The organism is Sorangium sp. So ce321, from assembly GCF_051530195.1.
Lineage (GTDB): Bacteria > Myxococcota_A > Polyangia > Polyangiales > Polyangiaceae > Sorangium.
The window spans coordinates 921,270-978,940 of record NZ_CP150329.1 but is presented as its reverse complement, the minus strand read 5'-3'; the positions used below and the strand labels follow the sequence as shown (position 1 = coordinate 978,940).

42 protein-coding genes (2 of these 42 cut by a window edge) are annotated in these 57,671 nt (G+C 74.1%); 16 read left to right on the top strand and 26 right to left on the bottom strand.

The window, feature by feature from the left end:
* The 4 genes from WME89_RS03780 to WME89_RS03765 all read right to left on the bottom strand — a co-directional run.
* On the bottom strand, positions 1–242 hold the 5' portion of the coding sequence (locus tag WME89_RS03780; protein ID WP_438007897.1) for a TIGR02757 family protein. It extends 748 nt beyond the left edge of the window; the window shows 242 of its 990 coding nt (coding positions 1–242); the start codon lies at positions 240–242; the stop codon falls past the left edge of the window.
* The gene (locus WME89_RS03775) at positions 239–1,921 is read right to left on the bottom strand and encodes a sensor histidine kinase (RefSeq protein WP_438007896.1); all 1,683 of its coding nucleotides are present in this window, start codon (positions 1,919–1,921) and stop codon (positions 239–241) included. Before WME89_RS03775 ends, WME89_RS03780 begins: the two co-directional genes overlap by 4 nt.
* Positions 1,922–1,933: 12 nt before the next feature.
* Entirely contained in the window at positions 1,934–3,922 is a 1,989-nt protein-coding gene (locus WME89_RS03770; protein ID WP_438007895.1) for a GAF domain-containing protein, read from the bottom strand.
* A gap of 413 nt (positions 3,923–4,335) precedes the next feature.
* A complete protein-coding gene (locus WME89_RS03765; protein WP_438007894.1) occupies positions 4,336–6,720 on the bottom strand; it encodes a thioredoxin domain-containing protein in 2,385 nt (794 codons plus the stop codon).
* A gap of 656 nt (positions 6,721–7,376) precedes the next feature.
* On the opposite strand from WME89_RS03765, the gene WME89_RS03760 reads away from it, so the two are divergent.
* The 8 genes from WME89_RS03760 (at position 7,377) to WME89_RS03725 (ending at position 20,103) form a co-directional block, all read left to right on the top strand.
* Entirely contained in the window at positions 7,377–9,746 is a 2,370-nt protein-coding gene (locus WME89_RS03760; RefSeq protein ID WP_438007893.1) for a hypothetical protein, read from the top strand.
* Position 9,747: 1 nt separating this feature from the next.
* Positions 9,748–12,093: a hypothetical protein gene (locus WME89_RS03755; RefSeq protein WP_438007892.1), complete on the top strand. Its 2,346-nt coding sequence runs from the start codon at positions 9,748–9,750 to the stop codon at positions 12,091–12,093.
* A 138-nt stretch (positions 12,094–12,231) separates the two neighbouring features.
* Complete coding sequence (locus tag WME89_RS03750; RefSeq protein ID WP_436624988.1) at positions 12,232–12,576, top strand: HU family DNA-binding protein; 345 nt, start codon at positions 12,232–12,234, stop codon at positions 12,574–12,576.
* Between the two features lie 64 nt (positions 12,577–12,640).
* The gene (gene tyrS, locus WME89_RS03745) at positions 12,641–13,870 is read left to right on the top strand and encodes a tyrosine--tRNA ligase (RefSeq protein WP_438007891.1); all 1,230 of its coding nucleotides are present in this window, start codon (positions 12,641–12,643) and stop codon (positions 13,868–13,870) included.
* The gene (locus tag WME89_RS03740) at positions 13,863–14,903 is read left to right on the top strand and encodes a hypothetical protein (RefSeq protein WP_438007890.1); all 1,041 of its coding nucleotides are present in this window, start codon (positions 13,863–13,865) and stop codon (positions 14,901–14,903) included. Before tyrS ends, WME89_RS03740 begins: the two co-directional genes overlap by 8 nt.
* Positions 14,904–14,941: 38 nt before the next feature.
* Positions 14,942–17,161: a poly(ethylene terephthalate) hydrolase family protein gene (locus tag WME89_RS03735; protein WP_438007889.1), complete on the top strand. Its 2,220-nt coding sequence runs from the start codon at positions 14,942–14,944 to the stop codon at positions 17,159–17,161.
* Between the two features lie 144 nt (positions 17,162–17,305).
* On the top strand, positions 17,306–18,577 hold the full coding sequence (locus tag WME89_RS03730; RefSeq protein WP_438007888.1) for a glycoside hydrolase family 2 TIM barrel-domain containing protein: 1,272 nt from the start codon (positions 17,306–17,308) through the stop codon (positions 18,575–18,577).
* Between the two features lie 113 nt (positions 18,578–18,690).
* Positions 18,691–20,103 (top strand): metallophosphoesterase, encoded by a 1,413-nt coding sequence (locus WME89_RS03725; protein ID WP_438007887.1) that lies wholly within the window; start codon positions 18,691–18,693, stop codon positions 20,101–20,103.
* 457 nt (positions 20,104–20,560) lie between these two features.
* Here WME89_RS03725 and WME89_RS03720 read toward each other — a convergent pair whose 3' ends face one another.
* From WME89_RS03720 to WME89_RS03675, 10 genes are all read right to left on the bottom strand, one after another.
* Positions 20,561–21,169, bottom strand: coding sequence for a DUF2914 domain-containing protein (locus tag WME89_RS03720; protein ID WP_438007886.1), 609 nt, complete (start codon positions 21,167–21,169; stop codon positions 20,561–20,563).
* Positions 21,170–21,349: 180 nt separating this feature from the next.
* Entirely contained in the window at positions 21,350–22,657 is a 1,308-nt protein-coding gene (locus WME89_RS03715) for a multicopper oxidase family protein (protein WP_438007885.1), read from the bottom strand.
* A 1-nt stretch (position 22,658) separates the two neighbouring features.
* Complete coding sequence (locus tag WME89_RS03710; protein WP_438007884.1) at positions 22,659–24,128, bottom strand: TolC family protein; 1,470 nt, start codon at positions 24,126–24,128, stop codon at positions 22,659–22,661.
* Positions 24,118–24,429: a hypothetical protein gene (locus tag WME89_RS03705; RefSeq protein ID WP_438007883.1), complete on the bottom strand. Its 312-nt coding sequence runs from the start codon at positions 24,427–24,429 to the stop codon at positions 24,118–24,120. The genes WME89_RS03710 and WME89_RS03705 overlap by 11 nt, the downstream gene beginning before the upstream one ends.
* A 28-nt stretch (positions 24,430–24,457) precedes the next feature.
* Positions 24,458–24,841 (bottom strand): cupredoxin domain-containing protein, encoded by a 384-nt coding sequence (locus WME89_RS03700; RefSeq protein WP_438007882.1) that lies wholly within the window; start codon positions 24,839–24,841, stop codon positions 24,458–24,460.
* Between the two features lie 199 nt (positions 24,842–25,040).
* Positions 25,041–25,676 (bottom strand): RNA polymerase sigma factor, encoded by a 636-nt coding sequence (locus tag WME89_RS03695; protein WP_438007881.1) that lies wholly within the window; start codon positions 25,674–25,676, stop codon positions 25,041–25,043.
* A gap of 106 nt (positions 25,677–25,782) precedes the next feature.
* Positions 25,783–27,288, bottom strand: coding sequence for a L,D-transpeptidase (locus tag WME89_RS03690; RefSeq protein WP_438007880.1), 1,506 nt, complete (start codon positions 27,286–27,288; stop codon positions 25,783–25,785).
* A gap of 318 nt (positions 27,289–27,606) precedes the next feature.
* Positions 27,607–28,563: a hypothetical protein gene (locus WME89_RS03685; RefSeq protein WP_438007879.1), complete on the bottom strand. Its 957-nt coding sequence runs from the start codon at positions 28,561–28,563 to the stop codon at positions 27,607–27,609.
* 75 nt (positions 28,564–28,638) lie between these two features.
* A complete protein-coding gene (locus WME89_RS03680; RefSeq protein ID WP_438007878.1) occupies positions 28,639–30,258 on the bottom strand; it encodes a S53 family peptidase in 1,620 nt (539 codons plus the stop codon).
* Between the two features lie 45 nt (positions 30,259–30,303).
* On the bottom strand, positions 30,304–30,921 hold the full coding sequence (locus WME89_RS03675) for a hypothetical protein (protein WP_438007877.1): 618 nt from the start codon (positions 30,919–30,921) through the stop codon (positions 30,304–30,306).
* Positions 30,922–31,279: 358 nt separating this feature from the next.
* On the opposite strand from WME89_RS03675, the gene WME89_RS03670 reads away from it, so the two are divergent.
* From WME89_RS03670 to WME89_RS03660, 3 genes are all read left to right on the top strand, one after another.
* On the top strand, positions 31,280–32,269 hold the full coding sequence (locus tag WME89_RS03670; RefSeq protein ID WP_438007876.1) for a homocysteine S-methyltransferase family protein: 990 nt from the start codon (positions 31,280–31,282) through the stop codon (positions 32,267–32,269).
* A gap of 160 nt (positions 32,270–32,429) precedes the next feature.
* Positions 32,430–33,122 (top strand): glutathione S-transferase N-terminal domain-containing protein, encoded by a 693-nt coding sequence (locus WME89_RS03665; RefSeq protein WP_437623561.1) that lies wholly within the window; start codon positions 32,430–32,432, stop codon positions 33,120–33,122.
* Between the two features lie 684 nt (positions 33,123–33,806).
* The gene (locus WME89_RS03660; protein ID WP_438007875.1) at positions 33,807–34,733 is read left to right on the top strand and encodes a hypothetical protein; all 927 of its coding nucleotides are present in this window, start codon (positions 33,807–33,809) and stop codon (positions 34,731–34,733) included.
* Positions 34,734–35,112: 379 nt separating this feature from the next.
* Here WME89_RS03660 and purU read toward each other — a convergent pair whose 3' ends face one another.
* From purU to WME89_RS03645, 3 genes are all read right to left on the bottom strand, one after another.
* Positions 35,113–36,009, bottom strand: coding sequence for a formyltetrahydrofolate deformylase (gene purU, locus WME89_RS03655; protein WP_437623559.1), 897 nt, complete (start codon positions 36,007–36,009; stop codon positions 35,113–35,115).
* Between the two features lie 197 nt (positions 36,010–36,206).
* Positions 36,207–36,938, bottom strand: a complete 732-nt coding sequence (locus WME89_RS03650; protein WP_436624951.1) for a histidine phosphatase family protein — start codon at positions 36,936–36,938, stop codon at positions 36,207–36,209.
* 289 nt (positions 36,939–37,227) lie between these two features.
* A complete protein-coding gene (locus WME89_RS03645) occupies positions 37,228–37,533 on the bottom strand; it encodes a hypothetical protein (protein ID WP_438007874.1) in 306 nt (101 codons plus the stop codon).
* 311 nt (positions 37,534–37,844) lie between these two features.
* Between WME89_RS03645 and WME89_RS03640 the strand changes: the two genes are divergently transcribed.
* The gene (locus WME89_RS03640; RefSeq protein WP_438007873.1) at positions 37,845–38,450 is read left to right on the top strand and encodes a hypothetical protein; all 606 of its coding nucleotides are present in this window, start codon (positions 37,845–37,847) and stop codon (positions 38,448–38,450) included.
* A gap of 17 nt (positions 38,451–38,467) precedes the next feature.
* On the opposite strand, the gene mgtE is transcribed toward WME89_RS03640, so the two are convergent.
* Together mgtE and WME89_RS03630 are read right to left on the bottom strand one after the other, a co-directional pair.
* Positions 38,468–39,802: a magnesium transporter gene (gene mgtE / locus WME89_RS03635; RefSeq protein WP_438007872.1), complete on the bottom strand. Its 1,335-nt coding sequence runs from the start codon at positions 39,800–39,802 to the stop codon at positions 38,468–38,470.
* 322 nt (positions 39,803–40,124) lie between these two features.
* The gene (locus WME89_RS03630) at positions 40,125–40,742 is read right to left on the bottom strand and encodes a Maf family protein (RefSeq protein WP_437654108.1); all 618 of its coding nucleotides are present in this window, start codon (positions 40,740–40,742) and stop codon (positions 40,125–40,127) included.
* Between the two features lie 572 nt (positions 40,743–41,314).
* On the opposite strand from WME89_RS03630, the gene WME89_RS03625 reads away from it, so the two are divergent.
* Entirely contained in the window at positions 41,315–42,958 is a 1,644-nt protein-coding gene (locus WME89_RS03625) for a right-handed parallel beta-helix repeat-containing protein (RefSeq protein ID WP_438007871.1), read from the top strand.
* Positions 42,959–43,049: 91 nt separating this feature from the next.
* Here the strand turns inward: WME89_RS03625 and WME89_RS03620 are convergent, their stop codons facing one another.
* Both WME89_RS03620 and WME89_RS03615 read right to left on the bottom strand, forming a co-directional pair.
* On the bottom strand, positions 43,050–45,239 hold the full coding sequence (locus tag WME89_RS03620) for a bifunctional alpha,alpha-trehalose-phosphate synthase (UDP-forming)/trehalose-phosphatase (RefSeq protein WP_438007870.1): 2,190 nt from the start codon (positions 45,237–45,239) through the stop codon (positions 43,050–43,052).
* A 116-nt stretch (positions 45,240–45,355) separates the two neighbouring features.
* Positions 45,356–47,050 (bottom strand): serine/threonine protein kinase, encoded by a 1,695-nt coding sequence (locus WME89_RS03615; RefSeq protein ID WP_438007869.1) that lies wholly within the window; start codon positions 47,048–47,050, stop codon positions 45,356–45,358.
* Between the two features lie 466 nt (positions 47,051–47,516).
* On the opposite strand from WME89_RS03615, the gene WME89_RS03610 reads away from it, so the two are divergent.
* Positions 47,517–48,488: a tetratricopeptide repeat protein gene (locus tag WME89_RS03610; protein WP_438007868.1), complete on the top strand. Its 972-nt coding sequence runs from the start codon at positions 47,517–47,519 to the stop codon at positions 48,486–48,488.
* A gap of 30 nt (positions 48,489–48,518) precedes the next feature.
* Here WME89_RS03610 and WME89_RS03605 read toward each other — a convergent pair whose 3' ends face one another.
* Positions 48,519–49,925, bottom strand: coding sequence for a hypothetical protein (locus WME89_RS03605; RefSeq protein ID WP_438007867.1), 1,407 nt, complete (start codon positions 49,923–49,925; stop codon positions 48,519–48,521).
* 388 nt (positions 49,926–50,313) lie between these two features.
* Between WME89_RS03605 and WME89_RS03600 the strand changes: the two genes are divergently transcribed.
* Positions 50,314–51,291, top strand: coding sequence for a hypothetical protein (locus WME89_RS03600; protein ID WP_438007866.1), 978 nt, complete (start codon positions 50,314–50,316; stop codon positions 51,289–51,291).
* Positions 51,292–51,325: 34 nt separating this feature from the next.
* On the opposite strand, the gene WME89_RS03595 is transcribed toward WME89_RS03600, so the two are convergent.
* A complete protein-coding gene (locus tag WME89_RS03595; RefSeq protein ID WP_438007865.1) occupies positions 51,326–52,162 on the bottom strand; it encodes a hypothetical protein in 837 nt (278 codons plus the stop codon).
* 43 nt (positions 52,163–52,205) lie between these two features.
* A complete protein-coding gene (locus tag WME89_RS03590) occupies positions 52,206–54,896 on the bottom strand; it encodes a hypothetical protein (protein ID WP_438007864.1) in 2,691 nt (896 codons plus the stop codon).
* Between the two features lie 109 nt (positions 54,897–55,005).
* Here WME89_RS03590 and WME89_RS03585 point away from each other — a divergent pair, with 109 nt between their 5' ends.
* Positions 55,006–56,484: a WD40/YVTN/BNR-like repeat-containing protein gene (locus WME89_RS03585; RefSeq protein WP_438007863.1), complete on the top strand. Its 1,479-nt coding sequence runs from the start codon at positions 55,006–55,008 to the stop codon at positions 56,482–56,484.
* Between the two features lie 54 nt (positions 56,485–56,538).
* On the opposite strand, the gene WME89_RS03580 is transcribed toward WME89_RS03585, so the two are convergent.
* Positions 56,539–57,444 carry a hypothetical protein gene (locus tag WME89_RS03580; RefSeq protein ID WP_438007862.1) on the bottom strand — a complete coding sequence of 302 codons (906 nt, stop codon included), beginning with the start codon at positions 57,442–57,444 and terminating at the stop codon, positions 56,539–56,541.
* A gap of 10 nt (positions 57,445–57,454) precedes the next feature.
* Positions 57,455–57,671, bottom strand: the 3' end of a protein-coding gene (locus WME89_RS03575; RefSeq protein ID WP_438007861.1) for a hypothetical protein. Its footprint extends 632 nt past the window's final position; 217 of the gene's 849 nt are visible here — the last part of the coding sequence; its start codon lies beyond the right edge, outside the window — the gene reads right to left on this strand; it ends in the stop codon at positions 57,455–57,457.

Genomic DNA, 57,671 nt, shown 5'->3' with positions numbered 1-57,671 from the left:
AGATGGACGAAATCGACAGGGTCCTGCGCGCGGCGCTCCGCGACGGCGCACCGCGCGCGCACCTCGTCGAGCGCCGCTTGCAGGGCGGCGCTCCTCGCGCCGCGCCGGGTCGCCGCCTCGTCGGCACCGCCCCGGGGCGCCGCCGCGCCCGCCCCACCCTTCGCGCCGCCGCGTCGGGGCGCCGGCTCGTCGGCGACGCGTCGGGGCGCCGGCTCGTCGGCGACGCGTCGGGGCGCGCTCATGTGACCCCCGCGCCCGACGCCGCGTCGGCCGTGCTCGGCGTGGGCCGCGCCGGCGCCTCCCGGTCGGGCTCCAGCGCGGGGAGCGACACGACGAAGGCGCTGCCGCGCCCGTCTTCCGTGAGCGGGCTCTCGACCCGCACCGAGCCCCCGTGGCTCTCGGCGATGTGCTTCACCAGCGCGAGCCCGATCCCGCTGCCGCGCACCTGGCGCTCGCTCGCCCGCCGCCCACGCGCGAAGCGCTCGAAGATGTGCTTCTGCTCGTCCGGATCGATGCCCGGCCCCCTGTCGCTCACCCGGATGGCGACGCGCCCCGCCGGGCGCGCCAGCTCGGAGAAGCGACCGCCGCCGCCGCCCTCGGCCTCGACCGCGACCTCGACGCGCCCGCCGTCCTTCGCGTACTTGAGCGCGTTGTCGAGCAGGTTCACGATCGCGAGCTCGAGCGCGCGCGCGTCGATGAGGGCCTCCGGCAGCCCCTCGGCGACCGTCAGCTCGACGGTCATCTCCTCGCGCTCGGCGCGGTAGCGGTACATGTCGACCGCGTGCGTCGCCACCTCGGCGACGCTCCCGCGCGCGAACTCGTAGGCGGCCTTGCCCCGCTCGACCCGGGCGAAGTCGAGGACGTTCTCGATGAGCGCGGTCAGCCGCTCGCTCTCGCTCACGATGATCTGCAGGTACTGGCGGCGCTTCGCGTCGTTGGGGACGCGGTCGCCGAGGAGGAGCTCGCCGAACATGCGGACCAGCGACAGCGGCGTCTTGAGCTCGTGGGACACGTTCGCGACGAAGTCGCTCTTCAGCGCCGCGAGCCGCCGCTCGTTCATGGAGGCGAGCACCACGATCGCCAGCCCGGCCAGGGCGACCAGGGCCGAGAAGCCGACCATCAGGATCTCGATCAGGCGCTGCCGCTCCACCTTCTCCCCGAGCTCCTCGGCCGTGGTGAGCGCCATCTGGAGGCGCCAGTTGTAGAGGGTGGTCGGGAAAGGGCGCCCGACGGTGAACTCGCCGCCGATGATGGGCGGGCCGTACACGATGCGGCCCTCCTCGTCGATGACGTTCATCCGGCTCTTCTCTCGATCGAGATCGCGGAAGAGCCGGGGCATCACCTCGTGGACCAGGCGGGGGACCTCGTGCCACGCGACCACCAGGAACCGGCGGCCCAGGTGCTCGCGCTCCCAGTAGCTCACGAGCAGGCTCTGCTGGTCGATGACGTGGTGGAGGTGACGCAGCTCGGTCGCGTCGCCCGAGAAGTTCATCTGCGGGAGCAGGCGCGCGAGCAGGAGCTTGCGGAACGCGTCGTCCTCCCGGCCGGACGCGCCGCGCGAGGCGAACGCGAGCACGTCGTGGGCCTCGTGGTCCATGTCGAGGACCAGGATGGCGCGCACGGTCGGCGTCTCGCGGGCCGCGGTGGGGAGCCACCGCCGCGCGATGACCGAGAGGTTCGCCACGTCGACGTGCGCGGCGACGACGTTGTCCTGCGCGATGATCAGCTTGTCGAGCCGGTCGACGCGCTCGTTGGCGAGGGTGAGCGTCGCGTCGAAGACGGTCTGCTGGCGGGCCTTCTCGATCTGCAGCGTCGTGCGCAGGGCGATGCCGCCGAGCACGAGCACGGCGACGACGATAGCCGGCACGAGGGCGAAGTACGGGACGCGATGGCGCTTCCCGACCGAGGGGAGGAGGTCCATCGCTGAGCTCCGCTAGCGGGCGGCCCTCTTCGTCCCCGCGGTCACGAGGCTCGGTTCGATGACCACGCCGCGGGCCCCCACGAACTCCGCGAACTGCTGGCCGATGTAGGTGAGCGCGTTGCCGTCGCCCTCGGAGAAGGGCTTGCCGTCGAGCGGGTTCCCGATCTCGAGGAGGCCGAGGTAGCGGCCCGCGAGCTCCACCGGCGCGCAGACGACGCTCCGGAGCTCGACGCCGGTCGCCTTCCACCGGTCGTCGAGGGCGCGCTCGTCCCTGGACACGTCGGGCACCACGACGGCGCGCCTCGACCGCATCGCGGCCAGCGGGAGCGGCGCCCGCTCGGACAGCCTGGCGAGGAGCGCGCTCTTGCCGCCGTGCTGCCGGACGACGACGAACTCGCCCCGGTTGATGTCGAACAGCGACACGAACCCGAGGGCGCACGGGATCTTGTCGAGCGTGAGCGCGAGGATGAAGTCCGCGCCCGCGAGCGTGTCCTGGAGGAAGTGCAGGTCGCTGCACGCCTCGAACAGCTCGGCGATGAGGTCGTCGCCGGAGAGGCGCCCGTTCCCGGGAGGGAAGGACGAGCGCCGCCGCACCGGCTGGCTCGGCGCGGGGGGAGGGATCTCGGCCGCCGGCGGAGCGGCCTCGGGGCGATCCGGCTCTCCGGGCGGCGGGGCGGCTGGCGACACGGCAGCAGGCGGCTCGGCGGCAGGGGACGCGGCAGGCGGCGGCTCGGCGGCAGACGGCGCGACGGCTGGCGTTTCGACGGCGGCGGCCGGCGGCTCGGCGGCGGCCGGCGGCTCGGCGGCAGCGGGCGGCGTGACGGCCGGCGGCTCGGCGGCAGCAGGCGCGGCGGCAGCGGGCGGCGTGACGGCTGGCGGCTCGGCAACAGCGGGCGGCGTGACTGCCGGCTCGGCCGCAGCAGGCTCGGCGGCAGCAGACGCGACGGCCGACGGCTCGGCGGCAGCAGGCGCGGATGCTGCCGGCGCAGCAGCCGGCGGCGCGACAGCAGCCGGCATGGGGGCAGGCGGCGGCGTGGTGGCGCCGGCGCGCGGGCGGAACTGGATCTCGGGCACGTCCGAGCGCCAGTCCTTCCATGCGAGGGTCGCGAGCGGACCGCGCTGAGGCCGGCCGTTGAAGACGTGGTCGAACACGGCAATGTGGATGAACTTGCCCGGACGTGCGTCGTCGACGAGCGCACGGGTCGCCTCGAGCCGTTCGAGCAGCAGCGCGTTGACGAGCTCGCGCGGGGTGCCCGTGGGGACCGCATAGACGAGCTCCCGGTAGGTGAGCGGCGAGCGCTCGGACGGGTCCTCCCCGCGCTGCGAAACGAGCTCGAACGGAGGGAGCGCGCTGGGCGCCGGCTCCGGCGCGGGCGCCGCGCCGGCGCCGCTCGCCGGCTGCACCGCGGCGGCACCAGCCGGCTGCGCTGCAGCGCTCCCCGGCTGCGCGGCGGCCCCAGCCGGCTGCGCGGCACCGGCCGGTTGCGCGGCGGCGCTCACCAGCTTCGCCACGTCGCCGGCCGGCTGCGCTGCGGCGCTCGCCGGCTGCGCGGCGGCGCTCGCCGGCTTCGCCACGTCGCCGGCCGGCTGCGCCGCGGCGCTCGCCGGCTGCGCCGCGGCGCCCGCCGGCTCCGTCACGACAAGCGCGGCCCCCATCGAGATGAACGGGACCGTGGGCGCCGCCGGGCGCTTCCCCGGCAGGCGCGCCGCGGGCTCTGCGGCCCTGGGGGACGCCCCCGCGCCCGCCGGGGCCCCGGGCTCGTCGGTGAGCGCCTCGTCGTCCGGCGCGCGCTGCACGACGTACCTCACGCGCGTCGCCGGGTCGATGGCCCGGTAGCCGCTCTCCAGCAGATCCACGGAGAAATTGTTGAGCGGCCCGTGATCTCCGCGGAGCGCCCGGGCCTTTTGCAGCGCGGGCTGCCACTGCGCGGCCTCGACGCACACCTTCCTGGTCGGCGGTGCGTTCTGGCCTAACGACGAGATCTCGACGAACCAACGCATCGTGTTTGCGGTTCCCATCCGCGCTGGCGCTGACCGGGTCGCGCGCTCGGGCGCGACGATCTTTCTACTCGACGCGTACGAGAGGGGTCAACGCGCAGGCGGCACGGAGGCAGCGCGCGGACGCCCTTGGAGGAAGGGCTGAAATATTCTCAGACCGGGGACGGCGCGGAGAATCGGGGCTGCCCCGAGATCACACCGCTCGCGCGGCGAGGCGCCGCCCCCGAACCCGCTCGTTCACTGAACGGCCGCCGGGTGCTCCCGGCCGCCCACGGCGACACGAGCAGGCAGGTGAGCGCACGGGCCAGGACGAGCACGAGACCGGCGCCGATCCCACCCAGGAGACGATCTGGGGCGCTCGACTCTGCACCTCCACTCGCGCGCCGATCCACCCCTGTGAGATCCGCTCGCGATCGCTATTGCGTCCGCAGGATGACGTGGAAGCCGTACCGCGTCTCCACGACCCCGCTCAGCGCGCCGACAGCGACCAGCTCCAGCGCCTGCTCGAACTCGGACACCATCACTCCCCTCCGGAACTTGCCGAGATCGCCGCCGCGCGCCGCGGAGTCGGGGTCGTCGCTGTACCGGGCGACGAGGTCCTCGAAGCGTGCCCCCTGCTGCGCTTCCCTGAGCGCCTGCTCGGCGAGGGCGCGCGCCTCGTCCCGCGTGCGCGCGATATGCGGCCGGGCACGGAGTGAGCCCGCATACATGACGAGCAGGTGCTTGGCGCCCAGGAACCCGGGCGCCGCAGCGGGCTGGGCTGGGGACGGCTGGGCTGGGGACGGCTGGGCTGGGGACGGCTGGGCTGGGGACGGCTGGGCTGCGGGCTTCTGCGCGCCGTGCAGCGACTCCATCGTGGGGGGCTCGTGCGGGCCGAGCGCCCTGTCCACGATCCGCTTGAAGCGCGCGGCCGGCTGCGCGCCGCCGAGGAAGTAGTCGTTGATCGCGAACGACGGCGTGCCGTGGATGTGGAGGCTCGCGGCGAGCTTCTGGTCCGCCTCGACGGCCGCGCGGTGCGCGCGCGAATCGAGCGCGGCGGCGAGCTTCGCCACGTCGAAGCCGATCGCGGCCGCGTGGCGCTGGAGCGCCTCCCGGCTGAGCCCTGCCTCGGACTGGTCCTCCCACAGCCGCTGCGCCATCGCCCAGAAGCCGGCGTCGCCCTTCTGCCGGAACGCCTCCACGGAAGCCTCGGCGGCGAGGGGCGCCAGCTTGTGAAAGGGGAGCGGCAGGTGCCGGAAGACCACGCGGACCTTGCCCGGATAGGCGGCGATGATCTCGTCGAGCGTCGGCTGGACGCGCTTGCAGAAAGGGCACTGGAAGTCGGCGAACATCTGGATCGTCACCTTCGCTCCGGCCTTCGCCCCCTTGCCGGGGCTGTCCCTGGTCGGCGCGGGGGCGAGGATCCGCTCGAGCGGCGTGGCGGCCTTCGCGTCCTTCTGCAGCGCGTCGTAGACCTTCGCGGGCGGCGTGCCCGCGGCGACGAGCTTCGCGGCGCGCGCGAGCTGCTCGTCGATGAGGGCCTCGAACTTCTCCGCCGGCTGGGCGCCGAGGAGCCGCCTGCCGTTGATAAAGAAGTGAGGCGTGCCGGTCGCCTCGACGTCCTCGGCGAGGCGCTGATCGCGCTCGATGCGCGCCGCATGGCGCCGGGCGGCGATGGCCTTCTGCGCGCGCGCCACGTCGAGGCCCAGCGACCTCGCGTGCGCCGCGAGATCCGCGTCCTCAAGGCCGCCCTGCCGCAAGAGCTCGTACGCCTTCCAGAACGCCTCGTCGCCCTTCTGCGCCCTGGCCTCGAGCGCGAGCTCCGCGGCGGGCTCGGCCCGCGGGTGGAACGGGAGCGGGTTGTGCTTGAAGACGAGGCGCAGCTGCTCGCCGTACTTCTTCGCGAGCCCGTCGACGACCGGAGCGGCCTTGCGGCAGAACGGACACTGGAGGTCGAGGAACATCACCAGCGTGACCGGAGCGCTCAGGTTGCCCCGGGTCGGCGACCCGTCGACTGGCACCTTCCACACGGTCGTGTCCTCGACGGCCGGCGGCGAGGGCTGCTCCGGGGCCGGGGCGCGTGCCTTGTTCTGCGCGGACAGCGCGGCATAGAGGCGCTCCCGCGGGACACCGGCCCGCCGGAGGTCCTCGGCCGCCCGGAGCTGCTCGTCGACGACGGTCCGGAACTTGTCGATGGGCTGCGCCCCGCTGACGAACACCCCGTTGATGAGGGACGCGGGCGTCCCCGTGACCCGCACCGCTCGGCCCGCCTCGATGTCCTGATCGATCTTCGGCGCGTGCCGCTGCTGCTCGAAGGCCGCGCGGAACGCCGCCCGATCGACGCCCGCCTCGGCGGCCCACGCCTCGAACGACTCCGGCGCGAGCGAGCGCTGGTTGGCGAAGGCGAGCTGATGAAACCTCCAGAACGCCTCGGTGCCGCCGAGCCGGAACACCGTCTCGGCGGCGAGGTGCGCCGGGCGCGCATTCTTGTGGAAAGGCAGCGGAAAGTGCTTCCAGACGACGCGCAGCCGATCGGGCCCGTAGGCCTGCTTCAGCTCCTCCAGCGTCGCCATGTACCTGGACGTGAAAGGACACTCGAAGTCGCCCCACACCACGACGGTCACCGGCGCGAGCGGCTCACCCCACCACGGATCCGCGCGGGTGACGGGCACGACCGTGCCGGGCTCCGGCTCTGGCTCGGCCGCCACGACGTCGGCCGGGACGGCGGCCGGAGCCGTGATCTCCACCGTCCTCGAGCGCTCGACAGCCGCCGGCGCCATCGCCGCGCCCGGCGCGCAGGCGGCCAGCAGGATCCAGATCAACAGCAGAGAAGATGGACGGAATAGCGGCGCTGGCGCTGGCATGGGCCCCCTCGTGTGTCGCGGTCCAGTGGCGGATCCTACACGGACGGGGATTGCTCAGGCCGCTAGCCGGCGCCGCACCCCACTGCGGATGCATCGCGCCGCGCCACGCTGGCCGCACAGCACAAAAAAAACAGAGCGCCCATTCGACGGTGGGGGGGGGAACCGTCACGGGCGCTCTGGTGTGCATTGTTAGCAGGACTCGGGCCAGGGGCTCTTTCTCCTCATTTCGCGGAGATCTCCCCCGGGAGCAAAGCCGACGTACTTCAGTCCTGAAATGGGGCTTGCAAAGCCGCTGGACGGACGCGGCAGGGGCGCGCCCGTCATCGTCCTCCAGGCCACCCCGCCCCGCGGGCTTCCGCGTCAGCCGCCCCCACCGTGCTCATCGGTGCGATCGGTGGACGGCCGGCGCGAGGCGCCGGCATCCCCGTGGATGCGGCTCCGCGGGCTCGGGTCACGTGAAAGTCGTGTAAAAGAGCCGCGTGTCACCGTCCAGCGCCGACCCTGTGTCCTCCGCGCCGCCTGGAGGAGCGGCGCCTCCGTCCCGGCCGAGCAGCTCCTCCCCTGGCGCGCCGGAGGCTGCGGCCACCGGGAGCGCTTCCCCTGGCCCGGAGACCGTGGCCGCCGGGAGCGCCTTCCCCGGCGCGCCGGAGGCCACGGACGCCGGGAGCGCGAGCCCGAGGGCGCCCGGCGGCTGGCTCGATCGCCTCGTCGCCGCCTGGCCGCGCGTCGATCCGGTCCTGTTCGCCGCCTATGCGGGCGCCTGCGTGCTCTACGCCGCCGTCGCGTTCTACGGCGCGATGCACCAGCAGACGGGCGGCATGTGGTCGGCGCCGCTCGACGACGTGTTCATCCACTTCGACTACGCCCGCGCCACGGCGCGCGGGTACCCGTTCGAGTGGTCCGAGGGCAACGGCTTCTCGAGCGGGAACACCAGCCTGAGCTACCCGTTCGTCCTCGCGCTCGGCTATCTCATCGGCTTTCGCGGCCTGCTGCTGATGCAGTGGGCGGCGATCGTCGCGTGCGCCTCGACGCTCGGCTTCCTGCTCGTCGGCGCGCGGCTCCTCGACCCGATCGGGCGCTGGGCCAAGTACCTGCTGCCGCCCGTGGCGCTCTCGATCGGCGCGCTCGACTGGTCGCTTTTCAGCGGGATGGAGAACGCTTTCCATCTCGGCGTCTGGGCGCTCGCGACCCTCGCCGCGCTCGCGGTCGTCCGCGCGGTCCGCGTTCCGCACGTCCCGCGCATCCCGCTCGATCCGGGCGGCGCAGGGGAGCGCGCCGCGGCGCCACCGGGGCGCATCGCCCGCCTGGGCTGGGTCGCCGGCCTCGCCGGCGCGCTGCTCTACGCCACCCGGCCGGAGTCGGTCGTCTGCGTCGCGGTGCTGGGCGCGTACGCGGCCATCGCCGTGGGACGGGCCCACGGCGCGCGCGCCGCGATCGCGACCCTGCTCCGGACGTCGGTGCCCGGCGCCGTGGCGTGCGTCGCCCAGGCGGTCGCGAACCGCGTGCTCACCGGCGAGTGGGCGGCGAGCGGCGCGATCGCCAAGCTGGCGCTCAACAACCCGTACATGACGTCCGAGGAGAAGTGGAACACCTACGAGTTCCTCGCGACGTACGTCGTCGCCCGCAACACCAACCACCACTTCTCGGACGCCCTCCCCTGGGGCTGGCTCGTCCCCGCCCTCGCGCTCGTCCCCCTCGCCTCCCGCAGGACCCGCGGGTTCGCGGCGATGCTCTGGATCCAGGTCGTCGGCTGGCTCGCGCTCGTCGCGATGAACGGCCAGGTGCGCTGGCAAAACGAGCGCTACACGATGCCCGCGGTCGCCTGGCTGCTGGTGCTCGCGGCGATGGGGCTCGCCCTGCTCGTCGCGCGGGCCGCCTGGACCGCGCCGGACGCGCCGGACCGCAGCGCGCGCCGCCCGGAGCGGCCCGAGGGTGCTCCGGCCGGCCTCTGGGCGCGGCTCGCGGCCGTGCCGGCGCGCGCCTTCGGCGCCAGCGGCGACCGCACCGCCAGCGGCCTCTGGGTCGCGCGCGTCGCTGTCGCGCTCGCCCTCGCCGCGCTCTTCTGGGTCCACCAGCTGCCCAGGATGCGCGACCAGATCTGGTTCTTCGGCCGCGCCAGCCGCAACATCCGCGACCAGCACCTCGTCGCCGGCAAGGTGCTCGCCCAGCTCGACGTGCGCCGCGTCCTCGTCGGCGACGCGGGCGCGCTCCTCTACGCGTCAGACCGGCCCGGGCTCGATATCATCGGGCTCGGCGGCTACCACGACCTCCCGTTCGCCCGCGCGGGCGTCCACGGCCTGGGCGCCTCGCTGGAGCTCATCGAGCGCATCCCCCCGGAGGACCGCCCCGACGCCCTGGCCATCTACCCGGGCTGGTGGGGCGAGCTCCCGGCCATCTTCGGCAAGCGGCTCCTCGGGGTCCCCGTCGTCGGGAACGTGATCTGCGGCGGCGCCGAGAAGGTCATCTACCGGGCCGACTGGAGCCCGCTCGCGCATGGCGAGCCGCCCGCCTCGCTGCGCGCGGACGAGCAGGTCCTCGACGAGCTCGACGTCGCCGACCTCGTGAGCGAGCGGGAGCACGGCTACGCCTTCCCGAGGCCGCAGGCCGGCTTCGTCAGCTTCAGCGTCCTCCCCGACCCCCGCGGGTCCGGGCACGATCGGTTCGACGCCGGCCGCGTCATCCCGGGCGGCAGGAGCGAGACCGCCCGCCTGCGCGCGCCGCGCAACGGCCCGGGCAGGCTCGTGGTCCGCACCGCCTCGCCCCGCCCCGCCGTGGTCCGCGCGACGGCGGACGGCCGGGAGCTCGGCCAGCTCACGCTCCGCGGGAGCCGCGGCTGGGCCGAGGCCTCGGTCGCGCTGCCCGAGGGCCTGCCCGAGACGTTCACGCTCACGCTCACGCCCATCGAGGGGGAGTGGGTCGATCACCACGTCTGGGTCCTCGAGCGCGCCGCGCGCCCCGAGGCGCGCCCGCTCGCCAGGCCGTGACGTGCGCGCCGGCCTGCCCCGCGACCCGGCGCAATGGATCGCGCTCGCGCTCTCCGTGGCCGCGCTGCTCGCCGGCGCCTGGCTCCTCCGCCGCGGCCGCTCGCTCGCGCGCGCCGACCCGACGCCCCGCCCCCGGTCGGGCGCGGCCCCGGGCCTCGCGATCGCCGCGGCCCTCGCGATCGTCGCGGCGCTGATCTCGGCCGCGTACGTCGCGGTGTACCTCCGGGGCGGCCCCCGCATCATCGACGCGACGAGCTACTGGCTCGAGGCGCGCGCGATGGCGGCGGGGTACCTCGCGTGGCCGCTCGACGAGCCCGCGGCCTCCGTGCTCGGCCGCTTCCTCGTCCGCGGCGACGCGGCGGCCGGCGGCGCGGCCCCGAGCGGCGCGGAGCACGTCGCGGTCATCTTCCCCCCGGGCTACCCCGCCCTCCTCTCGCTCGGCTTCCTCGCGGGAGCCCCGCTCGCGGTCGGCCCCCTGCTCGCCGCCGCGCTCGCGCTCGCGACCCACGACCTCGCCGCGCGGTTCGCGCCGGAGGACCCGGCCGCCGCCAGGGGCGCCGCGCGGCTGCGCGCCGTGCCGGTCCTCGCCGCGCTGTTCTCCGCGCTCTGCGCCGCGCTCCGCTACCACACGGCCGACACGATGTCGCACGGGCTCGCGGCCCTCTGCTTCACTGTCGCGCTCGCGTCGGCGCGGCGCGCGCTCGACGAGGCCCGCGCCGCCGCGGCGAGCGCGCCGAGGGGTCCGCTCGATCCCGCCGTCCGCGCCGCCGCCCTCGCCGGGCTCGCGGCCGGCTGGCTCGCGGCGACGCGCCCGCCCAGCGCGCTCGCCCTCGCCGCGGCGCTGCTGCTCGTGCTGCTGCCGGGGAGCGCGCGGGCGGGCGACGCGGCCGGCCCTCGCGAGGGCGACCCCCGGCTCGGGCGGCTCGCCGTCGCCCTGGCGATCGGCGCGCTCCCCGGCCTCGCCCTGCTCGCGGCGCACCAGCGCGCCGCGACGGGCGCCTTCGCCTCGTCGCAGGCCGCCTACTACGCCGTCGCCGACGGCCCGCCCGGCTGCTTCCGCTACGGCTTCGGCGCCGGCGTCGGCTGCCTCGGCGAGCACGGCGACTTCGTCCGGCACAACCTCTCGGAAGGATACGGGTTTCTGGCCGCCGCCGGCACGACGCTGCGCCGCCTGAAGCTCCACCTCGTTGACGCGCTCAACGCCGAGCCGCTCGCGCTGCTCGTGGTCGCCGGCGCCGCGATCGCGCTCCGGAGGCCGCGCTCGCGCGCGCTCGCGGTCGCCCCGCTCTTCCAGATCGCCGCCTACGCCCCCTTCTACTTCGACGGCAACTACCCCGGCGGCGGCGCGCGCTTCTTCGCCGACGTGCTGCCGATCGAGCACGCCCTCGCCGCCATGGCCGCCGTCGCGATCGCGGAGCGCGCCCGGGCGTCGGGCGCGGCCGGCGGCCTCGCGCGCCGGCCTGGCGCGCCCCTGGCGGCGGCGCTCGTCGCGGCGGCGCTCCCGCTCGCGGGCTTCGCGTTCCGCGCGGGCTTCGACCACGCCGCGCTCCGCGATCGCGAGGGCGGCCTGCCCATGTTCGACCCCGCCGCCGTCGCGCGCGCGGGCGTCGCGCGCGGCCTCGTGTTCGTCGACACGGACCACGGCTTCAACCTCGGCTTCGACCCCGCCCCGGGCGACGTCGCGGTCCTGCGCTACCGCGGCGACGCGCTCGACCGCATGGCGTGGGAGGCCCGCGGCCGCCCGCCCGCCTACCGCTACGGCTTCGCGATCCCGGACGGCGGCGGCCTCGCCTCCGTCGCGCTCGCGCCGCTCGTTTTCGGCGCTGCCGCGCCCCCCGACGCCGTGATCGAGGGCGAGTCGCTGTGGCCGCCGCGCGCCCAGCGCGACGCCTGGGCGCTGCCCGAGCACGCCGGCGGCACGTGCGCGTCAGGGGGGCGCCTCCTGGCCGTACACGCGGCGAGCGGCGCCGCCGTCGTGCACGTCGGCCTGCCCGCCCCGTGGCTCCGCGGCGCCCGGATCAGCCCGCGCGTGGCGATCGCGGGCGACGGCGCGGGCGAGGTGCGCCTCCTCGTCGACGGCGCCCTGCTCCACGCCTGGCAGGTCGAACCCGCCGCGCCGTCCCCCTCCGCCGCGCCGCTCACCTGCGCCGAGCTCCCGGCGCACCAGCTCCCCGAGCGCGCCGTCGAAATCCAGCTTTCCCTCGAGCGCAGGAGGCCCCTCACGACCGCCGCCGGCGCCGCGGCGAGCGCTCCGGAGGGCCCCGGACGCGCAAAAATCGAGGGCGCCGAGGGCATTTTTGCGCTCGACGCGATCCGGGTCTCGGGCGGGAATTCGGTTGACCGCTAGTCCCGTAACATGCGAGCTTTTCATAGGAATCTGTTGTCATGCGGCTCCTGGACCGGCGCATCCCCTGGAGCCCAACGGTGGGTGGAAGGCGGTAAGTCGAGCGCCGGCGGCGGTCCGCTCGGGTGGGGGAGGTGGACCATGACGAAAAGCGAGCTCATCGACGCGATCGCGGGACGGGGGGAGCTCACCAAAGCTCGGGCGGAGCTCGTGGTGAACTGCGTCTTCGACGCGATGACGCAGGCGCTCCAGCGCAACGAGGGCATCGAGATCCGCGGGTTCGGCAGCTTCACGGTCAGGCCGTACAAGCCCTACAGCGGCAGGAACCCGCGCACCGGCCAGCCGGTGCCTGTACCAGCCAAGCGGCTCCCGTTCTTCAAGGTCGGCAAGGAGCTCAAGGAGCTCGTCAACGCCAGCCGCGCATACGCCATCTCGGGCGACGACGACGACGACGATGACGACGACGAGGAAACGGACGACGAATGAGGTGACGCGCGAGGCCCTCGCCCCTCTGGCGGGCGGTTGCGCAGCGCGGTAGAAGCGGGCCCCCATGGTCCCCGCCGAACGTCAGCTCGAGATTCTCTGCAAGGGTGCCGTCGACCTCCACGTCCGCTCCGAGCTCGAGGAGCGGCTGCGCGAGGGCAAGCCGCTGCGCGTGAAGGCCGGCTTCGACCCGACCCGCCCCGACCTCCACCTCGGCCACACGGTCGTGATGCAGAAGATGCGGGAGTTCCAGGACTTCGGGCACAAGGTCATCTTCGTGGTCGGCGATTTCACGGCCATGGTCGGCGACCCGACCGGCAAGAACGAGCTGCGCCCGCGGCTCTCGCGCGAGGAGGTCGTCGCCGCGGCCGAGACCTACCAGGCGCAGGCGTTCAAGGTCCTCGACCGGGACAGGACGGAGGTCCGTTACAACTCCGAGTGGCTGAACCGGCTCGATCCGGCGCAGATGATCGAGCTCTGCGCGAAGTACACGGTCGCCCGCATGCTCGAGCGCGACGACTTCAGGAAGCGCTACGAGGAGGCGCGGCCCATCTACGTGCACGAGTTCATGTACCCGCTCCTCCAGGCCTACGACTCGGTCGAGCTCGAGGCCGACATCGAGCTCGGCGGCACCGACCAGCTCTTCAACCTGCTCGTGGCGCGCGACCTGATGCCCCGCTACGGCAAGCGCGCCCAGATGGTCCTGACGATGCCGCTCCTCGAGGGCACGAACGCGCGCGTCGAGGACGGCAAGATCGTCGGCGCCAAGATGTCGAAGAGCGCGGACAACTACGTCGGCATCACCGAGCCGCCGTTCGACATGCTGCAGAAGCTGATGCTCGTCGATGACGGCGTCATCTGGCGGTACATGGAGCTCCTCTCATCGCGCTCGCCCGAGGAGGTCGCTCGGCTGCGGGAGGCGGTGGTCCGCGGCGAGCGGAGCGTCATCGAGGTGAAGGAGCTCTTCGCGCAGGAGATCGTCACCCGCTTTCACTCGGCCGAGGACGCGCGCGCGGCCCTCGAGCGGCGCCGCAGCGTCGCGGCCGGCGGCCTGCCGGAGAACATCGAGGAGCTCCAGGTGGCGAGCGACCGGGACACGATCCCGATCGGCAACGCGCTCGCGCTGGCGGGGCTCGCCGAGTCGACCTCCGCGGCGCGGCGCCTCGTGAAGGGCGGCGCGGTGCACCTCGACGGCGAGGTCGTGAAGGACGAGCAGCTCAAGCTCGAGCGTGGGAAGCGATATCTGGTCCGCGTCGGCTCGAAGAACCGCCGCTTCGCCTACCTCGTCGTTGGCTGACGCGCCCGGGCGGGGGCTGCGCCGGCGCAGCGTGCTCGGCGGCGTCGTGGGCTGCGTCCTCGGGCTCGGGCTGCCCTCGTGCGGCGGCGCGCCGCGGCCGCCCGCCCGCCCGGCGCCGCCGCTTCCGCCGCTCGGCACGGCGGATCTGACGCGCCTCTTGCCGCAGGCCGGGCTGCGGTGGCTGGTCCTCGCCCGGCCCCGCGAGATCGCGGCGGTGCCGTGGCTCATCCCCTCGATCGGGCTCGTGGCGCCCGAGGAGAACCTGGCCCGGCACGCGCGCGCGACCGGCGTCGACCTGCGGCAGGTGCGCGAGGCGGCGATCGCGTCGTACGAGGGCGCGGCGGGCGAGGCCAGGTTCTACGTGGCGCGCCACAGCGGCGATGCGCGGGCCATCGAGCGGCTCTTCCGGCGGCGGCTCACGGGCAAGGAGCGGCGCGCGCTCGATCGTCCCGACGTCGTGCGCGTGACGGGCGATATCGGCAGGGCGCCGCACGCGCTGGTGCTGCTCGGCCAGGACGTGGTCGGCGTGCAGGAGGGCGGCAGCCCGCTGCGCGGGCCGGCGCGCGTCGCGTCGCTGTACGCGCTCGGCCGCCTCAAGCGCGCGCCGACGGCGCTCTCGGGCGGCCCGCTGGCCGCGCTCGCGGCCCGGTTCGGCCCGGCGCCCGTGCGCGCTTTCGCGCCGGGTCCGTTCGACGGAGAGCTCGCCCGCGGCGCGCGGGGGCTGCTCGCGGCGGCGACGGCCGTGGGCGCGGCGGCGAGGCCGAGCGCGCGCGAGGGGATCGCGCTCGCGATCGCGGTGTCGGGCGATTTCTCGACGAGCGGAGAGGCCGCCTCGGAGGAGCTGCTCCTCGCCTGGAACGAGCTCGCGCAAGGCTCGTTCGGCCACCTGCTCGGGCTCGACGCGCCCGTCGAGCCGCCGCTCGCCACGCACGCGCCGGACGCGGTGGCCATCGCCGTCGAGCTGAGCCCGCAGGCGCTCGCCCGGGGGCTCGCGGCGGCGACGGGCGAGCGGATCGAGGAGATGCTGCGGTAGGCGCGGCGGCGCCGCGCCGGTAAACCTCACGAGAGCCCATGCCCACCACGATCAGCGGCTTCTTCCTGCAATGCGCGCCGCGCGGCGCGCTCGAGCTCGTCGTTCCCGCCGCCGAGGCGCCGTTCGGCGTCGAGCACCACCGCCGCGAGGAGGCCTCCGGGCCGTGGCGCCGCGCGGCGACGTTCGGCAGAGATCTCGGCCCGATCGGCGCTGTATCGCTCATCCAGAGCAACTTCGGCGACCCGGGCAACCTCGAGGCGGTGGCGCGCGCCGGGGACAGGCTGGCGGCCTTCTGGTGCGCGCCCGGGAGCGAGCCGTCGTGGAGCGAGCCGCGCTTCTTCGCGGAGGGCGCGGCCGGCGACCCCGCGCTGATCCAGGGCGGCTTCGGGGGCAGGGGCAACTTCGAGCTCGTGGTCCCGCACGCGGGCGGCGGGCTCGCGCACTACTTCCGCGACAACGACACAGCGGAGCTCGGCTGGCACGGTCCGGCGATCTTCGGCGCGGACCTCGGGAGGTTCGAGGCGGTCGCGATGATCCAGCGCGCGGTCGACGCGCCGGGCGCGCCAGCCGCGCCGGGCGACCTCGAGGTCGTCGCGCGCACCGGTGATCGCCTGCTGATGTTCTGGCGCTCTCCCGGGTCCGGGACGGCGTGGCAGGGCCCCGAGGAGGTGGTCTCCGGGGTCCGGGGGACGCCGGCGCTCTTCCGGAGCGCGTCCGGCGGAGAGGGCGCGCTCGAGCTGTTCTCGCCGCTCGCGGGCGTGGGGCTCGCGCGGTGGTGCCGCGCCGACGGCGCCCGGGGGGCGCGCTTCCGCGGGCCGACGGTGTTCGCCACCGATCTGGGCCGGTGCGAGGCTGTGTCCGCGATGGAGAGCCGTCCGCTCGGGCGGATCGAGCTCGCCGTGCGCGCAGCGGGGCAGGTCGCCCACGTCGTGCGCGACGGCGAGCTCTGGTCGCGGCGCGCGGTGGGCCACGGCGGGTCCCCTCCCCTCTCGGCCGCCCCGTCTCCGACAGCGCCGCCGCCTTCTGCGCCGCCGACCGAGTCCTCGCCTGCTGCGGCGCCTGCCACGCCCTCGCCTGCTGCGGCACCTGCCACGCCCGCGGATACGCCCTCGCCTGCTGCGGCGCCTCCCACGCCCGCGGACACGCCCTCGCCTGCTGCGGCGCCTCCCACGCCCGCGGACACGCCCTCGCCTGCTGCGGCGCCTCCCACGCCCGCGGACACGCCCTCGCCTGCTGCGGCGCCCCCCTCGCCTGCTGCGCGACCGCCGCGCGCGCCGCTCCCCACCAGCGCTCCGCCGCAGCTGCGCGCCGGGCCGCACCGGGCGGGGTTCCGGCGCATCGGCGGGCTCTCACTGTCGGCGGACGCCGGCTACCCGGACCTCTGGCCGTTCGAGGGCGCCGTCTACCGCTGCCCCGCGCGGAGCACCGCGCTGCTCTACTACCCGGCGTCGGCGGACGGCGAGGAGGCGCCGCTCTCGCCGGGAGGCCCGTTCCCCGCCATCGCGATCGCCCACGAGCGGCGCCTCGCCACGAGCGCGGCCGCCCCCGGGTCGCCCGCGGACATCGGCCAGGATCATCGCCAGCTCGCCGGCGTCATGGCGCACCTCGCGCGCTGGGGCTTCGTCGTCGTCGCGCCGGATCTCTCGTGGCTCGCGCCGGACGACGCGCCCCAGCGCCGCGCCGCGGTGCTCCGGGACGCGCTCTCGCACCTCCGGGCCGGCTCGCGGGGCCCGCTCCTGGCCGACTTCGATCGGGTGGGGCTCCTCGGCCACGGGCTCGGCGCGCAGGCCGCCCTCGCGCTGACGCTCGACGCCGCTTGCCCGTTTCACATCCGCGCCCTCGCGCTGCTCGCGCCCGCGGGCGAGCCCGCGCGATGGCCGGCCATCGACGCGCTCGCGCCTCGCCCGGTGCTCCTCGTCCGCGGCACCGCGGACCCCATCGCCGCCGACGTCCCGGCCGCGATCTACGAGAGAGCCCGCGCCCCCAAGCACCTCGTTACCCTGCCCGGCGCGAGCCACTTCGGTTACACGACGTCGCTCGGCCTCGCCGAGCCGCTCGACGGCCCCGCTGCGCTGTCGCGGCGCGAGCAGCAGGCGATCGCGATGGGCTACCTCGCCGCGTTCTTCAACGGCTACCTCCGGGACGCGCGCGGGTGCCTCGACGCGCTCACGGGCAAGGCGTCGCTCGAGGGGCTCGAGGCGCGCGAGATCCAGGTGAGCGCGGAGATGCCAGGCAGCAGCGCCGGACTCCAGGGCTGACCGCGCGCCGCCGGCGCAGCCGCTCCTGCTCGAGAACGTTCCGCTTCCAGTCCTGTGCTGGCCCGGAAAATCCGCGGCTCTCGAGCATCGGACACGCGCCAGCCCATGTTGCAGGCGCCGCGGGAGACGGCGAGAATGCCGGCGATGATCAAGGACGCACGGGTGGAGCTTCAGGCCTCGATGTCTCGTGCCGCCGGGACACGCAGCGACCGCGTCCGGCGCGCGCTCGCGTGCGGCGCCTGCCTCCTCGGGGCGCTGACGAGCTGCGGAACGAAGAGTCCGCCGCAGGCTCCCCTCGACGGGTCAGGCGGCTCCGCCGCGTCGAGCGGCTCGAGCGCATCGACTGGCTCGGACGCATCGACTGGCTCGGACGCATCGACTGGCTCGGACGCATCGACTGGCTCGGACGCCGGCGGCGCCGGCGGCGCCGGCGGCGGCACGCTCCCCGATACGGGGGCGGGAGGCTCGGACCCCGCTGCGCCGGGCGTGACGATCGCGGGGCGGCAGATCCTCGTCGACGGGACCCCGTTTCACATCCAGGGGGTGTGCTGGAATCCGGTGCCCCGCGGCGGGATGCACCCGGCGAACCTCGATTATGGCGGAGCGGCGAGCCAGGATATCCCGCTGATGGCGGGCGCCGGGATCAACGCGGTGCGGACCTATGAGCCGCTGATCGATCGCGGCGTGCTCGATGCCCTGTATGCGGCGGGCATTCGCGTGCTCAACACCGTGTATCCTTACGGAGGGAATGCCCCAGGGAGCGCGGGCGAGCTCGCGGCGGCCGTGAAGGACCACCCGGCCATCCTCATGTGGGTCATCGGCAACGAGTGGAACTACAACGGGCTCTACGTCGATCTGCCGCACGATCAGGCGCTCGCCCGGCTGAACGAGGCGGCCGCTGCGATCCGGTCTGTCGATACGGCGCACCCGATCTCCACCATCTACGGAGAGCTGCCGTCCGCGGAGACGGTGTCCGCGATGCCGGACATCGATGTGTGGGGCGTGAACGTCTACCGCGGGCTCGGCTTCGGCGACCTCTTCGAGGAATGGGCAGCGCGCTCGGGCAAGCCGTTCTACGTCTCCGAGTACGGCGCCGACGCCTGGAACGCCAATATCGGCGCCGTGGACACCGACAGCCAGGCCGAGGCCGTACGCACGCTGACACAGCTCATCTGGGACAACGGCTCGGCGCACACGGCGGACGGGACGTGCGCGGGAGGCACGGTGTTCGAGTGGGCCGACGAGTGGTGGAAGGACGCTGGGGGGAGCGCCAGCGCTCACGACGTCGGCGGCATCGCGCCCGGCGGCGGGCCGCACCCGGACCAGACCTTCAACGAAGAGTGGTGGGGGCTCGTCGATATCGACCGGACACCGAGGCCCGCGTACGACGAGCTCGCCCGGATCTTCGGGCGCTGAAGCGCCAGCGCTCCTCGTCATGGCGCGCTCGTCGGCCCCGTTACGCGGGCGGTCCGGCGCCGGCGCGCGCTGGCGGCCGGGCGCACGCGTGGAGCGATGCTATTTTCCGACGCGTGTACCAGCTCGGCACGCTCGTCGTCACGCTCGTCAACGGCCTCATCGGCCTGATCTTCTGGCGGCGGCTCCGGGCGGCATTCCCGCGGCACGGAGCGCTGATCAACGGGGTGTGCGCCGCGGGCCTGCTGCTGGTCGCGCCCCCGGCGCTGCTCATGACCGTGGCGAGCTGGTCCGGGCTGCGCGCCCTCCAGCGCCACGTGCCCGAGCCGCTGTTGCTGATCGCCATGGGCGCCCAGGTGGGCCTGCTCCTGTACGCGCTGCTCCTCGGGATCGCCGCCGTCGCGCGCACGGTGTACCGCGCGCTCCGCGGGCGCCAGCGAGCCGCAAGCGCCCGCGCGGCCACCACGGAGGCCCGGGCCGTCACCGGCGCTCGGGCCACCACGGATGCTCAGGCCACCAACGACGCTCAGGTCATCACGGGAGCTCAGGCCACCAACGACGCTCGAGCCACCACGGATGCTCAGGCCACCGCGGGCGCTCAGGCCGCCAACGCGCCAGAGGACACCAGGACTCCGCCGGAAGCCATCGACGAAGGCCGCCGTCGCCTCGTCGTCGGCGCGACGTGGGCGCTGCCGGCGGCGGCGATCGCGGTGTCGATGGGCGGCGTGCTCGCCTCGCGGCAGCGGCCCGTCGTGGTGAGGGTCGCCCTGCCGGTGCGGCGCGAGCTCACGAGCCTGCACGGCGTCACGCTCGCGCAGCTCAGCGACGTGCACGTCGGCAGCTTCATGGACGCGGAGCGGCTCGACGAGCTCCGCGACGCCATGAACGCGCTCCGCGCGGACTTCCACGTCATCACCGGCGATCTGCTCGATCACCACGTCTCGCAGCTCGAGCTGTCCACGCGGCTGCTCCGGGGCCTGCGCCCCGCCCGGGGGCAGATCTTCTTCTGCATGGGCAACCACGAGTACATCGCCGCGCGGTCGGCCAGCATCGGGGCGGTCGCGAAGGGCCTGGAGGAAGCGGGCGCCCAGGTGCTGGTCGACGAGGCGCGGGAGGTCCGCCTCGGCGGCGACCGTCTGTGGATGGGCGCCATCGACTACCCGAGCCGCGCGCGCCCGGGAGAGCCCGCCCGGCGCCCGACGCTCGACGGCCTGCATCGAGCGCTCGGCCAGATGCAGGACGACGGCGCGCCGCGCATCCTGCTCAGCCACCACCCGGGCACCTTCCGCGCCGCGCGCGAGCTGCCCTTCGACCTCATGCTGTCTGGCCACACGCACGGCGGGCAGATCTCGCTGGGCCGGATCGGCGATTACGCCCTCACACCGATGTTGCCCGCCGGCCTCTACCACAATGGGCACTACGAGCACCGCGGCCGGCAGCTCCACGTCAACGCCGGCGCCGGCGGCTGGCTGCCCGTGCGCATCAACTGTCCGCCGGAGATCACGCTGGTCGAGCTCGTGCCCACCTGACGCGCCCGGAGCGCGGGCTCTCGCCGCCCCCCCATGCGCGCGCTCTGCAGCGCGGCCCGGAGGGGTCCCGCCCCGCTGCGCGTGCTCGGCACTGCGCTCCGGAGGGGGTGCCGGACCCGTGCGCGCGCTCCGCACTGCGCTCCGGAGGGGTCCCGACCCCCCTGCTGGCACAAGATCGAGCCCTTTCAGCAGGGAGATGGCACAGAAAACCGCCCCATGCAGCGCGTATTGGCACAGATCCGCACCGAAAAACGCTCCACAACGCGTCGGAGAGGGGTCCGGACCCCGGTGTGTCGCAATGCATTGCGGTTGAGCCAGTGTCCGACCCCCCTCGAGTGGCACAGATTGGGTCGACCGGGTGTACCTGGACGTCTTCGAGCAGGGCGCGGCAGGCGATGGGCCGCCGGCGGCGCCCTGACCGCCGAGACTGGACGTCGCCCGCGCCCGGCCGCCTCGGCTACAGCGTCACCTCGAACGGCGCGCGCGCGAGCTCCTCGCCCGCCTCCGACCGCACGATCGCCGTCCACTCCCCCGCCTTGCGCGCCCCGCGCGTGAACGCCCACGTGCGCCACCGCGGCGACGGGCCGACCCCGAGCGTCACGTTCCCGACCGGCGCGCCGCCGTCTGGCGGGACGAACGCGACGGTTATCTCCCCTTCGGCCTCGCTCCGGTTCTCGAGCTCGATGAAGGCATAGAGTCGCTCCGTCTCCGGCGCGCGGAACGTCGTCCCCGGCGCCACCGGCTCGCGGTCCTTCACGCCCGCGGCGACAACGAGCCGCTTCACCTTCAGCTCCGCCGCGCCCCTCGCCTTCTCCTTGCGCTCCTTGACCCCCGCGGCGGTCGCGTCCGGCGCGGGCGCCGTCACCGTCGCAGGCGCCATCACCGGCGCGGCAGGCGGGGCCGCGGGCGCCGCCGCGACGGCGACCGGCTCGGGGCACTGCGTCGCCGCGGGGCTCGCGGCGGCGGCCGGCGCCGGGGGCCGCGCGTCGTGCCGCTCACCGCAGCCAGCGAGCGAAACCGTGCAGAGCGCCAGAAACATCATCCGTCGAGCCATCTTCGTCGCCATGGAAGTACTCCTCCGTGCTCCGGGGCGTCCCCGTCTCGGCGATCGATATGGCAAGTCGCGGACCGCTTCCGGACCGCTGGATTCGTCGAGGATCGCGGCCGGGCGTGTGGTCGCCTGACCGCGCCGTGTGTCCAGGCCCGGAGAACACCCGCCCGCGAGAGGCCGCGGGCGGCGACAACGTCACCCGCCAGGCTTCCCTCCCGCCGCCGGATCGATCCCGTCCGCCCGCATCCGCTCCACGCTCGCCGGACCGGCCACCGTGCCGGCCGGGTGCGCGTACCAGCCGTTCGGGTCCGCCTTGTCCGGGTCGTCGCGGACCTTGAGCACCGTGAACATGCCGCCCATGTCGATGTACGAGAACGGGCCGGCACCCCCGCGCATCGGCAGGCTATTGGCGGGCATCGCCATCGGCATCTCCCCCATGCCGCCCATCCCCGTCGTCCCCATCGTCATGTAGCCAGGCATCACGCGGCTCATCCGCCGATCGAGCGTGCGGGTGTCGGCGCCGACCATGTTCGGCAGGCCATGACCCATCTGCATCATCGTGTGATGGGTCATGTGACAGTGCACCGCCCAGTCGCCCGCCTCCTCGGGGACGAACTCGATGACCCGCGTGCTGCCCACCGGCACGAGGACCGTGGTCTCCGGGTACTGCGCGGACTCGGGGACATACCCGCCGTCCGTCGCCGTGAGCTGGAACGACAGGCCATGAATGTGGATCGGATGGTGATCCATCGGGCCGAGGTTCCCGAGGCGGACGCGCACGCGCTCGCCGCGGCCGACGAGCAGCGGCGACGTCGCGGGGAACGACTTGCCGTTGAACGTGAGGACGTTGAAATCGCTCATCGCGTTCGGGTCCGGCCGGCGCGCGCCCGCGTTGATCTTCCACTCGTGCGTCATCAGCACGAAATCCCGGTCCACGCGCGGGCCGCGAGGCCGCTTCGGGTGCACGACGAACATCCCCACCGCGCCCAGCGCGATCTGGGTCATCTCGTCGAAATGCGAGTGATACATGTACGTCCCCGGATACCGGAGGACGAACTCGTAAACATACGTCTCCCCGGGCGGGATCGGGCGCTGGTTGAGCCCGGAGACCCCATCCATGCCGTTCGGCAGCACCAGGCCGTGCCAGTGGACGGTCGTGGCCTCGGGCAAGGAGTTCGTCACGTAGATGCGCAGCCGATCGCCCTCGACCGCCTCGATCGTCGGGCCAGGCGTGCTCCCGTTGTAGCCCCACACCTCGCACTTCAGGCCGGGCGCGAACTCGTGCTCGAGCGGGCCCGCGACGAGGTGGCCGACCTTCACGCCGTCCACCACCCGGAGCGGGAGCGTGCTGCCGTTCGGCGTCACCACCGCCGGCTGCGCCCCGGGCGCCGACGCCCGGCGAGGCGGGGCGCCCGGGCGCTCCTGCGCATGGGCGACGCCGCGCGTGATCAGGGCGGCGCCGGCCGCCAGGCCGCCCGCGTGGATGAAAGAACGTCGATCCATGTCAGTGCCCTCCTTCGCCGGTGCCCGAGGCCCTCGGCATCGCAGCGGGGGCCTCCGCCCCCCCAGCCTCGACGCGGCGCCCCGAGAGGAGCGCGTCGAACGCGGCCTTCGCCGTCCAGTACTCGCGCAGCGCCTCGACCGCCGCGAGCTCGGCGTCGAGCTGCTCCCGGTGCGCCTCCAGCAGCTGGAAGACGCCGACCTGCATCGCGTTGTACTGGAGCAGCGTCTGCTCCAGGACCCGCCTCCGCGCGGGGACGATGACCCGCTCGTGCTGCCGCGCCCGCGCGTGCGCGGAAACGAGCCGGCTGCGCGCCTCGCGGAGCGCCGAGCGGATGTCGATCGCGCGCCCGTGGTAGCGCTCGAGCAGGCCGTCGAACTCCGCCGTCTGCGCCGCCTCGGCGCCCCGCTGGCGGTTGAAGAGCGGGAGCGACAGGCGGAGCCCCGCGCCGAGGACCCAGGGGTGGTCGGCCCCCACCTCGCCGCTCCCGGGGAGCTCCCGCTCGCCATGGACGCCGACCGACATGTCCGGCACCCAGCCCTCGGCCCGCAGCGCGCCGGCGCGGTCGGCCGCCGCGTCGAGCCGGCTGCGCAGCTCCGCGAGCTCGAGGCTCGCCCGCAACGCCCGCGCCTCCGCGCCCGCCGGCGTCGAGGGCGCCGCGGGCGGCCGCGGGAGCGCGCCGGCCATCGTCCAGGCGGTCGACGCGCCGGACAGGCCGAGCAGCCGGTTCAGCCGCTCGCGCTGCGAGAGGAGCTCCAGCTCGATCTGGGCGGCCGTGACGCGGGCCTCCTCGTAGCCCGCCTCCTGCGTCGCCACGTCGAGCTCCGGGACGTTGCCCGCCGCGAACAGCGCGCGCGCGGCGTCGCGGGCGGCGGCGAGCGCGTCGAGCGCGCGGTTCGCGATGCCGAGCCGCTGCTCGGCGGCCTGCGCGGCGTAGAACGCGGCGCGCACCTGGTAGCCGAGCTCGACGACCGCGCCGGCCGCGCGGTAGCGCGCCGCCTCGTGCTCCGACCGCGCCGCCCGCGCGCGGAGCGGCGCCAGGAGCGCCGAGGTCAGGTCGATCTCGACCGAGAGCTCGACGTGCGCGTGCTCGAGCCCCTCCTGCCGCGGCGTCACCTCGACCTCGATCTCCGGGTTCGGCAGCGCGCCCGCCTGCTCGATGTTGCCCCGGGTCACGCCGATCTCCTTGAACGTGGCGCGCAGCTCGCGGTTGTTGAGCAGCGCGACGCGCACCGCGGCGTCCGCGGTGAGCGGCCGCTGCGCGAGCGCCCGCGCGTCGCCGGCCGGCTCCGGATCGACCTCGGCCGACGTGGCGCTCGGCGGGAGCGCCGCGCCGGAGAGGTGGCGGACCCGCGCCATGTCGGTGGCCGGCGAGGGGACGGCGCAGCCGGCCGAGAGGGAGAGCGCGACGCCCGCCGCGAGCGGCAGGAGGCGCGCGGCGAGGGCGCGCGATCGCGGGCGTTCAGTGCGCATGGACGGGCTCCGGGGTCTGCGGCGGCGCGTGGCCTCGATGGTGGTGGTGCTGGTGAGGATCGGCCCCAGCGCCCGGCGTCTTCGCCGGCTCCAGGCCGACCCAGCCGGCGGCGGGCGCGCCCGGCAGCGGAGGGTCCTCCGAGAGGGCGACGCCGATCCGCGGCGTGGGGGCCTCCGCGGCCTCTGGCGAGGCGGCGGACGACGCGGGGAAGCTCGCGGGGCGGCTGCGCGGGGCGCAGCCGGCCAGCGCAGCGACGGCGAGCAGCAGGGCGTTCAGCCCGGGGAGGCGAGGTGCATTCATGGGAGCCGCTCCAGCGTGGGCAGTGCGATCACTTGCGAGGCTCGACGACGATCACGCCCCGCAGCATGTTCATGCCGCATTTGAACTCGACCTCTCCAGGGCTCAGCGCCGGGAGGTCGATCACCACCGGCACGTCCGTCGGCAGCTCGCGCCGGATGTCGAGGGAAGCGAGGACGATCTCCCGCGAGCAAGGCGAGTAGTCCCGCCGGATCAGCTTCAGGCGGACCCGCTCGCCCTCGGCGACGACGATGCGGCTCGGCTTGTAGCCGCCGTCGACCACGATCTCGATTTCCCGGACCGCCTGCGACGAAGGGGCGGGAGCCTCGGCCGCGGCGCGCGAGACGAGCAGCGAGGGGGCGAGGAGCGAGGCGGCAGCGAGACCAGAGGCGACGAGGAGACGCGTCATGAGCATGGGACACCTTCCGTTCGGGGTTCTGCACGGCCGACGCGCGCGGCGCGGGGGTATTACACGCCTCGCGCGGCTCGTGGATCACACGCCGTCGCCCGGGCTTACGAATGGCCAGGCGAGGGGGTGGCTCGGCTCACCGGGCGGCTCCGCCGGGCTGCCGCTGGGCCGTCCGGTCGGCTCCGCCCGGCTGCCGCGGGGCCGGTCAGCGCCCGGCGCCGTGAGAGCAGCCGCCCGCCGGCGCGGGCGCCGCGTCCGCCGGGCGCGGCCCGCAGGAGCAGTCGAGGCACCCCTCGGCAGCGCAGGCGCCGCACGTCGCGGCCACGCGCTTGCGGAGCGCCTCGCGCGCGCGGAAGAGCCGCACCGCCGCGTTGTTCGGGGTGATCGACGCCTCCTCGGCGAAGGCCTGCACCGAGAGGCCGTCGATCTCCACGCGCTGGAGCGCGGCGGCGTACTCGGGCTTCAGCACGCCGGCGAGCCCCCGGACGCACTGGCACACGGCGCGCCGCATCTCGACGTCGGGCTCGACCGCCTCGTCGAGCTCGGCCGCCAGCGCAGCCATCGCGCGCTCCGACGCCCCGCGGCGCCGGTAATGGTCGATCACGGCGTTCCGGAGCGCGCGGTAGAACCAGGCCGTGACGGACTCGTCGCTGCGCAGCTCGCCGATGCGGTCGATGCCGCGCGCGAAGGCCTCCTGAAGGATGTCCTCGGCGACGGCCTGGCTGCCCACCCGGCGCTCCAGGAAGCGGCGAAACTCGCTGTACCCCTGGACGAGGGTGGCGACGGCGTCACCCGACATCGCGCGCTCGACGTCGCTATCGGGACGCTCCGACTCGCTCATGACCCGAAGCTAACCTCGCCCCCGGTCCGACGCTACACGCCTCTGTCGTCTGACGGCCGCGCTGGAGCCGCCTGGCCTGTGGCCCTCGGCTGAATCCGCGCGCCGGTCAGGCGTGGATGTACACGAGCGTGCCGCCCTTGTCGTTGAACGCGGCGTGCCACCCCTCGGGCACGGCGGGATCGGTCCACTCGAACAGCCACGCGGCGTCGGCGGGCGCGAGGTTCACGCAGCCGCTGCTCCGCACCTTGCCGAACGCGTCGTGCCAGTAGACGCCGTGCAGCGCATAGCTGTTGTGGAAGTACTGGACATAGGGCACGTCGCGCAGGTCGACGGAGGTCTCGCTGAGATCGTCGCCGTCCATCGTCGCCGTGACGTGCTTCTCGCGGACGAAGAACGTGCCCTGCACGGTGGCGCTCGTGGTCGCCGGGTCGCCGAGCTCGCCCCGGCCCGTCGAGACGAGGGTGGCGAACACGGGGCGCGTGCCCTCGTAAGCGACCAGCATCTGGAGCTCGATCGAGATGTCGATCCACTTCCTGCCGCGCGCGGCGTGCCCCCAGAAGTCGCGGCCCAGCCGGGCGACGCGCAGCGCGGAAGCGGGGATCCACACGCCCGCGTCGGTCTCGGCATAGGCGCCGCCGGCGGCCGTCTTGCCGGTGAGCACCCAGCCGGAGCGGTGCGCCGCCCAGCCGTCCGGCTTGAGCTCACCCGAGGCGTCCGGCTTCAGCGTGCGCACGCCGTGGTGCATGACGAACGCGGGGGTGCCCTCGGTCTTCACCTCCACGCCGCGCATCGCCGTGGGAACGACGGCCGAGGTGCGATCGATCGGGATGAGATCGAGCTCGGTCGTCAGGCCGAAGCGCCGCCCGGTCCACTCGAACGTCGAGATCAGGCCGAACGCCGAGTCGGGCCGCGCGCGCCCGCGGTGCGCGGGGAACCGGACCTTCTCGGCGGCCCCGAACGGCTTCGGCAGGTCGCGGCGGCTCGCGAAGAAGGGCGTGAGCGCGTCAGGCTCGCCGAGGAGCGCCTCGTCGCGGCGCGACCAGGCAGGGGTACCCTGGCTGCGCGAGCGCCCCTCGACGCGCCGCTGCTCCGCCTCGCTCGGGAGGTGGACATAGAGGTGCGGCGGCGGCTTGCGCGAGACGACGTAACGGTACGGGTACGGCTCGCCGCGGCGCGGGCCGGCCGGCGTGGCGGCGACGATCTCGTGGCCGAGCTCGAGCGAGGCGCCCCGGCCGACGCACACGAAGCCGCGCGGGTGCACGGCGTACCAGCCGCCGGGACACCCGTCGTCGCCCGACGGCGCCGCGGCGCGCTCGACCAGCGCGCCGGCCCTCAGGTAGCCCAGCTTGGCCGCGCGGCGCTCGGGCGCGGCGTACACGAACGTGCGCATCGCGATGCTGGCGAGCCTGTCGCCGCGCCCGGGCCGCAGCGCCTCCCGCGCCGCCGCGGGCTCGGCCTCGCCGCCCGCGCCGCCGTCGAGCGGCTCCGCCGCGACCGCGGCGGCCGCAGCGACGAGCGCCGGGTCCGGGGCCACCGCCTGCGCGGCGGCCGAGCGCCCCGGCGGCTCCTCGCCTGGGCCGCAGGCCGCCACGAGCGCCGACGCAGCGAGCACCGACGCGCGCCACAGCCGAGCCAGGCCACCGCGGCGCCGCGCGCGCGCATCCGGGGAAGAGCAAGCCATGACGAGCAACGGGCCCTCGTCTAGCTCAGAGCCCGCCCGCCGGCCAGACCGCCGGCGCGCCGCGACGTGCAGTCCCACCGAACAAACGCGGCAGTTCGCCGCGCGCGCCCTCCCCATCGCGTCGCCGAGCGGCGCTCACCCGCACAGGAGACGGGCCCAGATCGGCGTTTTCGGCGCGCAGGCGCACTCCAGTGCGCTGAGCACCGAAAACGTCGAGATGGGCCCGTATCCGCAGCGGGTGAGCGCCGCTCAAGGAGAATTCCAACGAGGGTCGCCCTCGATCACCCAGCCGAGCGCCCGCTGGGTCTCCTCGGCGACGGGCCCGTCGTAGCGGTGGCCGGCCTCCTTGCCGCGCACCACGCGCGTGAGCACCCCCGCCTTCTCGAGGCGCGCGGCGGCCGCGGAGGCGGCGGCGCCGCAGCCGGCCTGCGCGCAGACGAAGAGGACGCGCTGCCCGCCGCCTTCCGCGAACGCCTTCGCGGTCGCCGGGGTCCACTTGTCGTGCCCGCCCTCGACCAGCACGAGGCGCGGGAAGAGCGCCGCCCGGCGCGCGGCGATCGCGGAGCCCATGATCGCGCCCAGCGAGAAGCCCGTATAGAGCACCGCCCCGGGGTCCACGTGCTCGGGGAAGCGCGCCCGCAGCGCCGCGAGGCCCGCGTCGATCTCCTGCTCCAGGCGGGCGTTGCTCTCGTACGTGAAGCGGACGTCGCTCGCCGACGGCGAGTCGGAGCGCGCGACGCCGCGCGGACACAGGATGAACGCGCCGTCCCCCGCGATGCCGCGCCACACCTGACACTGCCACTCGGGCCGGTCGTAGTTGCCGTGCGACGCGATGAGCACGGGGCGCCGCGCCGTGGCGCCGATCGGCACCGACACGACCGCGCTCGGGAACCCCTCGACGGCGAGCTCCACGAACGGCCCTTCCGCGCGGAGCGGCGCGATCTGCGCGGCGAGCGCCGCCGCGCCCGCGGCCGGCGGCGCGGCGTCCGCGGCCGGCGGCGTCGCGCCGTGGTCTGCGGCAGGGGCCGCCGCCGTCGCGCCGCTCGCGACCTGCTCCGCGCCGCCGGGGGCCGGCGCCGACGACGCGCCGGGCGGCGTGGGCGCGGTGCCGGCGGCGCGGCCCGGGCGATCGCAGCCGGGCGCCGCCGCCGCGAGGAGCGAGAGGCATGCGAGCGAGCGGGAGAGGAGCGCGACGGGGAGCGTCATCCAGCGGAGGATGACGCATCCGCGCCGCCGGGACGACGCGCAGGGCGCGACCGCAGCGGCCGCTCTATCTACGGGTTACGGGAGCGCCTCGGCGAGCTTGTCGGCGAGCGGCGCGCCCCAGCCGGTCGGGTAGTCCCAGCCAGGCCCCGCGCGGAACCCAGGAGCGTACTCGTTGCTGGGGGTCTCCCCCTCGGTGATGTCGCGGAACGCGGCCTGCACGTCCTTGCGCTCGTAGAGGGTCTTGTTCAGCCACCCCGCGACCGGCTTGCCCTCCGCGAGCCGGTAGCTGTTCACCGACGCCATCATGCCGGCGAACACCGGGGCAGAGAACGAGGTGCCGCTGCGGCGGTCCCACTCGCCCAGAAAGTAGAGCCAGTACGTCGACTCCGGCGAGGCGTTCAGCGCCACGTCGGAGACGGCGCGCTGGCCCTGCGCGTCCGTCACGACGTCCTTCTGCCAGCTGGGCGTCTTGAAGGAGCGGGACCGGCCCGACCCCGAGCCGCTCCACGCCACCTCGCGCGCGACCTCGCCGTCGTCGCCGAGCTCGAGCACCGTCCCGCCGACGCACGTCACGTACGGGCTCGACGACGGCACGTCGGGCCTGCTCGAGTCGCCGCTCGCGACGACGATCGTCATCCCGAGCGCCGCGCCCATCCGCGCCGCGTCGTTGTACTGCTGCCGGATCACCTCGGCCTCGGTCTCCTCGCGGTGCGCGAACGACGTCGAGAGCACCGACACCTCGCCGGCCGCGATCGCCTCGTTCCACGCGTAGAGGATGGACAGGGTGCGCGCGTCCGGCCCCTCGTACGCGATGACCTGCGCCTCGGGCGCCATCACGCCCGACCACTGCGTGTCGAGCGTCGTCTCGACGTAGCGCGTCGAGACGGGATCCGCCGTGAGCACGACCTTCGGGTTGTCGCGCGAGACGCCGAACGAGCGCCAGAACGACTGGAGATCCCTGGTCTTGAACGTCGCCCCGACCACGACGCCGAGCTTCACGCCCTGCCCGAGGTGCCCGCCCTCGTGCAGCCTGTCGACCCCGTAGGCGCGCGCGATCTGCGCGGGCGTGAACCCCTGCTCCTGTTGCTCCGGAGGCGTCGTATCGATCGAGCCGCCCTCGGGGGAGAGCGGCTCGGTGTCCGCGGGGACGTCGACGGCGATCACGCCCGACGTCAGATCGATGATCTTCTGCGGCGGCCTGAGCGGGTCGAGCGCGCCGAAGGTGCGGAGCGGCCGGCCGCCCGCCGACGGGTTCTCGCGCTCGAAGTCGCGGAGCTCCGTGTCGAAGGCGGTGTTGAACTGCTCGACCGTGCCCGAGAACTCGAGCAGGAGCCGGTTCCGGGACCGGCGCCTGATCTCCATTCCCTGCTCGGTGAGCCACGCCTCGACGGCCGCGACGTCGCTCTCGGCGGGGGCGTGGCGCTCCAGCCAGGCCTCCACCGGCATGTACTTGCGGAAGCTGTCCGGCTTGTCGGGATCGTACATCGCGTCGATCGCGCCCTCGAGCCCGGGGACGTCCCGGGTCGGGAAGCCGATCAACGCGCGGAAGCGATCTCCCTCCGGCGCCGGGCCGAAGTCCAGGTAGATACCCGCGACCGGCCCGGGGAGGCCGCTCGGGAGCACCGGGTCATCGTCTCCGCACGCCGCGCTCGCCAGGGCGAGCGCGGCAACGCACCAAACCGAGAGCGAACGCATCAACGATGCCTTGCCGGGGGGGATCAGGTGAACGTCAGGCCAGACTCAGCACCACACGTGTTCGATGTAGTAGCAGGTGTACGTGCCCGGGTACCAGCTCTCCGGCCAGCCGCCGGTCTCGTTGTCCACGCAGACCTCGCAGTACGCGTGGATGCAGTCGGGGTCTTCGGTCTGCGGCTTGGCGCCCGGGGCCGTCACGGGCTTCTCCGAGTAGAAGAACCCGTTGGCCTTCAGCTCGCCGAGCTCGCTGTCCGACAGCTTGCCGAAGGCGGTCTCATCCGAGGAGATGCTGAACCGCTGATCCGACGCCTCGGTCAGGACGGGCTTCGGGTAATCGCCGTAGTCGGCGTTCTCGACCGCGCGCATCTGGTCCTCGAGCAGGACCTCCTTGCCGCTGGGGGCGGTGAGCTTGATGCGGCTGTAGTCGATCGGCGCCGCCGCGTAGTCGAGGGCGTAGACCGTGTCCTGGCTCAGGTCGAGGCTCAGGAACTCCCCGGCCGGGAGGGCGGACACCTCGGACTGCGTGATGCGCTCGTGCTCCACCACCGGTTCGTCGGCGACCGGCTCCGACGCATCGCATCCGGTGAAACCGGCCGCTGCAATGACGCCGAGCGCAACACAGAGAGCGAGCGACTTGGAAGAACGGATGGACTGTCGAATCATGATGGCGTTCCTTTCTATAGTCTCACTGACGGAGGTCACCTGGCCCCGCGCTGGCCAGAGGGAGCTCCACCCCTGTCGGTCCTTCGAGCGATCGCTGCTAGTTGGACCCCACGACTCCTGCGAGTTGAGTGGAATGAGGGGAAGATGATTTCATTTCAAACGGTGCCGCAGCACCCCCATACCTGGCAAGTAAATTCCCGGCGCGGAAGAGATTTCCATCGTTCTTTCTGCCGCGCAGTGGTCTGGACGGTGCGCTGTGCGGGTGCCGCTCACCTGCGGCGATACAGCGCGGCCAGGGCGGCAATCAGGGATTGCCTTGAGCGCTGGCCACGGACATACCGGAGCCTACATGGAGGACATGCTCAGAGAGCCGTCCGGGCTAGTCGCGCAGGCCGCGCAGGCCGCGCAAGCCGCGCAAGCCGCGCGGGCCGCGGTGGCTGACGTCGTGGTCCTTGACGGCCCGCTCGGGACCGAGCTCGCCGCGCGCGGGATCGAGACGCCGGCGCCGCTCTGGAGCGCCGCAGCCCTGCTCGACGCGCGCGGCTGCGACGCGGTCCGCGCGATCCACCGCGACTACGCGCGCGCGGGCGCGACGGTGCACACGGCGAACACGTTCCGCACCACGCGGCGGCAGGCGGGCGCCGCGTGGGCCGAGCTCGCGGCGCGCGCCGTGTCGCTCGCGCGCGAGGCCGTGCGCGATGTGGGCTCGCGGCACCGGGTCGCCGGGAGCATCGCGCCGCTCGAGGACTGCTACCGGCCGGATCTGAGCCCCGCCGACGCGCGGCAGGAGCACCGCGAGCTCGCGCAGGCGCTCGCGTCGGCCGGGGTCGACGTCCTGCTCTGCGAGACGTTCCCGCACGTCGGCGAGGCGCTCGTGGCGCTCGAGGAGGCGGTCGCCACGGGCGTCGAAGCGTGGGTGTCGTTCACGGCGGGCCCGGACGCGGATCTCCTCTCGCCCGAGGACATCGGGGTCGCCGCGCGGGAGGCCGCCGCCCGCGGCGCGCGGGCGGTGCTCGTGAACTGCACCCCTGCGACTCGCACGCTCGCGTACGTCGAGCGGCTCGCGGCGTGCGGCGTCCCGTTCGGGGCCTACGCGAACGCGGGCGCCGCCAGCGAGGGGCTCGGGTGGCGCGGCGGGCAGGGCAGCTCGGCGGCGGCGCGCTACGCCGACCTCGCGCGCCGCTGGCTCGAGGCGGGCGCCACGATCGTGGGCGGGTGCTGCGGGACGGGGCCAGCGCACATCGCGGCGCTGCGCGCGCTGGTCGTCGACGAGCGCGCGCACGGCGCGGGGCCAGCGCGCGGGCACGGCGCGGGGCCGGCGCGCGGGCCTTCGGGGTCGCCGCGCTGAGGGGTCGATCGCCGGTTGCTCCCCCCGGGGCGACGTGCCACCGATGCTCGCGGAGCCGGGCGACGCCGGCGCGCAGCGGCGCGCCCTGCTGCACGACGATCCAGAGCCTGAGACAGCACGCCGTCGCGATCGGCGAACCATCACGGAGACGGAGCGTACGATGATCGATCTCTATTACTGGCCCACCCCGAACGGCTGGAAGATCAGCATAATGCTCGAGGAGACGGGCCTCCCGTACAAGCTCATCCCGGTCAACATCGGGCGGGGTGACCAGTTCAAGCCGGAGTTCCTCGCCATCAGCCCCAACAACCGGATGCCCGCGATCGTCGACCACGAGCCGGCGGGCGGCGGGGCGCCGATCTCCGTGTTCGAGTCGGGCGCGATCCTGCTCTACCTCGCGGAGAAGACCGGACAGGGCATGCCGTCGGATCTCCGCGGCCGTTACGAGGTGACCCAGTGGCTCATGTGGCAGATGGGCGGCCTCGGCCCGATGAGCGGGCAAGCGGGCCACTTCGGCCAGTATGCGCCGGAGAAGATCCCGTATGCGATCGAGCGCTACACGAAGGAGGTGCGCCGGCTCTACGGCGTGATGGACAAGCGGCTGGCGGACCGGCCCTACCTCGCGGGCGAGTACTCGATCGCTGACATCGCGAGCTTCCCCTGGGCGATCCTGCACGACCGGTACGGCGTCGCGCTCGACGAGCTCCCGAACTTCAAGCGGTGGCTCGAGGCCATGCGCGGGCGGCCGGCGGTCGAGCGTGGGCTCGCGGCCGGGAGCGAGCTGCGGAATCAGAGCCAGCAGCTCGACGACGAGGCGAAGAAGTGGCTGTTCGGGAAGAAGCCCGAGGCGTGATCCTGCCGTCCAGGTCGCGCCCGGACGCGCCGCCCTTGCGCTCGGCGTCAGCGCGTCCTTCCGCCGTGGGCGCAGCGTGATCCCTTGATGGCGCTGCGACGGGGGCGAAGGGTTCGATCTCGGATGAATCGACAGTTCCGGCGCCCCGCCGGTGCACACGCGATTCCACACAGCGCTTCCTGAGCAAGGCCGCGCCATCGCCTCGGCTCGACATCCGGGCGGGCGCCCGCTCCGCCTGACGTTTGGCGCGCCTCGCCACCGCGGTGTGCCCTGGCTGGACGCGACGTCGTGTTCCGTCTGCTCTGGCGGTGTGCTCCGTCTGTTCTGGCGGTGAGGTGCGCGCGTCACGCGCGCGGAGCGCCCTCGGGCGCGCGACCGGCACGGGGGCGCCCGGAGGACGCGAGGGGGCGCGGCTCCGGCAAGCGCGGTGACGAGCGAGGAGGCCTGGGCGGCAGGCCGGGAGAGCGCCTCCCCGGGAGGTCGGTTTTGCTCGGATCGGGAGAACTCCGCCGCGGGGCGCAGAATCGAGCAAGCGCGCTGGATCGCCCGCGGGACGAACGTCAAGCACCCTGTGAGCGGAAACGTATGCACACGCCTACCAGGCACACAGTCTGCTCTGCGGTGAGCCCGAGATGTCCGGGCGTCGTGGGCCCTGGCGGACATCAGGGGGAACCAATCATGTCGATGCATAGCAAGACGCTGGTGCCTGCGATCCTCTTTGCTGCGTTGGCCGCCGGCTGCGCGCTGAATACGGACGAGGCGGACGTCGATCAAACCGAGCTCGACGAGGAGGCTGTCGAGTCGGCGGATCAGGCGCTCGGGGAGGCGAGGGGCGGGTACGTGGGGATGGGCACGGCCCAGCTCGCGCCCGGGAAGGGTGCATACGGCCCCAGCAAGGGTGCATACGGCCCCAGCAAGGGTGCATACGGCCCCAGCAAGGGAGCTTTCAGCCAGAGCCAGCTTGGATATGGCCCCAGCAAGGGCGCTCTCGGCCCTAGCAAGGGTGGATATTGGCACAGCAAGCGAGCATTCGGCCCGAGCAAGGGCGAGCTCGGCCCCAGCAAGGGTGCCTTCGGCCCGAGCAAGGGCGAGCTCGGCCCCAGCAAGGGTGCCTTCGGCCCGAGCAAGGGCGAGCTCGGCCCCAGCAAGGGTGCCTTCGGCCCGAGCAAGGGCGAGCTCGGCCCCAGCAAGGGTGCTTTCGGCCCCAGCAAGGGCGAGCTCCCGTCCAAGGCTGGGCTGGGCGCCTACGCCGGCCAGCAATCGGGGCAACAGGCCGGATACGGCCAGTCAGCCATCGGTCAGAGCGCCGCCATCGGACAGTCGGCCATCGGGCAGCTGGGCGTCGGGCAGCAGGGTGTTGGTCAGAGCGCCGCCATCGGACAGTCGGCCATCGGGCAGCTGGGCGTCGGGCAGAGCGCCGCCATCGGACAGCTGGGCGTCGGGCAGAGCGCCGCCATCGGACAGCTGGGCATCGGCCAGTCGGCACAGGTTGGCCAGTCGACGGTGGGAAAGAGCGCCGCCGTCGGGCAGCTGGGCGTCGGGCAGACGGGGGCCTTCGCGCCCGGCGTCACGGGCCAGACCTCCGCGGTAGGCCAGCAGGGCCAGCCGTAAACCCCCCGCGCGCGTGCTCTCACCAGGCCCATGGGAGGGCGCGCCCCGCTCCGGGCTCTGTCGGACGACCTGCTGCGCGATCGAGCTCGGCCCGATCGTGGCGCTGTCCGACAGAGCCCGCCCCACCTCCCGACCGACGCCGCTCTAGCCTAGAGCGGTTTCCAGCCGGAATTGCTACACCGCCTTCCCTCTTCCCTCTTCCCTCTTCCCTGCTCGTCCTTCGTGCGCGTGCGCGTGCGCGATTTCCCGGAGTCAGCGCGCACGCGCACGCGCACGCGCACGAGGAAGACAGACGAGAGATGGGAGACGAGAGACGGGAGACGGGAGACGGGAGACGGGAGACGGGAGACGTCTGCATCGGACCCGCGCGAAAAGCGCGCTAAAAAACGATGGTACGGCGGCCTTCGACGATGACCCGGCGCTCCAGGTGCGCACGGACGGCGCGCGAGAGGACGAGGCGCTCCACGTCGCGCCCCACCCGCGTCATCTCCTCTGGACCCAGCTGGTGATTCACGCGCGCGACGTCCTGCTCGATGATCGGACCCTGATCCAGGTCCCGGGTGGCGTAGTGCGCCGTCGCGCCGATGAGCTTCACGCCGCGCACGTGCGCCTGGTGATACGGCTTCGCTCCCTGGAACGCCGGGAGGAACCCGTGGTGGATGTTGATGACCGGCGGCCCCTCGTCGAGCAGCTGCTCGGAGAGGATCTGCATGTACCGCGCCAGCACCACGAGATCGACATGGTGCTTCTTCAGCAGGTGGAGCACCTGCTGCTCCTGCTCGCGCTTCGTCTCCGGGGTGATCGGGAGACAGAAGAACGGGATTCGAAAGCTCTCCGCCACCGCCTCGAGCGTGGGATGATTCGAGATGACGAGCGGGATGTCGCAGCGGAGCTCGCCCGCGCGCTGCCGGAGCACGAGGTCGTAGAGGCACGCCGGATCCCGCGTGACCAGGATCGCCATCTTGGGGATGTGATCGCTGTAGTCCACCGACCAGCGCGCCGAGAGCGACGTGGCGAGCTCGCGAAAGGAGGCCTCGATCGCGCTGCGCGTGGCCGAGCCGCCCAGGGCGGTGACCGCGGCCGGCGACGAGAGGCCGGACAGATCGACGACGAGGCGCATGAAGAAGCGGGGGCCCTCGTCCGTGAACGCATCGGTGTGATTGCTCGCGTCGATGATGTTCAGGCCGATGTCGTAGAAGAACCCTGCGAGTCGCGCGACGAGGCCGGGCTGGTCGGGCGCGGCGACGAGGAAGGTTGCGTGAACGGGACCCATCATGCGCGTCATGTAGCTCGCCCGGAGGCGGACGTGCAAGCGAAGGGACGCCGACCGTCAGCCGCCCCCGAGAGGCCCGCTCCGGTGCGCCTCAGACGAAGGGCGCGCGGCGCGCCGTGCAGGGCATGACGACTCGCTCGAGCCGCCAGGGACGGCGTGAGGTGAATGACGCGAGAGGATGAGCCCCTGGCAGCGCGGAGCTAGCGGCCCTCGCCGCTCTCCGACGACGGCGGCCCCTCATCGGCGATCCTGGGAGCCAGCGTGGAGAGCTCCGCCCAGGGGATGCGCACGGTCCGCTCGACGTCGCGCAGGTGAGCGCTGTCGTTGTAATAGATGAGATGCCAGGCCTCGGCCCGGCCCCAGCGCCGCCGGCGCTGCCAGTGGGTGATCGACGTGTGACGCGTGGCGAAGTGCGCGACCGGGAAGGCGAGCGCGTTCATCTTGAAGAAATGGAGGAACGCCACGTCGATGAAGCCGCCGTGCGTGAACACGACGATCGTCCGCCCCTCGTGCTCGCGGGTGATGCGATCGAGGGCGACGGAGACCCGGAGCATGAACTGAGCCCAGCTCTCCCCACCGGGGCTCGCCGGGCGGAACGGCTCGCGCTCGAAATCGATCGCGTAGCGCACCATCGCCTCTCCGACCGGCATCCCGTCCGCCTCGCCGGGGCGGAGCTCCTGCACCTCGTCGTCGAGCGTGAGGGGCAACCCCAGGGCAGGGGCGACGATCTCGGCGGTCTGCTGCGCCCGGCGGTAGGAGCTGGCGATCAGGACGTCGGCGGCCATCTCGCGCGTCGCCGCCAGGCGATCGCGCAGCCGCTCCGCCTGGAGGACGCCGAGCGACGTGAGCCCGGTGTCCCCGCGCATCCCGCCCACGATATGGTTCACGTTGACGAGCGCTTCTCCGTGCCGGATGAGGTAGAGGTTCGTCACGATGGGAGCCTCCGAGGCGCGCAACCTGGCGAAGGGAAGGGCCGCGCGGGGCGGTCCGCGCCCGCTAGGAAGAGCAAGGCCCCCCTCGAATGTCAAGCGTTTGTACCTCCGCCGCACGAGCGCGATGGCGCCGGAAGAGGGTAGACGAGCGCCCTCCGGCGGCGCGCCGCGAGATCGCGCGCGGCCTCGTGGTCCACGCTCGTGGCGCCGCCGGGGACATCGACTTCGACCCTCTCGATTGGAGGCCTCCCGCGCGCGCCGCGCGGCGCGGGAGGCCGCGCGGCGCGGCTCAGGGACAGCCCTGGAGGAGCGCGAAGAACGCCGCGCTCTCGGAGCAGACCTGCTCGCCGCGCAGGGCGGTGCAGAACTCGTCCTCCGAGCGGAACGTCTTCTTTCCCGTGCTGCCCTCGATGCAGGAGATCGAATAAAAGAACCGCGAACCGCTGTCGCCGGGCGAGGCCGGGTCCCCGGGCTCGGGGTCGTCGCTCACCTGGGAGCTGCCGCCGCCGGCGTCCCCCGGCGGATCGAACCCGAACAGCGGAAATACCACGAAGGGCAAAAGGCCGAAGAGGCTAGCTGCGAAATGCGGGACCATGAGTTCACCTCCAACCTCGATGGAACATCCATCGATCGTCCGAGGTGGCTATTGCATCTCACAGGCCAGCTCGGGTCATGTCCGCCCATTGCACAGCAGCGCGCGAGCCGGGGGCGAGCCGCCGCACGCCCGCGAGGCAGCCGCCCCGTCCAGGTCGGAGGGGCGCCGCGGTCGCGCGGTCGTGCGGGCCAGGTCGCCACGACGGCCGCGCGGCCGCGCCACCGCGCCGCCCCGGCGGATCGCGCGCCCTCTGGCGCTTGCCAACGCGCTCGGACCTGGCCTACAAGGCGGGCCCTCTGAAGGAGCCCCTCATGCACCGTCGCAGCTTCATCGCGGTCGCGCTGGTCGGCATCGCGGCCCTCGCCGGGTGCGGGCCGCGCTGGCGCGTCGTGACCCAGGCGAACCCCGATCCGTTCGTGGGCCAGCGGTACTTCGCCCTGACGCCCATCGACTACGTGGGCCTGCGCCTCGTCGACGAGCCCGAGGACATGTACCTCGCCAAGAAGGACGCGGACGAGCAGCGGAGCTTCATGCAGGACAAGGCGTCCGTGAACGAGGAGTTCGCTAAGACGCTGATCTCCCACGCCAAGGAGCAGGGCATCGACGTCGCCGAGGTCAGCGATCCCGCCTCGTCGCCGTTCGTGATCAGGCCCTACGTCGGCTACATGAACCCTGGCTTCTACGCGGTCGCCTCCTCGGCCCCCAGCCAGATCATGCTGACGCTCCGGATCACGACGGCGGACGGCAAGGTGCTCGATGAGGTCCAGTTCTCGAGCCGCACGGCGTCGCCCAACCCGAGCACGGCCCTGAGCAGGGCTGACTCGGACAAGCTGTCGAGCGGCGGCCGCTGGCGCGAGGACGCGCGCATCATCGGCGAGGCGGCGGCCGGCTACCTCGCGTCGCGCGTCAGCCCGTAGCCCGGGAGCGCCGCCCTTCAGAGGAGGAGCCCCCGGAGCAGGAGCTCGGCCACGCTGAAGTAGATGACGAGGCCCGAGACGTCGACGAGCGTCGCGACGAACGGGGCCGAGGCGCTCGCCGGGTCGAAGCGGAGCGCCCGCAGCACGAACGGCAGGAGCGCGCCCGAGAGCGTGCCCCACGTCACGACGCCGACCAGGCTGATCGCGACGGTCATCGCGATCGGCCGGTAGTGCTCGCCGTAGGTCCCGAAGAGCTCCTCCCAGACCACGACGCGCGCGAACCCAAGCGCGCCGAGGATCCCGCCGAGCGCGAGGCCCGACGCGAGCTCCCGGCGGCAGACGCGCCAGAAATCGGCGAGCCGGATCTCGCCGAGCGCCATGGCGCGGATGACCAGCGTCGTCGCCTGAGAGCCGGAGTTGCCCCCGCTCGAGATGATGAGCGGCACGAAGAGGGCCAGCACGACCGCGCGGGCGATCTCGTCCTCGTAGTGCCCCATCGCCGTCGCGGTGAGGAGCTCGCCCAGGAACAGCGCGGAGAGCCACCCGGCGCGCTTTCCGACCATCCGGAGGAGCGGGGTCCGGAGGTACGGCGCGTCGAGCGCCTGCATGCCGCCGAGCTTCTGGATGTCCTCGGTCGCCTCCTCCTCCACGACGTCCACGATGTCGTCGGCGGTGACGATGCCCTTCATGCGCCCCTCGGCGTCGACGACGGGGATCGCCACGAGGTCGTGCTCCGCGAAGCGCCGCGCGACGGCCTCCTGGTCGACGTCCTCGTTCACCGACACGACGTCGGTCTTCATGATGTCGCTGACGCGCCTGTCGCCCGGGGCGATCATGAGCTGCCGCAGCGACACGACGCCGAGCAGCCGCTGCTCGGCGTCGAGCACATAGCCGTAATAGATGGTCTCGAGGTGGTCCCTCGCCTGTCGCTTGAGGTAGCTGATCGCCTGATCGACGGTCGCCTCCGGCCGCACGCGCGCGAACCACGGGCTCATGAGCCCGCCGGCCTCGTCCTCCGCGTACGCGATCAGCGCGCTGGCTTCTCTCCTCGTCGGCTCGTCGAGCAGCGAGAGGAGCTCTTCCTGCTCCTCTGGCGACACCTCCAGGAGGATGTCCGCCACGTCGTCGGGCGCGAGCAGGCGGAGCCACAGCCTGCGCTCGCCCTTCGTGAGCGCGGCGAGGAGCGCGGCCTGGTCGGCGGACGGGAGGCCCTGGAAGAAATCCTCCGCCTCCTCGCGCCGGAGCCGGCGATAGGCCTGCACGCGCTCGTCGCTTTCCAGGGCCGACCACGACATGGACAGCTCGGCTGCCGTGATGGTCTCGGCCCCCTTGGAGGGCGGGCGTTCCGTCATCGCCTCACCTCATCGAGCGCCTGGCCCGCCCTGTCGGCGCCGCCCGGCAGAAGGTGCTCAGTCCGAAGGGCCTCGTGGCACGCTTGGGCCACGAGCAGCGATTAGCAACGCGCGCGCCACGGCCGCGCTCCCCGGGCGGCCCAGCGCGCAGCCGCCGACGCCGCGCGCTGGCGCGGGGCCGTCGGGCAGCGCGACGCCTGGGGCGGCCAGGTCGCGTGACGCACGGCGCGGAGCGTCGCGCAGGGCAGGCCAGGGTCTCGCGGCTGTCGCGGATCCTCGCGCCGGGAAGCGCCCCTCGGGCCCCGCGCGGGTGATCGCGCGATCACCCGCGCGCGGGCGCGTCGAGCGGATCGACCCCGAAGCGGCGCAGGAGGCGGCAGAGCGGGACGAGCGGCAGCCCCACGATGGCGGTCTCGTCGGCGTGGCGCACGTCGTCGAAGAGCCACGGCCCGTGCTTCTCGAAGAGGTACCCTCCCGCGCTCCCGATCGGCCGATCCAGCTCGACGTAGCGGCGGATCTGCGCGCGGGCGAGCGGACGGACGCGCAGCTCCACGGTCACGATCTCGGTCAGCGTCCGCGGCGCGTCGGGGGCGAGCGGCAGCCCTGGCGGCGCGTGCACCGCGACGGCGGTGTGGAGCGCGTGGGCGCGCCCCGCGAGCCGCGCGAGCTGGTCCGCCGCCTCGTCGAGCGTGGCCGGCTTGCGCAGGAGCTCGCCGTCGAGATCCAGCGCCTGATCCGCGCCGATGATCAGGGCGCCGTGGCGCGCAGGCGCGAGGCTCAGCGCCTTCCCCTCCGCGAACAGGCGGGCGCACGCGGCGGGCGGCATCCCCTCGGGCGCGACCTCGTCGAACACCGGCGCGACCGCCTCGTACGCGAGCCCGAGGCGATCGAGGAGCGCCCGCCGGAAGGGAGACGTGGAGGCGAGGACAATCCGGGACATGATCGGCTCCATGGCACGGAACGACGCGCTTGCCGAGGGGAACCGTTTTCGCGCGGGCGTGGCCTTCGCTGTCCTCGCGCTGCTCGAGCAATGCTCGGAGAGGCGAGACGAACCGCCAAGGACGCCAGGAACCCCAAGAAGAGATTTTTTATTTTACCTTGGCGCCCTGGCGTCCTTTGACTCTCGAGTCTCCCGAGACTTCTCGATCTCTCCTGGCGCTCTTGACGGCTGAATCTCTCGAACGCTCTTTCATTTACCCTGGCGTCCTTGGTGGTCTTCTTTTCTATTTTCTAATTTCAATTTTCTAATTTCAACGTCAATAATCGAGCCAGACGCCGTTCACCGCTCGCACGGTCCGGGAGCCCTTCGCGCCACGCGTCGACTCGCTTCGATTTACAGCGATTCCCTCGGGCGTGGCAGCTGGCAAGGAGAGTCGGCAATGGCGAGAACGCCCGGGGACCACGAAGGACTGGCAGAGGTTGCCTGTCATCGGGTGTCTCCTGAATTACCCATCGTGCATTTCATTAAAAAGCAGCTTGCACTACCATTGCACGACACGCGACATTGCGGCGATGCAGCAACTCAACACAAGGCACCTCGTCACCCTCTCTCTCGTCGCGCCGGGCATCGCGCTCTCCGTGCTGCTCGCGGCCTCGCCGGCGAGCGCGGCGACATACGAGGTGGGCCGAGGCAAGCCTTATTCTGGCCTCGCGGAGGTTGCCCCTCGCCTCGCTGCCGGGGACGTGGTCGAGGTCGAAGGCGACGCGACCTATCCTGGGGACCTGATCTTCAAGAAATCTGGTACAGAAGCGCAGAAGATCACAATCCGTGGCGTCCGCACGAACGGCCGCCGCCCCGTGCTATCCGGGGGAACGAACACGGTGGTCTTCGGTGGTAATCATTACGTCTTCGAGGGCTTCGAGATCACCGGCGGCGCGAGCCGCTGCGTGTTCAACCGCGCGCACGACGTCACGATCCGCGACGCGGTGGTGCACGATTGCCCCGGGCACGGCATCCTCGGCGCCGACTCGGAGTCGGGCTCGTTCACCCTGGAGTACGTCGAGGTCTACGCGTGCGGCTCGGGCGACAGCCGGCATCCCATCTACATCGCGACCGACGAGGAGACGCGCCTCGGCTCGGTGTTCCGCATGCGGCATTGCTATGTGCACGACGGCAATGGCGGCAACAACGTGAAGAGCCGCGCCGAGCGGAACGAGATCTATTACAACTGGATCGAGGGCGCGAGATACCACGAGATCGAGCTGATCGGGCCGGACGGCCAGGACGAGGGGCTCGCGCGAGAGGACTCCGACGTGGTCGGCAATGTCTTCCGCAAGACCGGCAAGCACTTCGTGGCGCGCGTCGGGGGCGACGGCACGGGCCAGACGTTCGGCCGCTTCCGGTTCGTCAACAACACGTTCCTGCTCGCCCCCGGCTCGAGCGCGGCGATCAGGATGTTCGACGGGATCGAGAGCGTCGAGATGAGCAACAACGTGTTCTATCGGCCCGGCGGCGGCGGCGTGGAGGTCTACGTGGACCGGTCGGCGAGCTGGGCGACGGGCGCGGCGCTGATCTCGGGCGCCAACAACTGGGTGCCGCGCGGCTCCTCGGCCATCCCCGCGGGGTGGACGGGCACGCTCCAGGGCGCCGAGCCCGGCTTCGCGAACATCGACGCGCTGGACCTCCGCCCGTCGGCAGACAGCCCGCTCGTCGACGCCGGGGCCAGGTCGACGCCGAGCCCCGCGGGACACCCGTTCCCGGGGCCGCTCGCCGCGCCGCGGTTCGCGCCCGCTCGCGCCGCGCGCGCCGCGAGCGGCGCGCTGTCGCGGCCGACCGCGGGCGCGATCGACATCGGCGCCTACGAGCACGGAGGCGGGCTCGTGGCCATGAACGCTGCGTACACCCTCGGGGACACCGAGAGCGACGAGCAGGACTCCGCCGGGAGCGAGCAGGACTCCGCCGGGAGCGAGCAGGACTCCGCCGGGTGCGCCGCTGCCGTCGACACGGCCGTGAACGGGCCCGCAGCGCACGCTGGCGCGCGCGGCGAAGCGCCCTCGGATCGCGCGGGCGCCCCCTGCGCCGGCCACGCCGGCTCGTGCAGCGTCGGCGGGGCGATCGCAGCCCGCCCGTTCGCCGGCGCGGGCGCCGCCCTCGCCGCCGCGACGGCGCTCCTCGGGGCCGTCCTCCGGCGGCGCGGCCGCCCCTCCAGGGCGTGAGCCGCCGCGCGCGCGCCCTCGCGACGAGCGCCCGCGCGCCGGCCGCCCTCGCAGCGAGCCCTCTCGCGCCGGCCGCCCTCGCGGCGAGCGCTCACGCGACGAGCGCGCGCAGCAGCCGCCTCGCCGAGGCCGGATCGGGCAGCTGAAACGCCGCGGTGCTCTCCCCGCCGCCCACGTGGACCGTGAGCGCCGTCGGGGGGAGCGCCGCGAACAGGTCCTCGTCGGTCCTGTCGTCGCCGAGCGCGACGACCATCGCGTCGGGCGTCACCGTCGAGAGCACCCGCGGCACGATCATCCCCTTGTTCACCCCGCGCAGCCGCACCTCCAGCACCTTCCGCCCAGGGACCAGCTCGAGATCGCGCTCGCGCAGCACCTCCTCGAGCCTCGCGGGCACCTCGCGGGCCATCTGGCTGGCGAGCTCCGGATCGGCGGCCCGGTAGTGCCACGCGATCGACACCATCTTCTCCTCGATGAAGCTGCCCGCCGTGCGGTCGACGAAGCCCTGCAGGATGTCGCGGACCCTCGGCTTCCAGTCGAGCGAGACGTCGCGGAGCGCGACCCACGGCTCGCCGGGCGCCGAGCGGGAGAAGAACCCGTGCTCCGCGTGGAGGCTGATGGGCAGCTCGCCGAGCCACCGCTCGAGATCCTCGCGCGGCCGGCCGCTCACCACGTGCACCTGCGTCCGCGGGCGCGCCGCCAGCGAGCGCAGATCGGCGATGAGCTCCTCGTCGGGCGGCGCGAGCTCGGGCATGGCCGCGAGCGGGACGAGCGTCCCGTCGTAGTCGAGCATCACCACGAGCGACGGCGCGCTGCGCGCGCTCGCGATCGTGTTCAGCTGGGGCGCGTCGGTGCGCCGGCGGGCCGCCCCCACCGCGGGCGCCGCGCTGCTCGCGCGCTCGAGATCGTTGAGGAAGCGGCTCGACCAGCGGTGCGCGTCGTGCGTCATCACGCGGCGCCGGAGCGCCTGCATCCGGACGCGCTGCTCGGACGGCGTCATGACGAGCGCCTGCTTGATCGTCGCGGCCACCGAGTCGATGTCGTACGGGTTCACCGGGAGCGCCTCGATCAGCTCGGCGGCCGCGCCCGCGAACTCGCTCAGCACCAGGGCGCCCGTGTCGTCGATCCGCGACGCCACGTACTCCTTGGACACGAGGTTCATCCCGTCGCGCAGCGGCGTCACCATCATCACGTCGGCCGCGAGGTAGAGCGCGACGACCCCGGCCATCGGCATCGACCGGTGCAGGAAGTGGATCGGGACGTCGTCGAGCGTCGCGTAGGCGCCGTTGATCCTGCCGACGAGCTCGTTCACGACCCGCCGGAAGTCGGCGTAAGCGTCGACCTGCTCGCGCGTGGGCACCGCGAGCTGGATGAACCGGACCTTGCTCCGCAGCTCGGGCTCGCGCTCCAGGAAGCGCTCGATCGCCAGCATGCGCCGCGGGATCCCCTTCGTGTAGTCGAGCCTGTCGATGCCGAGCACGATCTTCCGGCCCTGGGCGCGCTCGCGGAGGCGCCGCGCCTCGGCCCGGACCTCCTCGTCCTGCGCGAGCCGCACGAACTCCTCGACGTCGATGCTCACCGGATAGACGCCGAGCCTCACCTTCCGCCCCTCGTACGCGAGCGTCTCGAGGTCGGGATCGAGGCCGAGCACGCGCGCGGCCGAGTAGACGAAGTGGTACCGATACGACGTCGTGTGAAACCCGACGACGTCGGCGCCGAGCATGCCGCGCAGCACCTGCTCCCGCCACGGCAGGATGCGGAAGACCTCGGCCGCGGGAAACGGGATGTGCAGGAAGAAGCCGATCCGCGCGTCCGGGATGCGCTGGCGCAGCATCGCCGGCAGCAGCGTGAGCTGGTAGTCGTGGACCCAGACCCTGTCCCCAGGCCTGTACCTCGCGGCAACAGCGTCGGCGAAGCGCTCGTTCACCGCGCGGTAGGTCTCCCAGTCGCGCCGGGCGTCGACGTGCACCTTCTCGACGAGGTAGTGGAACAGCGGCCACAGGACGTCGTTCGAGAAGCCGTCGTAGTAGCGGCGGACCTCGGACGCGGTGAGGTGGACCGGGACGGTGCCGAGCCGCTCCAGCTGCGCCTCGACCTCCTGGAGCTGCTCCGCCGTGAGGCGCGAGACGTCGCCCGGCCAGCCGAGCCAGAGCCCGCCGTGGCGCTCGTGCGGGCCCCGGATCGCGGTGACGAGGCCGCCCGTCGAGGGGACGACCGCGACGTCGCCCTGCTCGACGCGGACGGTCACGGGGAGGCGGTTCGAGACGATGAGCAGGCGGGACATGCGCCGCCAGAAGCTAGCGCATCACGCCTTCACCGCGCCTCGCGGCGCGGTGAAATCAGGGATGATCCGAGCGGCTCGTCGGGCGTGTCCTGATCGTTCCCGGTCGATCCGGAGCGTTACCGGTCGATGCGGATGGAGGGCGCCGAGGGCTCCGTCGTGGTCGGCTTCGACGTGGGCTGGGTCGGAGCCGTGCGGGGCGCGGTGCGGCCCCAGTTCCGCCGGCCGCCCGAGCCCTGCGACGGCTGCTCATCCGTCTTCGCCGGCGCCGCCGCCTGCGCGAGGCGCGCGACGGTCTGCACCGACATCTCCGACGGCCCCTGGACGATGGAGTAGGGCTGGAAGCCCTCCTTCTGGAGCGTCAGCCGGCGAGGCGTCGCGCGCACCAGCTCGTTCTCGATCGAGAGCTGGAGCGGCGTCTGCCCGAGCGACTTGCCGTCCTCGAGGACCTCGGCGCCCGGCGGGATCGACTCGATGATGAGCATGAACGAGGGCGCGCCCTTGTGGTCGGTGGGCGCGGCGGTCGGCGCGGGCCCGGGCGTGGGCGGGGGCGTCGTGGCGACGCTCTCCGCCGAGCTGCGCGTCATCACGAACACGACCGCGGCCACGACGACCGCGCCGATGGCGGCGAGGATCACCGCCTTGCGCCCGCCGGGCCGCGCCGCCTGCGCGCCCGCCCCGTCCTTCGCCGTGTTCGCCGAGGCCGCCGCCACGCCGCCGGGGCCCGTCCCGACGCCGGAGGTGCGTCCGCTCGCCTCGTCGTCCGTCGACGGCGCCGGGAGCGTGACCGCCTCCTTGAGCGCCTGCATCGTGGACGAGCGCGACGAGATCTGCACGCCGGGCAGCGACTCGAACGACGTGATCTGCGTGCCGCCGAAGGCGGTCGTCACGCCCATGCCGCGCGCGCACTCGCCGAGGCCCTGGATGAGCGCGTCCATCGTCGCGGGCCGGCCGTCCGGATCCTTCGCGAGGCAGCGCATCACGAGCGCCTCGAGCGGCTCCGGGATGTCGACGTCCGGGTTCCGCTCCTTCATGCGCGGCACCGGCTGCTGGAGGTGCGCCATCAGGATCTGGATCGACTTCTCGGACTCGAACGGGACCTTCCCGCAGAGCATCTGGTAGAGGATCACGCCCAGCGAGTAGATGTCGGTCCGGAGATCGACCTTGCCGTGCGAGATCTGCTCGGGCGACATGAAGCGGGGCGAGCCGAGGAACGCGCCCTGCTGCGTGAGCTCCTCCGAGTCGTCGCCGAGCTGCTTCACCAGGCCGAAGTCGAGGATCTTGACCGCCTCCTCCGAGTCCTCGTTGGAGACGAGCATGATGTTCGACGGCTTGAGGTCGCGGTGGACGACGCCGTGCTTGTGCGCCTCGCGCAGCCCGCGCGCGATCTGCCGGGCGATGCGCATGGCCTCGGGCGGCGGCAGGCGCCCCTGCCGGCGCACGCGCCGGAAGAGCGTCTCGCCCTCGAGGAACTCCATCGCCATGAAGAACCGGTCCTGATCGTCGGCCTCGATGCGGCCGTAGTCGAAGACGGTGACGATGTTCGGGTGCTGGAGGCGCGCGAGGATGCTCGCTTCGAGGAAGAAGCGCTTGTGGAAGTTCGGGTCGAGCTGCCGCGAGGCCTGGTTCGGGATCAAGACCTTGATCGCCACCGGGCGCCCGAGCGGGATCTGCTCGCCGCGATAGATCGTGCCCATGCCGCCCGTGGCGAGCATGGACAGGATCTTGAACTTGCTGTTGAGCACCTTTCCGAGCAACGGATCGATCGGCTCGCTGCGCGCTACTTCATCGACGACGTTTTCGTTGGCACTCATATGAACTCCGTCGCCTTCCCCGTGCGGGCGCGGGCGAGCCCTCCCCTCGTTGTCGATGCCTCGCGATGCTTGAGCTTGGACCTCATGACCGTGGGGGGCTTCGACGCGTGGGGCCGTCGGGGCAGTCTAAACGGAAGAAAAGTCCTTGGCGACCTTTCCGCGATCGCCCCGCTCGCGAGGCCGATGTCCCCGTACCGGAGGCCACGCGGGGGGCCTTGCGGGAGGCGCTGCACCATGCGTGTTGCGCCATAGCCCCGATCCACGGGAACCGCCAGTTGCTGGCATCGAGCGTCCGCATCCCACCTTCGCGCCACGAGATCCTTCGAGCAGATTACACCGCTCCGCGTCCGCGCGATGCCCTTCTCCAACCGTCCGTGCGCCGCCCCGCCGCCGCGGTCCCCCGGACGTCCCGCTCCCCCCGCGCCGGTTCTCGCCCCGACGGGCGGGGGCGAGGTAGTAGAGAGGGATGCGACCCGATCGCGCCATGCGGCGCTGGTGGAGGGGGAGAGAGTACCGACGCCTACTCGACGAGGCGGCGTCGGCGCTGGCCGGCTCCCGCCACGCCGACGCGGAGGCGACGTGCGCGCGGGCGCTCCGGATCGCCGAGGAGATCTACGGCGCCGAGGACGCCGAGCTCACGGGGCCTCTCTACGCGCTGAGCTCGGCGCAGCTCGCGCAGGGGCGGCTGGACGAGGCCCGCGCCAGCTCGACGAGGGCGATCGCCATCGCCGAGGCGGCCGGGGCGAGCGCCGACCCACCGCTGCCGAGGCTGCTCGAGCAGCTCGCGGCCATCCTCGAGCGCCAGGGCAAGGCCGAGGACGTCGAGGCGCTGTTCCGGCGGATGCTCGCGGGGTACGAGCGCATGCGCGACCCCGATCCGGCGCAGCTGTCGGCGCTGCTGAACCGGCTCGGCCTGCTGCTCGGCAGGCGGGGGGCGCGCGCCGAGGCGGCCCCGCTCTTCCAGCGGGCGCTCGCGCTGCGCGAGGGGGCGCTCGGCGCCCGCCACCTGCTCGTCGCGGAGGCGCTCTACAACGCGGCCACCTTCCACGAGGAGGACCGCCCTGTCGCCGAGCGGGAGGCGATGCTCCGGAGGGCGCTCGAGATCGCCGAGGCGGACCCGTCCGTGGAGGGGGCGCTCCTCGCCTCGATCCTCCACAACCTGGCGGCCGCGCGGGAGGCGCTCGGCGACATGGCGGAGTCGGCGGCGCTTTACGAGCGCGCGCTCGCCGCACGGGAGGCGCTCGGCGGGGCCTCCCACCCGTCGCTGCGGCCGACCCTGGTCCGGCTGGCGCAGGTCCACCACGCGGCGGGGCGGGTCTCCGCGGCGCTGCCGCTCTACGAGCGGGCGCTCGCGCTCGCCGAGGCGGAGCTCGGGTCGGATCACCCGGTGACGGCGGCGATCAAGGCCTGGATCGACGAGGCCCGGAGCCGGAGCTGACGCGGCGGCCCGGCCGGCGGGCGAGCGCGCTCAGCGGCCCTGCGGCCGGAGATCGCCGCCTTCGCTCCAGCGCTCGACGAGCTCGGGGAGCACGGTCGACGCCATCTGGAGCAGGTGCGCCATGTGGTGCTCGGGCGTGTTGCCCCGGAACCCGCGGACGTGGAGCCCGCCCAGGCTCGCCTCGGTGGTCGGGATCATCTGCTTCTCGAGCTTCTTCGAGACGGCGCCCTCGGCCGCGCGCAGCCGCAGGTGCGGCGGCGCGTCCCGCGCGGGCTCCCGCTCGACGGGGTGGCCCGCCGCGGCGCCGAGCAGGTAGCTGGCCGTGGCGCTGGAGCTGGCGTACGCGATCGGGTCGATCTCGGAGTGCGTGATCGTGAACAGCAGCTGGCCGGAGGCCGCGAGCTGCGCGGCGCGCGCGAACGAGGCGAGCTGCAGCGTGTTGAGCCCGCTCGGCTGCTCGGGGGCGAAGCCGCAGTGGATACCGTCGGTGACGAGGATCGCGTCGAGCGTCTCCGTGCCGCGGCGGAGCTCCAGGATCTTGGCGACCGCGCCGTAGCCCGCGCTCCAGGAGGAGAGGGCGACGCGGCGGAGCCGCGGGGTCGGCAGCCCGCGCTGCGCGAGCGCCCTGTCGATGTCCGCGAGCAGGCTCTCGTACATGCCCGGCTGCGCGTAGAGGTCCTCGTAGGCTCCCGAGCCGATGCCGAGGTTGATGACGGCGACCGCGGCGTTCAGCCCGGCGACCTCGGCGCTCTCGCGGACGAGCTGCGTGTTGCCGTGGAAGTGCAGCAGGAGGTCGTAGCTCGACCCGGCGGGCGTGAACGAGTCGGGCGTGAAGAGCACGCCGCCGCGGATCGACGCGTACCCGTCGTGCCGGATCGCGGGCGGCGGGGTCGACCCCTGCCAGCGCGCGAACACCTCGGGCGCGACGAGCACCCTGGCCGCGGCACCATCGCGCGCGGAGCGGGACGCGAGGAGCAGCGCGCGGCTCACTGGCGTCATCGTGCGGAAGGCCTCGGCGGTGACGCCCGGCATCCTCGCGGTGATCGCGCGCGCGGCGATCGCGACGACGAAGATCACGCTCGCCGCGGCGAGGGCGAACGCCGCGAGGGCGCGCCACCAGCGGGCGCGGCGCTCGGCCGGCGACGGCGCGGACCAGCTGCCGTACGGCGCGACCCCGGCGAGGTGGAGCGGCGCGGGCCCGTGCAGCGCAGGATCGAGGCCCGGAAGGAGCGCTTGCCCCTGCGGGGCAGGCGCCGCGCCGAGGGGCGGCGGATCGAAGAGAAACCCTTGCTCCTGCGGGGCAGGCGCCGCACCGAGGGGCGGCGGGTCGAGGGGAAGACCGCCATCCAGGGGCTCCTGGATCACGGTGACGGGCGGCGGCGTGGGCGTCAGCGAGAGGTCCGCAGGCAACCTGTCAGCGCGCACGTTTCCCTTCATTTCGGTACAGCTCCTCGCAACGGGGACGTAGCGCTCGGCCTTCGCTGACCAGGCGCTGCTTCGTGTTCCGTGAGCGCGTTGCACTGAAGGCGCCGCGCTGCGTCTCTGCTCCTGCCATGAGCCTGGAAGGCGCCGTGGCAGCGGGAGCATCGACCAGCACGGTAATAAGCTCAAGCGGCAACCGTGCCGTACGCGCAGATTCAAGCGAGACCGGAATACTCTGTGTCCTGCTGGATCACGCGTAGGTGAGCACGCTGGGCCGCGAAGCGAGGGGGCGCGCGGGATGTGCTCGCAGCTGTGCGGGTGTGGAGCGGGCGCCGGAGCGAGCACGACGGCGATGAAACGCGCACTTGCACCTCCCTCGCGCCCCCTCCAAGGTGCTGCGCGCTTGCTCCCCCGTGAGGCCCGCTTCCTGCTCGCAGCGACGCTGCTCCACGCCGCCATTCCATGGCTGGCGCGCGTCGCGAGCAGCCCGGCGCCGGTGCTCGTGGCCCGCTCGAGCGGCGCGGGCCGCGAGGTGGAGATCGAGGTGGAGCCCGCCGCGCCGCTCCGGCCGGAGCAGGACGAGGCGCAGACCGCGCCGCCGCGATCTCCGGACGAGGCGCGGCCGCGCGAGGACGCGGAGCCGCCGGTGCTCGGGCGGACGACGCGGCGCGGGTGGACGGCGCGGCGCGAGCGGCGCGACATGGAGGCGCCGGCGCCGCCGGAGCCTGCGGGCGCGCCGCGGGAGGGCCCGGCGCCCTCGACCGAGTACGACGGTCCGCCGAGCGCTGAGCGGCCGCCGCGCGTGGCAGGGCTCGACGGCGTGCCGGTGTGGCAGCTGCGCGGCGTGCTGCCGGATCGCGCGGCGGCGCCGCCGCCGGCGCCGACAGCGCCGCCCGCGCCGCGCGAGACCTCGATGGACAGGGCCGGCGAGGTGGTGCGCGAGGCGATGCGCGATCGGGACAAGACGCTGGGGCTGGACTTGCCCGCCGCCGGCACGATCGCGTCCGTGGTGGCGGACGCGGTGCGCGCCTCCGAGACGCCCGCGACGGCGCGCGCGGTGTTCGAGGTGCAGCTGAGCGGCGCCGGCCTGGTGCTCGGGGTACGCGCGCTGTCCTCGACGGCCGGAGCCACCGCGCTCTGGGCGCTCGTGGCGCGCGAGGCGGCGGCGCGGCTCGCCGGGCGCGCGCTCGCGATGACCGCCGCGTTCGCCAAGGGCGCGCGGGTCTACGTCACGGTGAGCTCGTCGGTGAAGATGCCGAGCGGCGCCACGTCCGGCGGGATCCACCAGCAGGGCGCGGGCTTCGGGTTCGACGTCGCCGACCTCGGCGCCCGGCCCCACCGGCTGGTCCAGTCGAGCTTCCGCGTCGAGGCGACCGACTGAGGCGCGCGGTGGCCTGCGTGCGGGCGCGCGGTGATCAGCGGCCCCGTCGCTCCGTCCAGCGCCGGTAGCGCGCGGCGCTCGCGGCGAGGCCGATCCAGAGCAGCGCGAGCAGGCTCAGCGCCGCGGGGACGCCGGCGAGCCACACGAGCGCGGGCGGCGGGGGGCGCGTCGGGCACGGGCGCCGCGTGGCGAAGCGGCAGGCGTGGCGCTGATCGAGCTCCTCCGCGGCGGCGCGGACCTCGGGCACTTCCTGGGGCAGGACGCGCATGGCCGCCGACGCCATCATGTAGGCCGCGGAGGCCGCGCGGTCGTGCGCCGGGTCCGCCGGTACGTGGTCGCGCACGAGCTCGAGCAGCCGGGCGGCGCGCGGCGCCGGCTCCTGCTCGGCCAGCGCTCCGGCGAGGCGGCGCGCGAGCGCCTCGTCGAGCTGGAAGGCGCAGGCGACGGCGCGATCTTCCCCGAGCGTGAGGTAGACCGTCTCGCCCGACGCCGTCTGGCGGGGCTCGGTGCCGGACGCCGCGACCGGCCTGCGCAGCGCGACCCGCGCCCCGCGGACGCAGGCAGGGACCCTCGGCAGGGCGCGCAGGTGCACCTCGGCGTAGCGCTGGTACGCGACGCCGGCGACCGCGCCGAGCGCGAGCGCCAGCGCGACGAGCGCGGCGATCGAGCGCGCGCTCACGCCTGGGCGCGCCGGCGGCCCCGCGCTGCCCTCGCGCGCCTCCAGCTCGGCGCCTTCTTCACGCGCCTCCAGCTCGGCGCGACCCTCGCGCGCCTCCAGCTCGGCGCCTTCTTCACGCTCCGCCGGTCCGCCGCGCTCCTCGCCGGCCTCCGCATCGGGAGCCGGCTCGTCGGAGGGCCCTCGGGACGACATGGCCGCGGGTATGGACAGCCGCGACGACGCTGTCAATGCGCTGTCACGAGGGAGGCGCCGCGCCGGCGAGGCGCGCCACCTGCGTCCACGCGCGGGCCGCGTCCTCGTGCCCGGTCGCGGCCGCGAGCTGGGCCAGGAACCGCGCGCACGCCTGCTCGCCGCGGCGGTCCTCGGCCTCGCGGGCGCGCGCGAGGGCGCTCAGCCCCTCGAGCAGGGCGCCCTCCGTGCGGCCCGCGGCGGCGAGCGCGACGCCGTACGCGAGCAGCGCCCGGGCCCGCTGCGCGGGCGACGCCTCGACCTCCGCGGCGATCCGGAAGCGCCGGAGCGCGTCGTCCTTCGCGCCGCGCCCCAGCGAGACGAGGCCGCTCATGCGCTCCACGAGATCGGCGTGCTCGCCGGTGCGGCGGAGCTCCCCCACGAGCCGCTCCAGCGTGCGGAGATCGCCTTGAACGAGCGCCTGCCTGGCGAGCTCGGCGAGGCGGACGGCGATGTCGTTCATCGACAGGACGGGCGACTCCGAGGTCTTCGCGAGCGGATCCCCCGAGGCGTCGCCCAGCGAATGGCCCGCGTCCAGCGAGGTCGCGCCGAGGAAGCCCGCGGGCGCCTCGTGCGCGAGCGCCGCCCGGGGGTCGTCCGGCCGCGGCGCCGGGAGCGTGCCGCCGCGCGCGTCGTCCGGCGAGGCGGGGCCCCGCCATCGCGCGGCGCTGTCCGCTGCCCCGCGATGCGCGTCGGGGCGCTCCTCCGCGGGCGCGGGCGGCCCGCGCTCCGGCTCCGGCGCGTCGCCGACCACCTCGATCGGCGTACGGAAGGTGGGCGGCTGGCTGGAGGTGCTGTCCGGCGCCTCGTCGAGCCGGTGCTCCCTCGCGGTCTCCTGCTCGTCGGCGAACGCGAGCAGCTCGGCGGCCGAGGACTCGAGCAGCGCGTCACCGGCGGCGCGCGCGGCGCGCGCGGCGAGCTCGGCCGCGGAGCGCCGGTCGCCCGCCTTCGCGGCGTGCCACGCGGCGTCCGCGAGCCCGAGCACGCCGGCGTGCTCCTCGACGACGCGCGCCGCGGCGAGGTGCCACGCGGCGCGCTCGCCCGGCGGGACGGCCGCGAGCAGGGCGTCGCGCAGCGTGCGCGAGGAGAGCTTCAGCCACCCGGGCTCCGGGCGGAAGGCCCAGCCGGCGCCGAGCAGCGCGGGCTCGATGGAGGCGACCTTCGGCGCGCCGGTGCCGTCGCACAGGCCGTCGATCGCCGCGTCCGACGCGTCGCCGCCGAGCGTCGCGAGCGCGGTGAGGATCGTGCGAGGGCCGACCGCGAGCAGGCGCAGGCGGCCCTCGATCGGGCGGAACGCGGGCGGCGCGGCGAGCTCGGCCCCCGTCATCGTGCGCGCGGGCCGGCCCCGCCCGGCGCTGCGCCGGCGCGGCGCGACGCTCCTGCCGATCCAGCGCAGCACGCCGCTCTCCAGGGCCTCGCAGAGGAGCTCGCGGAGCGCCAGCGGGAAGGCCGGCGCCCGCGCGGCCCACCGGCGCGCGCCCGCCTCGTCGATGCAGCCGTCGAGGAGGCGGCGGACGAGGTCCTGGGCGCTCGCCGCGGGCAGCGGGCCGAGCGTGACCGCCGCGGCGGGGGTGATCGCGGTGAGCGGCGCGGGGAGCGGATCCGAGCGCCCGAGGCGGACCACGGCGCGGAGGCCGGTGCCCATCTCCATCGCGATGGCGATCGCGTCGAGGCTCACGGCGTCGACCTCGGCGGCGTCGTCGACGGCGAGCAGGCCGAAGCGGGCGCCGGACGGGGCGAGCCAGGCGGCGAGCACCTCGGCGGCGGTCCACGGCTCGACGCCCTCGCCGGCGAGGAGCCGCGCGAGCGCGGGCTGCAGCCGATCCGGGAGCACCGGCGCGCGGGCGCGGGCCTTCTCGGTGCGCGGCGCCGCGCGCGCGAGCGCCCGCCGGAGCGCGCCGAACGGCTCGCGCGAGGCGCCGATCGGCGCGACGAAGAGGCTGCGCGACGGCGAGAGGAGCCGGAGCAGATCGAGGAGCAGCCGCGAGCCGCCGGCGCCGGCCTCGGCCCGGACGACGGCGAGGGAGCCGGGGGGCACGGCGAGCTCCGCGAGCTCGCCGTCGCGGTGGAGCAGCGGCAGCTTGCACAGGCGCGCCACGCTCTCGACGACCTGCCGGCGCAGCGGCTGCTGCGCGTCGAGGCGCAGGCCGCGCACGCGGCGCGCGCCGTCGATGCCGCGGTGGAGTCCGAGGGTCATGAGCTCGCCGGAGAGCACGGCGGGGAGCGCGGGATCGAGGAGCACGTCGCCCGGGAGCGCGATGCGGGCGAGCATGACGGCGACGAGCAGCGGCTGCCCCCAGGAGAGCGCGGTGAAGCGGCCCGCCTCGCCGACGTAGGTCATCTCCCCCTGCGCGATGCCGGCGGCGAAGCGCGCGTCGGGGTGCACGGCCGCGTCCTCCGCCGCGAGCGCGGCGAGCAGCACGGCCTCCTCGATGTCCTCGGGGGTGAACTCGAACGAGAAGGTCTGCGCGCTCCAGGCGCACAGGGTGGCGCCGAGCGCCTCGGCGCGCTTCTTCAGCGCGAGCGCCCTCGTGAGGTAGGTCTCCGCGCCGCGCGCGGCCGCGCCGACGTCGCGCGGCGCGCTCCTGTGGCGCGACGGCGGCGCCGCCGCGCGCAGGGCGCCGCGGCGGCCGGCCCACGGCGCGACCGCGTCCGTGCTGTCCGGCTGCGAGAGGGCCGCAGTACCTCGAAAGGACACGACGATGCGCTCCGGCATTGCGGCGGCGAGTGTAGCGGGGCGCCGGGAGTACGTGGGGCTCGGCGATGATCGACGCGCGCCGCGCCCGCCGCGGTAGGATGGATCTTCGATGCTGTGCTCTTCCTGGCCTGCCCGCCGGCCGAGATCTCGCCCGGCGCGCGCCGCCCTGCTCCTCGCCGCGGCGCTCGCGTCGCTGCCCTCCCCTGCCGCCGCGAACGGCGTCTTTCCATCCGCGGACCAGCTCGTGTTCGACCCGGCGGATCCCGCGCGCGCCGTGGCCCGGATGACGTACGGCCTGCTCACGACGCAGGACGGGGGCGCGAGCTGGCGCTGGATCTGCGAGGGCGCCGTCGGATACGACGACACGGGCGGCCAGGCGCCGCCCATCGCGGCGGCAGCGGGCGGCCGGGTGCTCGCCGCGCTGGGCGACGGGCTCGTGGTCGGCGCCGAAGGCGGCTGCGCCTGGACCGGCGCCGAGGAGCTCGCCGGGAAGGCGGTGGTCGATCTCTCCGTCCGGCAGGGCGACCCGTCGCACGCCGTCGCGGTCGCCGCGGGGGACCGGCCCGTGCTCTGGGCGTCGCGCGACGGCGGCGCGAGCTGGGCGCGCGCGGGGACGCCGCTGCCGGCTGGCTTCCAGGCGCGCACGGTCGACGTGGCGCCCTCGGATCCGCAGCGCGTGTACGTGAGCGGCCTCGAGAGCGCGGGCGGCTCGGTCAAGGGGGCGCTCGCGCGCTCGATCGACGGCGGCGAGACGTGGGAGACAGCGACGGTCCCGGGGAGCACGACGTCGCGCGAGCCCTACATCGCGGGGGTCGATCCGCTCGACGCCGACGTGCTCTACGTGCGGATCGCGAGCGCGCCGGGGCGGCTGTTCGTGTCGACCGACGGCGGCGCGTCGTTCACGTCGGCGTTCGAGACGCAGGGCTTCGTGCGCGCCTTCGCGATCTCGCCGGACGGCGCGACGGTGGCGGTGGGCAGCGACGTCGACGGCGTGTTCCGCGCGCCGTCGTCGACGCTCGCCTTCGAGCGGGTCTCGGGCATCGCGCCGCGCTGCTTCGCGTGGACGGAGGCGGGCCTCTACGCGTGCGCGAGCGAGTTCCTGGACGGCTTCACGATCGGCCTCTCGCTCGACGGCGGCGCGACGTTCGAGCCGCTGCTCCAGCAGGCGTGCCTCGGCGGCCCGCTCGAGTGCGCGGCGAGCACGGCGGTGGGGGCGCTCTGCGCGTCGGACTGGCCGCGCATCGCGCTGATGACCGGCCACAAGGATTGCACGCCGGACGCCGGCTCACCCGCCGCCGGCAGCGGCGCCAGCGCGACCGCGACCGCGACAGCGAGCGGCGCGGGCGGCGCGGGCGGGGCGACGGCGGTGAGCGGAGGAGGAGGCGCGAGCGCGGACAGCGGCGCGGGCGCGGGCGGGGAGCCCGGGGTGCCCGGCGGAGGCGCCGCGCCGAGCGCCGCGGGCGGCTGCGGGTGCGGCGCCGCCGGCGCGGGCGCGGGCTGGGCAGGCGTGGTCGCCGTCGCGGGCCTCGCGGCGGCGATCGCGCGGCGGCGAGCCGCCGGCCGCGCTCCGTCCACGCCCATCGCTTAGCCCTCGACGCGCGCGAGCGAGCATCCCGACCTCCGCGGAGCGAGCGCTCCGTCCTCAGGGCGCGATGACGATCCGCCGCGCGGCGGTCGCGACGTCGCCGTCCGGGTCCTCCAGGACGATCTCGACGTCGAGCGCTCGGCCCCGCACGGACTCCACCGAGAGGCCCCGATCCACCTGAAAGCGTATCCCGTAGATCTCGCAGCCGGCGTCCCCTGCCCTGCGCAGCGTGACCTGCGAGGTGAAGGGGGGCAGCTCGAACGCAAGCTCGGGGAAGTGACCCCCTACCGTCAGGCGCGAGCCCACCTGACGGAGGCCCTCCACGCGCAGCGCGAGCCACACGTGGTGGCCCCCTTGAGGGCCCGCCTCGATCGGCACCACCTCGCCGTCCCCCAGCGGGGCAAACGCGCGATCGCCCTGCCCGATCACGACCGCCGGGTGGTCTGATGACGGCGTCTTGCATGCATCTCTCGCCGACGCGATCCACGTCGGGTCGTGGTCCGCGAGCGCGGACGGGGCGATGAAGGGGTCGACGCACGCCCCCTCCGCGCAGGTCGCGCTGGCCGCGCACACAGCCGCGGAGCAAGCCTCGTCGAGCGAGACGGGCAGGAGCAGCGTTCGCCCGCCGACCGCGCGGGTCGCGGCCCTCCGCGTCACGACGGGCGACGCCTCGCCGTCGCGGAACGCCGCGACGGTCAGCGCGATCTCCGCGCCGTCACGCGCCGGCCCGACCGCGATCTCCGCCGGGAGCGACAGCTCGCCCCTGCCATACGAGCGGCTCTCGGCGCGCGTGATGACGCCATCCACCTTCGTGGTGCTCTCGACGCGGTCGAGCTCGAAGCCGACCGCCATATCCGTCGTCAGGCCGACCACCACGAGCGCGTCGGCGCCCTCGCTCGCGCAGCCCGCCGAGCACAGCACGAGCAGCGCGAGCAGCGCCGCGGGGGCCCTCCGCACGATCATCGGGAGACGGTCAACGCGAGGAGCGCCGGCGGCGCCGCGAGAACCAGCCTGCCGCCGCGGCGAGCGCGGCGAACGGCGCGGCGAGGGACGCGCCGCCTCGTGGGCTGTAGGCGCACATGCCGGCGGAGAGGTTCCCGTCGATGCCGTCTGGACCGATGGTGACCTCCGCCTCGGCCTTCACGGCGATCCCTTGCTCGAGCAGCGCGCTCACGCACGCCGGGAGCTGC

Excerpts from the sequence above, each read along its gene's own strand:
- WME89_RS03775 (WP_438007896.1), bottom strand. The coding sequence starts at position 1,921 with ATGGACCTCCTCCCCTCGGTCGGGAAGCGCCATCGCGTCCCGTACTTC.
- WME89_RS03770 (WP_438007895.1), bottom strand. The coding sequence starts at position 3,922 with ATGCGTTGGTTCGTCGAGATCTCGTCGTTAGGCCAGAACGCACCGCCG.
- WME89_RS03750 (WP_436624988.1), top strand. The coding sequence starts at position 12,232 with ATGACGAAAAGCGAGCTCATCGACGCGATCGCGGGACGGGGGGAGCTC.
- tyrS (WP_438007891.1), top strand. The coding sequence starts at position 12,641 with ATGGTCCCCGCCGAACGTCAGCTCGAGATTCTCTGCAAGGGTGCCGTC.
- WME89_RS03735 (WP_438007889.1), top strand. The coding sequence starts at position 14,942 with ATGCCCACCACGATCAGCGGCTTCTTCCTGCAATGCGCGCCGCGCGGC.
- WME89_RS03730 (WP_438007888.1), top strand. The coding sequence starts at position 17,306 with ATGATCAAGGACGCACGGGTGGAGCTTCAGGCCTCGATGTCTCGTGCC.
- WME89_RS03720 (WP_438007886.1), bottom strand. The coding sequence starts at position 21,169 with ATGGCGACGAAGATGGCTCGACGGATGATGTTTCTGGCGCTCTGCACG.
- WME89_RS03715 (WP_438007885.1), bottom strand. The coding sequence starts at position 22,657 with ATGGATCGACGTTCTTTCATCCACGCGGGCGGCCTGGCGGCCGGCGCC.
- WME89_RS03710 (WP_438007884.1), bottom strand. The coding sequence starts at position 24,128 with ATGCGCACTGAACGCCCGCGATCGCGCGCCCTCGCCGCGCGCCTCCTG.
- WME89_RS03705 (WP_438007883.1), bottom strand. The coding sequence starts at position 24,429 with ATGAATGCACCTCGCCTCCCCGGGCTGAACGCCCTGCTGCTCGCCGTC.
- WME89_RS03700 (WP_438007882.1), bottom strand. The coding sequence starts at position 24,841 with ATGCTCATGACGCGTCTCCTCGTCGCCTCTGGTCTCGCTGCCGCCTCG.
- WME89_RS03695 (WP_438007881.1), bottom strand. The coding sequence starts at position 25,676 with ATGAGCGAGTCGGAGCGTCCCGATAGCGACGTCGAGCGCGCGATGTCG.
- WME89_RS03685 (WP_438007879.1), bottom strand. The coding sequence starts at position 28,563 with ATGACGCTCCCCGTCGCGCTCCTCTCCCGCTCGCTCGCATGCCTCTCG.
- WME89_RS03680 (WP_438007878.1), bottom strand. The coding sequence starts at position 30,258 with ATGCGTTCGCTCTCGGTTTGGTGCGTTGCCGCGCTCGCCCTGGCGAGC.
- WME89_RS03675 (WP_438007877.1), bottom strand. The coding sequence starts at position 30,921 with ATGATTCGACAGTCCATCCGTTCTTCCAAGTCGCTCGCTCTCTGTGTT.
- WME89_RS03670 (WP_438007876.1), top strand. The coding sequence starts at position 31,280 with ATGCTCAGAGAGCCGTCCGGGCTAGTCGCGCAGGCCGCGCAGGCCGCG.
- WME89_RS03665 (WP_437623561.1), top strand. The coding sequence starts at position 32,430 with ATGATCGATCTCTATTACTGGCCCACCCCGAACGGCTGGAAGATCAGC.
- WME89_RS03660 (WP_438007875.1), top strand. The coding sequence starts at position 33,807 with ATGCATAGCAAGACGCTGGTGCCTGCGATCCTCTTTGCTGCGTTGGCC.
- purU (WP_437623559.1), bottom strand. The coding sequence starts at position 36,009 with ATGATGGGTCCCGTTCACGCAACCTTCCTCGTCGCCGCGCCCGACCAG.
- WME89_RS03645 (WP_438007874.1), bottom strand. The coding sequence starts at position 37,533 with ATGGTCCCGCATTTCGCAGCTAGCCTCTTCGGCCTTTTGCCCTTCGTG.
- WME89_RS03640 (WP_438007873.1), top strand. The coding sequence starts at position 37,845 with ATGCACCGTCGCAGCTTCATCGCGGTCGCGCTGGTCGGCATCGCGGCC.
- mgtE (WP_438007872.1), bottom strand. The coding sequence starts at position 39,802 with ATGACGGAACGCCCGCCCTCCAAGGGGGCCGAGACCATCACGGCAGCC.
- WME89_RS03630 (WP_437654108.1), bottom strand. The coding sequence starts at position 40,742 with ATGTCCCGGATTGTCCTCGCCTCCACGTCTCCCTTCCGGCGGGCGCTC.
- WME89_RS03625 (WP_438007871.1), top strand. The coding sequence starts at position 41,315 with ATGCAGCAACTCAACACAAGGCACCTCGTCACCCTCTCTCTCGTCGCG.
- WME89_RS03620 (WP_438007870.1), bottom strand. The coding sequence starts at position 45,239 with ATGTCCCGCCTGCTCATCGTCTCGAACCGCCTCCCCGTGACCGTCCGC.
- WME89_RS03615 (WP_438007869.1), bottom strand. The coding sequence starts at position 47,050 with ATGAGTGCCAACGAAAACGTCGTCGATGAAGTAGCGCGCAGCGAGCCG.
- WME89_RS03610 (WP_438007868.1), top strand. The coding sequence starts at position 47,517 with ATGCGACCCGATCGCGCCATGCGGCGCTGGTGGAGGGGGAGAGAGTAC.
- WME89_RS03605 (WP_438007867.1), bottom strand. The coding sequence starts at position 49,925 with ATGAAGGGAAACGTGCGCGCTGACAGGTTGCCTGCGGACCTCTCGCTG.
- WME89_RS03595 (WP_438007865.1), bottom strand. The coding sequence starts at position 52,162 with ATGTCGTCCCGAGGGCCCTCCGACGAGCCGGCTCCCGATGCGGAGGCC.
- WME89_RS03585 (WP_438007863.1), top strand. The coding sequence starts at position 55,006 with ATGCTGTGCTCTTCCTGGCCTGCCCGCCGGCCGAGATCTCGCCCGGCG.
- WME89_RS03580 (WP_438007862.1), bottom strand. The coding sequence starts at position 57,444 with ATGATCGTGCGGAGGGCCCCCGCGGCGCTGCTCGCGCTGCTCGTGCTG.